Origin of the sequence: Actinospineispora eucalypti (assembly GCF_039543365.1) — a bacterium.
Classification (GTDB): domain Bacteria; phylum Actinomycetota; class Actinomycetes; order Mycobacteriales; family Pseudonocardiaceae; genus Pseudonocardia; species Pseudonocardia eucalypti.
Map to the genome: position 1 here is coordinate 1 of NZ_BAABJP010000068.1, position 55,904 is coordinate 55,904.

Below are 55,904 nucleotides of genomic sequence, written 5' to 3' on the forward strand. Positions count from 1 at the left end.
TGAACGCGGGCACGACGGCGCGTTCCGCTGAACGCGGGCACGACGGCGCGTTCCGCTGAACGCGCAGGCCGTGTTGGTCGGGAGTGCCTAGACTTCCCGCGGGGTCAGGGGATGAGCGCGGGAGGCTGAACACGATGGCGTTGTTGGCGGCCAGCACCTATCCGGAGCTGTTGGGGGCGGCGGTGCGCGAGGCGGCGGACCGGGTGTTCCTGCGCTGCGCGTCCGAGCGCACGGCGCCCGACGCGTTGGACGAGGTGACCTTCGACCAGTTGTGGCGACGGTCCCGGCGGGTGGCGGCCGGGCTGCTCGCGCGGGGTATCCGCCCGGGCGAGCGTATCGCGGTGGCGGCGCCCAACCAGGCCGAGTGGCTGGAGCTGTTCTTCGGCGCCGCGTCGATCGGCGCCGTGCTGGTGACGCTGAACGTGCGGTACCGGGAGTCCGAGCTGGACTACATGCTCAACCAGGCCGAGGTGCGGCTGCTGGTGACCGCGGCGCGGGCCGGGGACATGGACTTCGAGGCGTTCTACCCCGGTTTCCGGTCCCGGGTGCCCAGCTTGGAGCACGTGCTCTACCTGGGCGGCACCGGTGACGGGGAACGGTTCGGCGACCTGCCGGGCGACCCGGCCGATCCCGGCGAGCTGGACCGGCTGGCCGGTCGGGTGCGCTCCGCCGACCCGGCGGTGATCCTCTATACCTCGGGTACCACCGGTCGCCCCAAGGGCGCGGTGCTCACCCACGGCAGCCTGATTGCCGCGGCGTCCGGCCAGGCGAAGCGGCTGGGCACCGGGCCGGACGACGTGTGCTTCAGCGCGATGCCGCTGAACCACGTCGGCGGGATCACCTGCTCGATGACCAGCGCGTTGGTCGGCGGCTCGCAGGTGGTGCTGGCGCCGATGTTCTCCCCGGCGTCCGCGCTGGACGCGGTGGAGCGCTACCGGGCCACCATGTTCGGCGGGGTGCCCACCATGTACACGCTTACCCTGGGCCACGGGAGCTTCCCGGACCGGGACACCACCTCGGTGCGGCTGGCCATGGTGGGCGGCGCGAACGCGGACCCGACGCTCTGCGCGGCGATCCTGAAGGGCTTCCCGAACGCGCGGCTGTTCAACCTGTACGGGTTGTCCGAGGTGTCCGGCGCCTGCGTCATGTCCCAGGGGGACGACGACGTGGACACGGTGGCCCGCACCCTGGGTACCCCGCTGGACGGCATGGGGGCCCGGGTCGTCGACCTGGAAGGGCGGGACGTACCGGACGGCGAGGAAGGGGAGTTGCTGGTGCGGACCGACGGCGCGGCCGCCGGTTACTGGGAGCTGCCCGAGGCCTCCGCCGAGGTCTTCCTCGGCGACGGCTGGGTCGCCACCGGGGACATCGTGGTGGCCGACCCCGACGGGCACCTCACCATCAAGGGCCGGCGCAAGGAGATGTTCCTGCAGGGCGGGTACAACGTGTATCCGGTCGAGGTGGAGAACGTGCTCACCGCGCATCCCGGGGTGGCCATGGCCGCCGGCATCGGCGTGCCGGACCCGGTGCTCGGGGAGATCGGCCGCTACTACGTCCTGGCCAAGCCCGGCCACCGGCTGACCGCCGACGAGCTGACCGCGTTCTGCAAGGAGCGGCTGGCCAACTACAAGCTGCCCCGGCAGTACGAGTTCGTCGACGAACTGCCCACCACGCCGTCCGGCAAGGTGGCCAAGGCTCAGCTGAAGGCCCAGCTGAAGGAGCAGCTCAACCCGTCCTGAGCCGGGTACGGGCGATCCGCAGCAGCTCGCGCACCGGCCCGGCGGGCGCCGGGCCGGCCGGCCAGACCGCGCGCAGCGTGCGGGCCGGGGCCAGCCCGGTGACCTCCACCCGGACCAGGCGGCCGGCGGCCAGGTCCTCCCGCACGGCCAGGGCGGAGAGCACCGCCGGCCCGGCGCCGGCCCGCACCGCGCCCCTGATCGCGGCGGTGGAGGACAGCTCCAGCGCGGGCGGCCTTACCCGGGTGCCGGCGGGCAGTGCCGAGGCCAGCGCGGCGTCCAGCACCTGCCGGGTGCCCGAGCCGACCTCCCTGGCCACCAGCGGGGTGTCCGCCAGCTCGGCCGGGGTGAGCGGCCGGCGCCGGCGCGCCCACGGGTGACCCGGCGCCACCACGACCACCAGGGTGTCGCCGCCGACCGGCTGGGTGGCCAGGCCGTTCGGCACCTCGCTGCCCTCGACGAAGCCCACGTCGGCCTCGCCGGCCAGCACCAGGGCGGCCACCCGCTCGCTGTTGTGCACGCTGAGGCTGACCGAGCTCGGGGTCCGCCGGTCGGCCAGCTGGTCGGTGCGCAGCGCGACCAGCCAGCCCGGCAGCAGGTACTCGGCGACGGTGAAGCTGGCCACCACGGTCAGGTGGGCGTCGCGTTCCCCGCGCAGCGCGGTTATGCCCGCGTCCAGCCGTTCGGCGGCGGCCAGCACGTCGTTGGCCCAGTCGGCGACCAGTGCGCCCGCCTCGGTGAGCCGGCTGCCGGTGGGGCCTCGGGCCACCAGGGGCACGCCCACCAGCCGTTCCACGGTGCGCACCCGGGCGGATACCGCCTGCTGGGTCAGCCCGAGCTCCCGGCCGGCCGCGCCGAGGCTGCCGGTGCGGGCGACCGCGAGCAGCAGCTGCAACGCGCCGAGATCCGGTACGCGCGCGGACAGGACCACGGGACCAGCCTAGCCAGTCACAAGGCTACTTTGTGAGTGCCCCGCTCCGAGCCTACTGGTGGTCGCGCCGCAACGCCCCGAGCATCGAGACATGACCGCGGCAACTGACCACCACCCCGCCATCTCCGAGGAGGAGACCGGCGGGCCGCTGGCGCACCTCGGACCGAACTGGTTCGCCTCCGTGATGGGCACCGGCATCGTGGCGAACGCCGCCCTGGCGCTGCCGGTACGGGTGCCCGTGCTGCACCTGGTCGGGCTGGTCTGGTGGGTGTTGGCCAGTGTGCTGCTGCTCGCGGTCAGCGGCGCCTGGGCGGTGCACTGGGTGCGCCACCGGCCGGCCGCGTTGCGGCACGCGGCCGACCCGGTGATGGCGCAGTTCTACGGCGCGCCGCCGATGGCCCTGCTGACCGTGGGCGCCGGCGCCCTGCTGGTCGGGCGGGAGGTGATCGGCGAGGCGGCCGTCGGGGTGGCGTGGCTGCTGTGGCTGCTCGGCACGGTGTCCGGCCTGGTGGTCGCGGTGCGCGTCACCTACCTGATGTTCACCCGGCTCCGGCTGACCGAGGCGTCGGCGTTCGGTGGGTGGCTGATGCCGGTGGTGCCCCCGATGGTCTCGGCGGCCACCGCCGCGCCGCTGGTCCCGCTCGCGCCGGCCGGGCAGGCGGCGCTGACCCTGCTGCTGGCCGGCTACGCGCTGTTCGGGGTGAGCCTGTTGGCGTCGCTGTTCGTCACCACGCTGATCTGGCAGCGGCTGGCGCTGCACAAGCTCGGCGCGCCCGGGCTGGTGCCCACGGTGTGGATCGTGCTCGGCTGGCTGGGCCAGTCGGTCACGGCGACCAACGCGCTCGGTGAGCAGGCGCATCTGGTGCTGCCCGTGCTGTACGCGGAGGGCCTGGAGGTACTCGGGCTCGCCTACGGGGTCCCGGTGTTCGGTTTCGCGCTGTTCTGGCTGATCCTGGCTTCGGTGCTCACGCTGCGCACCGCGCGGTCGGGGATGCCGTTCGGGCTGGCCTGGTGGTCGTTCACCTTCCCGGTGGGCACCGTGGTCACCGGGGTGAGCGCGCTGGCCGTGCGCACCGGCGCGGTGGTCCTGGTGGGCGGCGCGGTGCTCGGGTACCTGAGCCTGCTCGCGGCCTGGACGCTGGTCACCGTCGGCACCGTGCGAGGGCTGGCGCGCGGCGAGCTGCTCCGACCGGCCTAGGCGGCGGTGGCGGTCCGGGCCGGCCGGGAGCGGCGGCGGGACAGGGCCACCCCGACCAGGCAGATCGCCCCGCCGGCGATGGCCAGCACGCTGGGCACCTCGGCGAGCAGCGCGGCGGACATGCCGATGGTGATCGGCGGGGCGAGGTAGGTGGTAACCCCGAGCCGGCCGGCGTCCGTCCGGGCCAGCGCGTAGGCCCAGGTGCTGAAGGCCAGCGCGGTGGGTACCAGGCCCAGGTAGGCCAGGCCCCAGGTGGCCGGCGCCGGTGCCGCGGCGACCTCCCGGACCAGGGCGGGCAGGTAGGGCAGGCAGGCCACCGCACCGATCACGCAGGCCAGGAAGGTGACCTGTAGCGCCGGGATCCGCCGCAGCACGGGTTTCTGGGCCAGCACCCCGGTCGCGTAGGTCACCGCCGCGACCAGGCACAGCACCACGCCGAGCACGTCCGCACTGGTCACCGAGGCGCGCGCGGTGGCGAAGCCGATCAGCACCGCGCCCGCGCAGGCCACCGCCGCGCCGATCAGCAGCCACCGGGGGAACCCCTCGCCCAACAGCGCCCCGGCGAACAGCGCGATCAGGATCGGGCCGATGTTCACCAGCATCGCCGTGGTGCCCGCGTCCACCCGCTGCTCGGCGGCGTTGAGCGCCACGTTGTAGACGGCGAACCAGGCCACCCCGCACAGCACCAGCAGCACCCACTCCCGCCGGTCCGGCCGCACCCAGGTGCGCCGGACCAACAGCAGCGCGCCGAGCCCGGCCGTGCCGACCAGCAGCCGGCCGAGCGCCAGCGGCCCGGCCGAGTAGCTGTGCCCCACCCAGCGGATGGCCACGAAGGCCGAGGCCCAGGCCAGCACGGTGAACGCCACGGCGAGCAGGGGGAGCACGGACACGCGGGACGGCGCGAGGGTCATGCCGCGAACGCTAAGCGGAAGACGCCCGCGCCGGTACCGAGTTTGTGCCGGTTACCATGGGTGCTCGCCCGCGCCGCGCGCCGTACTCGGCCGCCGGCCGCCACCGTCCTCTGGGAGATCGAGTAATGCCACAGATCAGCACGGCCAACTTCAAGGGTGGCATCAGCCTGGACCTGCCGGACGGGTTGTTCAACCTGGTGGAGTTCCAGCACGTGAAGCCGGGCAAGGGCGGCGCGTTCGTGCGGACCAAGCTGAAGAACGTCCGCAACGGTGCCGTGCTGGACCGGACCTTCCGGGCCGGTGAGAAGGTCGAGCAGGCGATCATCGAGACCCGCGAGCTGTCGTTCCTCTACAACGACGGGGACAACTTCGTCTTCATGGACCAGGAGACGTTCGAGCAGCTCGAGGTGCCGGCCGAGGTGATCGGCGACATCGCGGACTACCTGCTGCCCGAGATGACCCCGGCGCTGCGCTTCTACGGCACCGAGATCGTGGGCGTCGAGCTGCCCGCCTCGGTGGAACTGACGGTGACCGAGGTGGAGCCCGCCGTGCAGGGCAACCGGGTGTCCAACGCGACCAAGCCGGCCACCCTGGAGACCGGCAAGGTCGTCAAGGTCCCGCTGTTCGTGAACGAGGGCGACCGGATCAAGGTCGACACCCGCACCGGCGACTACATCACCCGGGTCTGAACCGCCGGCGGTACTCGCTGGGGCTGCATCGGTAGGCCGCCCGGAACGCCCGGCTGAACCCGGCCGGGTCGGTGAAACCCCAGCGCGCGCACACCTCGGTGATCGGGTCCCGACCCGCGCGCAGCGCGTCGCGGCAGCGCTCCAGGCGGCGTTCCCGGATCCACTGCGCGACACCGTGCCCGCGGCGGGCGAACAACCGGTGCAGCTGCCGGGTGGAGATGAAGTGCGCCGAGGCGATGTCCGCCGGGCCCAGCGCCGGATCGGCCAGTCGGGCCAGGATGTAGGCGTCGATGCGGTGCAACAGGTCGGTGGTCGCCGGGTCGGCCGGCGGTTCCGCGCCATGCTCGATGGCCAGGGTGGCCACCAGCTCGGCCACCTGGTGCGACAACCGGGCCTCGGCGGCGGGGCGCAGCGCGGGACGGGTGGCCACCAGGTCGGCCAGCAGGTGGCCGACCACCCGGCTCAGGCCATCCGCCGGGTCGAACCGGGTGGCGGTGACCGCGCCCGACTCGGCCGGGCTGAGCATCACCGAGGCTCGCGGCCAGGTGAACACGGCCAGCTGCCAGGGCTCGCCGCGCAGGCCCCAGTGGAACGGGCGGTCGGTCTCGTAGATGGCGAACTCGCCCGCCCGGAGCAGGCACTCCCGGCCGTCCTGGCCCAGCGCCGCCTCGCCGGCGCCGACCAGGCCGACCTGGAGATAGCTGGTGCGGTCGCGGCGGGCCAGTAGCGGCGTGCGGCGGGCGCCCTGGTTGATCGAGGAGACCTCGGACACCTGCAGCTCGCCGTGGGTGCGGCTGCGCACCGAGCCGGCGAACCGGCCGTGCGCGTCGGCCGGGTTGTCCAGCCCGATGTCCAGCGCGACGAAATTCTCCCTGATCAGGTCCCGCCACACCGGCAAACGGCGCGCGCTACCCGTCGAGGAACCGCCGCCGACCAGCACCATCGCTCCGACCTCCGTACCGCACGACGGTAAGGAACCGCGCCGGAGCGGTCAACGCGGTGGTCTAGGCGGCCACCTCCCAGCGTCCGAGCTCCCGTTCCGCCCGGTACACCCGCCACTCGTAGCCGACCGGGTAGTTCTCGTAGCTCCGGCCGCCGATGATCTCCGGCGCGTGTACGTCGAGTTTCTTGTCGGTAATCCGGGCGTGCACCATTCTTCCGGCATCCAGCTTCCACAGCTCGTAGCGGTAGGGCGAACTGTCCGGGTTGCTCATGCTGCGATGGGTTCCTTTCCTGGCCACACCGGCCGGGGTCTCCGGCCGAACGCGTGCAACACGCCCTTTGGCATACCCGGCACGGCGATGGCTACTCGGCAACTCGATCGATACAGACGGAAAGGAGGCTACTCCGCGTAACCAGGCCAGGCGGGGATCAGGCCCGCTGGGTGACCCGCTCCAGGCCCTTGGCCATGCCGCTGGCCAGCACCTTCAGGCCGGCGTCCAGGGCCGGGCGGTGCAGCGCCGGCGCGAAGTGCGGCCACAGTGCCATGGACCACTCCAGCTGGCAGCCCTGGTCGGTGTCGGTCAGCCGGTAGTCCTCGGCCAGCGCGCGGAACAACGGCAGCGGGGCCGACTCGACGCGGAACGCCCAGCGCGAGCCCTGCTCGTGCAGCAGCACGGTCTCCTCCACGACCAGCCCGCCGGCCCGCACCCGGCGCCGGGAACCCACGTGGTCGGCGGTCTGCACGACCCACCGGCCGCTGTGGTCGAACCCCGGGCAGAAGTCGCCCCACCGGGCGGGGTCGCCGGTCAGCAGGTCGAACACCGCCTGCCGGGGCGCACGGACCGGCACCGTCCTGGTGACCAGGACCGGAGCGGAGGGTATGTCTTCGACGCCGACGGCGCGCAATGTGGCCATGACCGGTGTTTATACCGCCGAGGACGGCGGTGGGCGCGGCGGCCCGGCCCGGGGCACCACGATCGGCAACCTGGCACGCGCTGCCAAGCCGCTGGCACGACCGGCCTGGCGGCGCCCCGCCCACCCGGGCAGGCTCGGTGAATGAGTACCACCGAGCTGCCGCTCACCAGTTCCACCACCACGGTGCGGGCCGCCTGTCCGCACGACTGCCCGGACACCTGCGCGATGCTGGTGACCGTGACCGACGGCCGCGCCACCGGCGTGCGCGGCGACCCGGACCACCCGTACACCCGGGGCGGGCTGTGCGTGAAGGTCAACAACTACCACGAGCGGGTCTACCACCCGTCCCGCGTGCTCCACCCGATGCGCCGGGTGGGGCCGAAGGGCAGCGGCCGGTTCGAGCGGATCAGCTGGGACGCCGCGCTGGACGAGATCGCCGAGCGGTTCCGTGCCACCATTGCCGAGCACGGCGCCGAATCGATCATGCCGGTGAGCTACCTGGGCACCCAGGGGGTGCTGAACGGGCTGAACGTGGGCGACCCGTTCTTCAACAAGCTGGGCGCCACCGTGGCCGAGCGCACCTACTGCGACTCGGGTGCGACGACCGCGTGCGCGATGACCTTCGGCCCGACCCCCGGGGTGGACCCGGAGAGCCTGGTGCACTCCCGCTACATCGTGCTGTGGGCGTGCAACGTGGTGAGCACCAACCTGCACCTGTGGCCGATCATCGCCGAGGCGCGCCGCCGAGGCGCCAAGGTGGTGGTGATCGACCCGACGCGCAGCCGCACCGCCCGCCGCGCGGACTGGCACCTGGCCATCCGCCCCGGCAGCGACGGCGCGCTGGCCCTGGCCATGCTGCACGTGATCACCACCGAAGGACTGGTCGACGAGGAGTACGTGCGCGAGCACACCGTCGGCTACCCGGAGCTGGTCGAGCGGGTGGCCGGGTACACCCCGGAGTGGGCCGCCGAGCGGACCGGCATCCCGGCGGCCGACATCCGCACGCTGGCCCGGGAGTACGCCACGACCGACCCGGCGGTGATCCGCATCGGGGTGGCGGTCGAGCGGCATGCGGGCGGCGGGCAGACGGTACGCGCGATCGCCTGCCTGACCGGGCTGGTCGGGGCCTGGCGGCACGTCGGGGGCGGGCTGCTGCAGATGCCGCTGGCCGCGTTCCCGGTCAACTGGGGCGGGTTGATGCGGCCGGACCTGGCCACCCCCGGCACCCGGGTGGTGAACCAGTTCCTGCTGGGCCGGGCGCTCACCGGCGAGCTCGGCCTCGACCCGCCGGTCAACGCGTTGATGGTCTACAACTCCAACCCGGTGGTGGTCTGTCCCGAGCAGCCGAAGCTGCTCGCCGGCCTGGCCCGGGAGGATCTGTTCACCGTGGTCAGCGAGCAGGTCATGACCGACACCGCCGAGTACGCGGACATCGTGCTGCCGGCCACGACCCAGCTGGAACAGCGGGACATCATGTTCTCCTGGGGGCACCTGTACGTCACGCTGAACACCCCGGCGGTGGCGCCGCTCGGGGAGGCGGTGCCCAACACCGAGCTGTTCCGTCGGCTGGCCGCCCGGATGGGCTTCACCGAGGACTGCTTCACCGCCGGCGACGAGGAGCTGATGGCCAACGCGTTCGACTGGTCCGCGCCCGCGCTGTCCGGGATCACCCTGGAGACGCTGGCGGAGACCGGCTGGGCCAGGCTCAACCTGCCGGACGCGGACCACTGGGCGCCGCACGCGGAGGGGAACTTCCCGACCCCGTCGGGCAAGCTCGAGCTGCGCTCCTCGCTGGCGGAGCGGGCGGGCAACTTCGTCAGCCCGGTGTTCCGGCAGGGTTCGGGTGACCACCAGCCCGGGGGAGCGGTCGATCCGCTGCCGCACTACATCCCACCGGAGGAGCCGGCGAGCGGTTATCGGCTGGTATTGGTCTCCCCGAAGTCACACGCCTATCTCAACTCCAGCGCCGGGGACATGCCGGCACAGCGCCGGGTGCAGGGCGAGCCGACCCTGCTGGTGCACCCTCAGGACGCGGAGGAGCGGGGGATCGGGGCGGACGAGTACGTCCGGGTCTACAACGACCGGGGTGAGTTCGTGGTGCGCGCCGAGCTGACCGACCAGGTCGCGCGCGGGGTGGTGGTGTCGCCGATGGGGGCCTGGCGGCGGCACAGCAAGGCACAGTCGACGGTCAACGCGGTGACCCCGTTCCGGTTCGCCGACCTGGGCAACGCGCCGACGTTCTCGGACACCCGCGTGGAGGTGGAGCTGGTTTAGGGCTCGCCGCCGACCTCCGGGCCCTGGTAGCCCTCGCGCGAGGTGTGGTCCATCCCGACCTCAAATCCGATGCCCTCGCTGATCCGGTTGCCGCCGATCAGTGCCCCGGTGGACTTGTTGTCCAGCCCGAACGCCTTGGTGTTGCTACCGGTGATCACGTTGTTGGTGAGCACCACGTTCTTCACGTCGTCGATCCACACCGCCTGCGAGGCGTGCGAGTCGCAGAAGTTGTTGGTGAAGGTGATGTGCGCGCTCTCGCCCTTGCCACTGCCGTCGCCGGCGCCGCTGTTCGGCCCCTCGGCGATCAGGCACTGATTGTCGATCTTCTCGCACCGGTTGCTGTGGATCAGCACGTTGCTGCTGCCCGGGGTGTTGGTGGCGAAGGTCTGCATGCAGTCGGCGTGCGCGCCGCCGGAGTTCTTCACGTCGCTGACCGTGTTGTGGGAGATCAGCAGGTCCTTGCCGAAGAACCGGATGCCGTCGCCGTCGCCGCCCTTCGGCCCGCGCACCGTGTTGTTCAGGAGCGCCGAGCCGGTGCCGGTCATCTCGATCGCCGGGGCCGCCGCGTCCACCGAGTTGAAGCCCTGCACGATCACGTGGTCGGCGCTGACGCTGATGCCCTTGACCGTTCCGTTCCCGTCCCCGATCACCATGATCGGTGCCGAGGCGGTGCCCGAGCGAGTGATCTTGAGGCGGTCGGCGGGACCGCCGTCCCGGGCGCAGATGCGGTCGCCCGGGACAGCGGCGTCGACGGCGGCCTGCAGACCGGCGCCGTCGACCTGTTTGGTGCAGTTGGCGAACACCGGGGCCGGGCGCAGCGCGCCCGGCCCACAGATGTCCACGCCGGCGGGGGCGAGCGGCGCCGCGAGGGCGCTGGCCAGCGCGCCGACCACCCCCCACGACGCGGAGCACTCGCCCGACACCGGGCTGGCCGCCGGAACCTGCGGCAACCCGCCCGGCAGCGCCGGCGCCGGCGGCAGGCCACCCGGAACCTGGGGCAGACCACCCGGAACCTGCGGGAGACCGCCGGGCAGGGCCGGGGCCTGCGGGAGCCCGGCGGGCAGTTGGGGCAGGCCGCCCGGTAGCTGCGGAGCCGGCAGCCCGCCGGGCAGCTGGGGCACCTGTGGGAGGCCGCCCGGCACCTGCGGCAACCCACCCGGCAGTTGGGGAGCCGGTAATCCGCCCGGAAGCTGCGGAGCCGGCAGCCCGCCGGGCAGGGACGGCGCCCCGGGTATCGGCGGAGCCGGGGTGACCGGGGGCAGCGTGCGAGGCACGTCGCCCGAGTCGCCCGGCGCGCTGGTCTCACCCGAGGCGGCATTGGGCAGGCCGGGCAGGGCCGGGGCCTGCGGGAGTCCGGCGGGAACCTGGGGCAGCCCGCCGGGCAGTGACGGCGCCTGCGGCAACCCGCCGGGAAGCGAGGGAACCTGCGGGAGACCGCCGGGCAGCGACGGCGCCTGCGGCAACCCGCCCGGAAGCGACGGAACCTGCGGGAGACCGCCGGGCAGCGACGGGGCCTGGGGCAGGCCGCCGGGCAGCGACGGGACCTGGGGCAGCGACGGTGTCTGGGGCAGGCTCGGCACCGGTGGGACGGTCGGCTCCGCCGTGGGCACGGTGGGGTCGACCTGCTCCGGCGAGTCCTCCTGCTCCTCGGGGTCCTCCGGCTCCTCGGAGGCCGAGGGCTCCGGGCTGGATACGACCCCCACCCCGGGCGCGACCGTGGGTGGTTCAGGTTTCGGCGGCGGTGTTGGTTTCGGCGGAACGGTGAGGGTCGGTATTTCCGTGCCCATGGCGGCCGGCAGGTAGCCGCGGTCCACCCCTTCCGCCGTGTCCTGCCCGGTGGGCATCAGGGCGGCGGAGAGGACCAGCGCCCCGCCGGCCACCCCGAGCACCGCGCCGACCCGGGGCCATAAGCCCGGCGCCCGGATGCCTTTCGTGATCATGATGACGTCCTCCCCCGACGACGTGGCTCGCGCCACTGTTCATCCGTTGGTGTGAGGCAGCCAGGCGAGCCCGCCATCCCCACATGTCTCAATCACCACTTCGGTGAACCGGGAAGGTCGGGTTGACCTGCCCGGATCAGTGATGTCCGGGGGACCATAGATCGTTTCTGTCACGATCTGCGGGACATTCACCGCACGGCGTGAGTTCGTGTCCCATGATCAGGTGCGCAGAGTCACCTGGGAGTGATCGTCATCCCTTGCGCGGAGCTGGCCGCCCATCCGCTGGAGAGGGTCTCCGACTTTAGACCGAAATGGGGGTATGACCTGGGGCTGCGCTCGAACACGCGAGTACGCTGGGTCCCGATCGGACGAATGTGTCAGTCCGGTAACCTCCGATCGGCGGCACGGACGATCGGCGTTACGACGCGAGTGTGGCTGGAAGCGTGACCGGCGTGTCCGCCCGGTAGGCCATTCGAGTAGTCGAGCGCCGGCCGGGCCACACACCCGCAACTAAGGAGAGTTGAACTCGTTGATCGGGCTAGAACGTAGGAACTGGTTGATCGAAGGCCTTTTGCCCGGCCCTGTCAATAGCTGGCGGCGGTCGAGCAAAGTGCTGCGATCGCTGGACGAGCCGATCAGCGCAGATCTGGGTGTCTGCCGCGATGGGGGCAAGTGATGCAGAGGCTGTCAGGGGCCAAGTGGGGCTACGTCACCCGCCGGATGGATGCCGGCGAGCGTGACAACTTCCTCATCGGTGGAGTGACGCAGGAGCCGCGACTGGGTGATTTCGTCGTGGCCACCGTGGCGAAGCTCGGTGAGCACGAGGCCCTGGAAGACCCACACGGGCGGCGTGCCCGGCTCTACCCCGGAGACATGCTGGTCGGCGCGTACGGGAACCGGTACGCGACCGACTTCTACGAGGGCTACATGCCGGGCGTCGGTGACGCCGTGCACCTGCTCACCTCCGGTGGGCTGATCGGCACCGTCGCCTCCTCGCACACCAGCCGGGGCGAGCCCACCGAGCTCGAGGTCATCGGCGCCCTCACCAAGGCCGACGGTGTCCCGCTGAACACCGAGGACTTCGTGGCGCCCGCGCCGGCACAGGCACGGCCCGAGCTGGGCACCATCGTGGTGCTGGGTTCCGGGATGAACGCCGGCAAGACCACGGCGACCGCCGCCATCGTGCGCGGGCTGTCTCGCGCCGGCCTGAAGGTCGGCGCCGGCAAGGTCACCGGCTCCGGCAGCGGCAAGGACCACTGGTCCTACGTCGACGCCGGTGCCGCCTACGTGGCGGAGTTCCTCGACTTCGGCATGCCCTCCACCTTCGGTTACCCGGTGGACCGGCTGATGAAGACCACCGTCGACATCCGAGACCACCTGGTCGCGCGCGGCGCGGACGTGGTGGTGCTCGAGGTGGCCGACGGTGTCCTGCAGGACGAGACCCGTTACCTGGCATCGCAGCTGCCCGGTTTCGCCGACCACGTGGTACTCGCGGTCGGGGATGCGCTGGGCGCGGTGGCCGGTATCGGTGTGCTGGCGGAGCTCAAGGTGCCGGTGCGGGCCGTCTCCGGGTTGGTCACGGCCAGCCCGTTGGCTACCCGGGAAGCCGCCGCCGCGACGGATCTGCCTGTGGTGTCGCCGGCCGAGCTGGCCGGCGGGGCGGCTGTTGACCTCCTGGCCGAGATCTCGGTCGACGACCTAGCCAAGCTGGACGGTTCTCCCGCATGATCACTGGTTCGGCCCCGGCGCCGGACGGCCGACGTTCTAGACCGATGCCCGAGGTGTCACACCCGGCACCGGTGGGCGGATGAGCACTGCCGAGCAGCCCGACATAGGTCTGCTACGACAGCTATGGCGATTTCGGGCATACGGACGACGCGAGCTTCGACCTCTGCTCATAGGTACCTCGATGCGGGCCGGGGAGCTTGCGGCGGATCTCGCCGCGCCCTGGCCGCTCGCCCTGGTCATTGACCATGTGTTGTTGAAGAAGCCGCTGCCGGGGTTTTTTGCCCCGGTGGCGACCATTTTCGGTGAGGCGCCCGTCGCCAAGTTCGCGGTGGCGGCGGTCGCGGTGCTGCTCATCACCGCCACATCCGGGATGTTCGACTACCTGGGCGACCGGATGATGAACAGCTCGGGTGAGCGGATCACGTCCTCCATCAGGTCGGACGTGTTCGCGCACCTGCAGCGGCTGCCCATGACGTACCACGACGAGCAGCCGGTGGGTGAGCTGACCAGCCGGGTGGCCACGGACACCGGGCGGATCGAGAACGGCCTGGTGGAGCTGTTCTCCACGTTCATCCCGGGCGTGCTCTCGCTGGTCGGCTTCGCGGTGGTGATGCTGACCATCGACTGGCGCCTGGGCCTGATCGCGCTGGCGGCCGCGCCGCTGGTGTTCGCCACCGCGTCCCGCTACACCCGGCTCACCCGGAAGGCGGCCCGGCAGCGCCGGGCCGCTGAGGGCCGGATGTCCGGGTTCATCGCCGAGTCGCTGCAGGGCATGCGCACCATCCACGCGTTCGGCAGCCAGGACGCGCACGACCGGCGGTTCGCCGACGGCAACGCCGACGTGCTGCGCACCGGGCTGCGCTCGGTGGAGCTGCGCGCGCGGTTCACTCCGCTGCTCGAGGCGGTCAGCTCGATCGGCACCGCCTCGCTGCTCTTCGTGGGTGGCTACGGTGCGATGAACAACTGGTGGACCATCGGTGTGCTGATGGTGGTCAGCAGCTACCTGAAGGACATGCTGAAGCCGTTGCGGTCGCTGTCCAAGCTGGCGCTGACCTTCACCCAGGGCGCGGCGTCCGCCGAGCGGATCGCGGCCATCTTCGACGAGCCCCGGCCCTCGCCCGGGGACGGGGCCGGACTGCCGGAGCGGATCGCCGGCGGACTCCACCTGAGCAACGTGCGGCTGGACTACGGCCGCGGCCCGGTGCTGAACGGCCTGGAGTTCACCGTCCGGCCCGGGGAACGGATCGCCCTGCTCGGCGCGAACGGTGCCGGCAAGTCCACCGTGCTCTCCCTGATCGCGGGCCTGTACGCGCCCACCGAGGGGGACGTGCTGCTGGACGGCACGCCGTTGAGCGAGGCACCCGACTGGTGGCGGCACCGGCAGGTCTCCATGGTGCTGCAGGACACCTTCCTGTTCTCCGGCACCATCGCGGACAACATCCGGTACGGGCGCCCGGACGCCACCGACGAAGAGGTGACCGACGCGGCGGCCGCGGCGCTGGTCAACGAGTTCACCGACCGGCTCGAGCACGGCCTGTTCACCAAGCTCTCCGACGGCGGCGTCGGCCTCTCCGGCGGCCAGCGGCAGCGAGTGGGCATCGCCCGCGCGTTGTTGCTGGACGCTCCGGTGGTGCTGCTCGACGAGCCGACCACCGGCCTGGACGTGCACGCCGAGGAACTGGTCGTGCGGGCGCTGACCAGGCTGGCCGAGGGCCGCACGGTGCTGATGACCACGCACCGGCCGGCGCTGATCCGGCTGGCCACCCGGGTGGTGCACCTGGAGAAGGGCCGGCTGCGCGTGGAGCAGCCCCGGATGGACCCCAGGCAGCGGCCGATGCCGCCGCGTGTGCAGCAGCCCCGGTTCGGGCCGCAGCCACCGATGATCAACCCGAACGAGCCGACCCGGCGCCTGCCGGTGATCCAGGACGGCTTCCGGGGGCCGGGCGCCCGGGTGCCCCGGATCGGCACCTTCGACCGTCAGATGCCGCCGCTGAACCCGGCCAACGGCACCGGCGGCCTGCCCATGCCGAAGGGGCGGCCCGGCACCGGGCAGTTCGCCGCCACCAACGGCCAGCCGTCCAACGGCCAGCCGGAGAACGGCTATCCGCGCAACGGCCTGCCCCCCAACGGCAACGGGAACGGCAACAACGGCAACGGCAGCAACGGCAGCAACGGCAACGGTGTGTCGAACGGCCACCCGAACGGCAACGGGCACGCCGCCGACGGCCAGTCGGGCAACGGCCATCGCCTCAACGGCCAGCACGCCGAGGAGGAGCGGGCCAACGGCGAGTACTCCGGCAACGGCCACCACGCCTCCAACGGCAACGGCCACCGGCTGGACGAGGTGGACGAGCCCTCGGACGGCGGCAGCTATCCGCGCCGGCACGCCCGCGAGGACGAAGAGTCCACTCAATTGCGCTGAACGATTGGCGAGCCGGCCGGTTTCGCCAATCGTTCGGCCGGCCGGGGCCTCCGGCTTGACAGGAATTTGGCCGCCGTTCAGGCTCTCCCCACGGTGATCGCGCGGGTGGGCGCGTGATCACGGGACGAGCGACGGAGGTCGTCATGTCGCAACCAGCCGCTGGCCCGGAATCGGGTGCAATTAGAAGTCTTATTCCAGCTCGAATAGACCGACTACCCTGGTCGCCATTTCATACCAGATTGGTCGCCGCGCTCGGCGTTGCCTGGGTGCTGGACGGCCTGGAAATCACCGTCGTCAGTTCGATCGCCGCATTGCTCACCAAGCCGGAGTCGCTGAACCTGCCGGCCGTCGTGGTCACCGGAAGCGCCTCGGTATACCTGCTCGGCGAGGTGGCCGGGGCGTTGTTCTTCGGCCATCTCTCGGACCGGCTGGGCCGGCGGAACCTGTTCATCCTGACCCTGGCCATCTATCTGATCGGCAGTGGCCTCACCGCGTTGACACTGAGCAACGGGCCGGTCTCGATCGGCTGGCTGTTCCTCACCCGGTTCATTGCCGGTATGGGCATCGGCGGGGAGTACGCGGCAATCAACTCCGCCATCGACGAGCTGATTCCCGCGCAGTATCGCGGCCGGATCGACCTGCTGGTCAACGGCACCTACTGGCTGGGCGCGCTGTTCGGCACGCTGGGTTCGTTCATTCTGCTGAACGAGTTGGAGCCGAACCTCGCCTGGCGGCTGGCGTTCCTGCTGGGGCCGGTGCTCGGTCTGATCATCATCATCGTCCGGCGAAACCTGCCGGAGAGCCCGCGATGGCAGATCATGAATGGCAGGGCGGAGGAGGCCGAGGCGTCGATCTCACAGATCGAACGCGAGGTCGAGCGCACCGGCCGGGCGCTCCCGCCGGTGGACGAGAGCAAGGTGCTGGAACTGCGGCCGGCGGAAAAGATTGGCTACGTCCAGCTCACCAAGGTGCTGTTCAAGGAGTATCCGACACGCGCCGTACTCGGCGCCTCCCTGATGATTACCCAGTCCTTCCTGTACAACTCCATCTTCTTCACGTACACGATCGTGCTGGCCAAGTTCTACGGCGTCCCGGCGGAAAGCGCCCCGGTATACCTGATCGCCTTCTGTATCGGAAACTTCCTCGGTCCGCTCCTGCTCGGGCGATTCTTCGATACCGTCGGACGCAAGGTAATGATCTCCGGCACGTATATCCTTTCCGGCATTCTGCTGGCGATCAGCGCGGTGCTGTTCAACCAGGGCATGCTCACCGCGATGACCCAGACCCTGGCCTGGTGTCTGATCTTCTTCTTTGCCTCGGCCGGGGCCAGCGCCGGTTACCTGACGGTGAGCGAGCTGTTCCCGCTGGAGGTGCGGGCCAAGGCGATCGCGGTGTTCTTCTGCATCGCGCAGGCGTTCGGTGCGCTCGGGCCGGTGATCTACGGCAAGCTGATCGGCGAGGGGCCGGACCCCGACGTCGGCAACATGTTCATCGGTTTCATGATGGCCGCCGTGATCATGATCATCGGTGGCCTGGTGGCGGTCGTGTTCGGGGTGAACGCCGAGGGCAAGTCGCTGGAGGATCTCGCCCCGCCGCTGGGCTCGCTGGACCGCCCCGGTTCGGCGCGCGCGGAAGGCGCCGCGCCGCCCTCGCCGGCCTGAGCGCGAATCCGAGTTCGGCTCCGGCGTGACACCCGGTCGTGTTCAGGTGCCACGCCGGAGCTGACCTGCCTCCGCTCCCGGGGTAGGTTCTGGTCCAGGTTGCGCTATAACGAGGCGGACGTTGTCTTCCCGTCACAACGTGGCCGCCAGGTTCCGTGCCTCGGACACGATGACCAGGAGGGCGGGCGGTGACAGCGTCACAGGACTCGACGAGGACGTCGAAGCTGAGGAGCACCGTGTCCGTTACCGTTCTGCACCCAGGTTCGAGTTCTCTCCTGCGTGGCCTCGCCACCCGGCTGGACAGCCCCGCGCGTGGCGAGGCGGTGTCCGACACCGTGCTGCGGACGGTGTTCCCGGACCGGGCGGGGGACCGAGGCTTCGTGGCCACCCTGCGCCGCTGCTCCATGGAGAACGTGGCCTGCGCGTCCGGCGTGCTGGCCGGCCGGCTCGCGCTGACCGACGTGGATGCCCCGTGCGCGCGCGATTTCGCCGCGCTGGTGGCCCGGCTGGGCATCCCGCTGCCCGAGCTGGAGCGGGCCTACCGGGTCGGCGTGGAGCGGCTCTGGCAGGAGTGGTTCGACCTGTGCCGGGGCAGCGAGGGGCACGGCGAGCTGCCCGACCTGCTCGGCGGCTCCACCTCCCTGCTCTTCGGCTACGTGGACCAGGTGCTGCAGCAGGTGGTGGCCCGGCACTCCGAGGTGACCGAGGAGATGGCGGCCACCAGCGAGGACCGCCGGCGCGAACTGGTGCTGGCGCTGCTGGACGGCTCCGAGCCCACCCCGGAGACCGATGCCGCCCTGGGTTACCGGATGCGGGGCACGCACGTCGGGCTGCTGTTCACCGGGGACGGCCAGCGCGAGGTGAGCCGGGCGCTGGGCGCGCTGCGGGAGCGCAGCGGGGCGTGGGGGAGCCTGCTGGTGCGGCCGGACGCGAGCGCCTGGTTCGGCTGGCTGGGCTACCCGGACCGGGTGGACTCCGGCCGGCTGGAGCTGCTGCGCCGCACGGCCGGCGGGCTGGACGTGGAGATCTCCATCGGCGAGCCGGGCCGGGGCCTGGCCGGGTTCCGGCGGGGCAACGAGACCGCCCGGCGCACCGCCGGCCTGCGCGCCACCCTGTACCGGGCGCCGAGCTGCCTGTGCGCCCGGGACCTGCGGCTGGAGTCGTTGCTGCTGACCCACCCGGAGTCCGCGCGCCGGTTCGTCCGGGACGAGCTGGGCGAGCTGGCCGGGCCGGGCGAACGGTCCGGGCGCATCCGGGCCACCCTGCTGGCCTCGCTCACCGCCGGCTCCCAGGCCAAGGCGGCCGTCGAGCTGGGCATCCACGAGAACACGGTGCGCATGCGCATCCGTGCGGCGGCGCAGGAGCTCGGTGCCGCGTTGTCGGAACGCCGCACCGAGCTCCTGGTCGCTTTGCGCCTGTGCGAGGCGTTGGGCCCCGTCGACGCGTTCTAGACCCAATGCCGTTCGTTCAGCTCAGAAGTCGATCTTGCGTGGGCCGGTGCTGGGGTTTCATGGATTGGCGGTCGTGGTCGTTGCGTTTCTGGCGGGAATCGTGGGTGATCGCTGTCTGTGGCGGTTTAGCCTCGATTTTCGACGCTGAAGCGCCAGCGACGACGATCACGGGCCAGACGTCAATCTTGCACGGGGCTTGAACGACCGGCATTGGTCTTAGACCAGGGAGGCGCTCATCCCGCCGTCCACCACGAATGCCGACCCGTTGGAGAACCGGGAGCGGTCCGAGGCCAGGAAGGCGGCCAGCGGGGTGACGTCCCGCACCTCACCCATCCGGCCCTGCGCCTGACTGATCACCGCGGTGAAGTCGTCCACGCCCAGCTGCTGCTCGAACTCGGGCGCCCGGTCGGTCACCAGGTCGGTGCCGATGAACCCGGGGCAGATGGCGTTGACCCGCACCCCGTGGCCGCGGAACTCGATGGCCGCCGTCTTGGTCAGCGAGACCACCGCCGCCTTGGCCGCCGCGTAGTGCCCGATCAGCGGCGAGCCGGCGAACGCGGTGATCGAGGCCATGGTGATGATCGAGCCACCGCCGGAGGCGGCCATCGCCCGCGCCGCGTGCCGGACCGAGGAGAACACCCCGTCCAGGTTCACCGCGAGCACCTGGCGCCACGCGTCGATGGTCATGTCGGCCAGCGGGGTCACCGTGCCGATGCCCGCGTTCGCCACCATGATGTCCAGCTTGCCGTGCCGCCCGACCACGTCCGCGACCAGCGCGGCCACCGCCGCGTCGTCCCGCACGTCGCACACGGCCGATTCGCCCCTGGCCAGTCCGGCGGCGGTCTTGGCCGCGCCTTCGCCGTCGACGTCGGTGACCACCACGTGGGCGCCCTCGGAGTCCAGCTCGGCGGCGATGCCCGCGCCGAGCCCCTTGGCGCCGCCGGTGACGATGGCGATCTTGTCCTTCAACACGTCAGCCATCAGAGCAAGCTCCCGGTGAGTCCGCTGTCCAGGGTGTAGTGCGCGCCGGTGACGAACCGCGCGTCGTCCGAGGCGAGGAACGCCACCATCTCGGCGACCTCCTCGGGGGTGCCCAGCCGCTGCTGCTTCACCGCGACCAGGTCGTCGAAGTTGGCGCCGGTCGCCCCCTCGAACGGGTTGACCAGCCGGGCCACCATCTCGGTCTGGATGAACGAGGGGCACACCGCGTTGACCCGGATGCCGGCCGCCCGCAGCTCGATGGCCGCCGTCTCGGTCAGCCGCAGCACGGCCGCCTTGGAGGCGCAGTAGGAGCCGAGCAGCGGCACGCCCCCGAGGCCCGCCACCGAGGACATGTTCACGATCGCGCCGCCGCCCGACGCGACCAGCGCCGGCGTCTGGTGCTTGATGCCGAAGAACACGCCCTTGACGTTGATGTCCATCAGGCGGTCGAACTCTTCCTCGGTCTGCTCGACCAGCGGCTTGCCGATCTCGATGCCGGCGTTGTTCACCGCGATGTCCAGCCCGCCGAGGGTGTCCACGCAGGCCCGCACCGAGGCGGCCACGTCCGCCTCCGAGGTCACGTCGGAGACCAGTGGGTGGGCGGCATCACCCAGGTCGGCGGCCGTCTTGGCGACCAGGTCGCCGTCGATGTCCGTGAGCAGGACCCGCGCGCCGCGCGCCACGAACAGCTCCGCGACGGCGCGGCCCAAGCCCTGGGCGGCGCCGGTCACCAGCGCCCGCTTGTCCTTCAGATCAGAGAGCATGTGCCGAGGCTAGGGTGACCCGCGCCGCACGGATATGTCGAAATCCCACTGTTCCCGGGTGTCACCCGGTGGGTTCGGGACAGCCCCTCAGCCCGCGCCGGCCTCCTCCGCCTTGCGTTCCGCGTGGTACTTGTCCGACCAGGCCTGGATCGCGGCGCCGTTCTTCGCGTCCAGCTCGCCGTGCCGGCCGCGCGCCCAGGACTCGGCGGCCAGCAGCCGCCGCTGGGACGGCTGGAAGGCCGGCATCACGTGCCGGGCGAACAGCTCGTAGTGCCGCTGCGTCGCCTCCCAGTTGGCCCAGTCGTGCTGCATCATCATGTAGCAGCCGAAGCCGCCGTTGGACTGGTCCACCAGCCGCTGGATCTGGGTGATCGCCTCGTCCGGCGTGCCGATCACGCCCAGCCCGGTCTCGTTGATCCAGGCCACCCGCTCCTCGAAGGTGTCGCCCTCGGCGCGGAAGGTGGGCAGCGCCAGGGTGCGCTGGGTGTAGTCGCAGAACTGGTCGAACCCGTAGCGGACGTCCTCGATGGCCTGTTTCTTCGTCTCCGCGATGTGCATCGGGCCGACCAGCCGCCAGCGGGACCGATCGGTGGTCCGGCCGTGCCGGTTGGCCTCCGCCTCCACCACGTTCCAGTGGTGTGCCAGCACGTCGAACCCCTCGCGGGTGGTCGCGCCGAGGGAGAGCAGCCCGAGGCCGTGCGTGCCGGCCAGGATCGGCCCGGCGGGGGAGACGGTCGCGGCCACCGCGATCTCGAAGCACGGGTCGGTGTACGGGGCCAGCTGGGTCCGCGCGTCCACCAGGTTGTACCGGTCGGTCCGGTGGCTGACCCGCTCGTCGGTGTGCAGCAGCCGCAGCAGCACCTCCAGGTCTTCGCCCAGGGCCGGGCGCAGCTGCGCCGGCTCGAGGCCGATCATCTCCGCGTCGGTGGGCAGCGAGCCGGGACCGACGCCGAGCATGAGCCGCCCGCGCAGCAGGTGGTCCACCAGGATCGCCTGGTCGGCTACCCACAGCGGGTTGTGGTACGGCAGCGAGACGACCCCGGTGCCCAGCTTGATGTTCCTGGTCACCGCGCCGGCGTGGGCGATGAAGGTGAGCGGGTCGGCGATGATCTCGGTGCCGGCGGAGTGGTGTTCCCCGATCCAGGCCTCGTCGTAGCCGAGCCGGTCCATCAGCTGCAGCGTCTCGATGTCCCGCTGCAGCGAGGTGGTGGCGTTCTGGGTGGGTGGGCTGTTGAACGGGGGCATGAAGATGCCGAACCGCAGCTTGTTCACTACGCGCTCCTGGTTCTGTCGCCGGTGACGCCTGGGCTGTCCGGGTCGATCGTATGTCGGAATCCCACTGTCGCCCGTCGGCAAAGGGTGGGCCGTCGACATTGGCCGGACCGGCCGGGACGACCAGGATCACTGTGGACGTTTCGAGCAACGGGCAGGAGGAGTCGCATGTTGGTGCACAGCGCCGGTGCGCTGATCGAGCGGTGCGGCACTGCCTACGGCCCCCTCACGGCCGTGGTGCAGGGCGACCGCAGGATCACCTACACCGAACAGCTGTCCCGCATCCGGAAGGCCGGGCGCGCCCTGCTCTCCCAGGGGCTGACCAAGGGCGACCGGGTGGCCATCCTGATGACCGACCGGGCCGAACTGCTGGACGTCTACTACGGGGCGCTGTGGGCCGGCCTGTCCATCGTGCCGCTGAACGCCAAGGCCAGCGCCTCGGACCACGCGTACATCATCGGCGACTCGGGCGCCCGGGTCGTGGTGCACGACGCCAGCAAGGCCGACCGGGTGGAGAAGGCCAGGTCGGAGACCGACTTCGAGCGCGCGATCAGCGTGGACGCGGACGCGGTGCTGGAGGGTGGCGCGTACCTGCCGAAGCTCCTGGACGCGGAGTCGGACGGCCGGGGGCGGCCCGAGGTATCCCCGGACGACCGGCTGGGCATCTTCTACACCGGCGGCACCACCGGCCGGCCCAAGGGCGTCGAGCACAGCCACCGGTCGTTCGTCTCCGCCTGGGTCAGCGAGATGCTGGAGCTGGGCCTGGGCGAGCGGGACCGGTTCGGGCACGTGGCCCCGCTGACCCACGCGGGCGGCCTGTTCGTGCTGCCGGTCTGGATGCGCGGCGGCACCAACGTGATCCTCGGCGGCTTCGACCCGCAGGGCTTCATCGCGGCCACCAAGTCGGAGCGGATCACCGCCTCGATGATGGTGCCGACCATGATCTACGTGCTGCTGGACAACCTCAAGTCCGGCACCGAGGGCATGGAGTCGCTGCAGACGCTGATCTACGGTGCCTCGCCGATCGGCCGGGAGCGGCTGCTGCAGGGCATCGACACCTTCGGCCCGATCTTCTCCCAGCTCTATGGGCAGACCGAGGCGCCGAACCAGCTGACCGCGCTGCGCAAGAGCGACCACGCCGAGGCGGTCGAGACCGGCAACCTCGAACCGCTGTCCTCCTGCGGCCGCCCGGTGGCCATCGCCGACGTGCGTCTGGTGGACGACGAACTGAACGACGTGCCGGACGGCCAGCCCGGCGAGATCGTGGCGCAGGGCCCGCACATCATGCTGGGCTACTGGAACAAGCCCGAGGAGACCGCGAGCGCGGTCCGCAACGGCTGGCTGTGCACCGGTGACGTGGCCAAGGTGGACGACCGGGGCTTCCTCTACATCGTGGACCGCAAGAAGGACATGATCATCTCCGGCGGGTTCAACGTGTACCCCAAGGAGGTGGAGTCCACCCTGTTCAGCCACCCCGCGGTGCGGGACGTCGCGGTGATCGGGGTGCCGGACGAGAAGTGGGGCGAGAGCGTCAAGGCCGTGGTGGTCAAGGACCCCGAAGCCTCGGTGGACGCCGCCGAGCTGATCGCCTACGTGCGCGAGCGCAAGGGGCCGGTGCTCACCCCCAAGACGGTGGACTTCGTGGACGCGATCCCGCTGACCGCCGTTGGCAAGCACGACAAACCCGCGCTGCGCGCCGTGCACTGGGGCGGACGCGAGCGCGGCGTCAACTAGGCGTCATAGGCGTCAACCAGGTGTCGACCAACCGACTCCGAGCAGAGGACAGGAACCTTCAGTGAGCACTGACAAACCCGTCGTCATCTACGGCGCCAGCGGCTACACCGGCCGCCTGGTCGCCGAGTATCTCCGCGAGTTCAACCTGCCCTTCGTCGCCGCCGGCCGGAACGCCAAGCGGATCACCGAGGCGATCGAGCACGTGCCGGGCATCGACACCATCGACTACGACGTGGTCGAGGTGGAGCACACCGTGGAGGCGCTGACCGAGCTGTTCCGGGGCTCCCAGGTCATCTGCAACACCGTCGGCCCGTTCGCCAGCTACGGCGACGAGGTCGTGCAGGCCGCACTGGCCGCCGGCTGCCACTACGTGGACACCACCGGCGAGCAGAACTGGGTGCTGCACGCGCGGGACGCCTACGGCCAGAAGTTCGCCGACGAGGGCCTGCTGCTCGGCCCGTCCACCGCCTACATGCACTCGGTCAGCGACATCGCGGCCAACGTGGTGCTGGAGACCGGGGGCATCGACAGCCTGGACATCCTGTGCCTGTTCTCCGGCACGCCGACCTTCGCGTCCACCCAGAGCATCTTCACCATCCTCGCCGCCGACCACTTCTACCTGGAGCAGGACAAGCTGGTCCAGTGGCCGGGCGCGGCCTCGTTCAAGGTCCAGGTGCCGGGCCAGCACGAGATCTTCACCGCGCTGCCCTGGGGCGGCACGGCGCACCCGGTGTGGTGGCAGGACGACCCGCGCGTGGCCAATGCGAAGGCGCTGTCCGGCGTGTTCGACCAGGGCCTGATGGAGGGCGTGGCCCAGATGGCCAAGCACTTCGAGGACAACATCAAGCCGCTGCCGCCGGAGGAGCAGGCCAAGGCGCTGGAGGAGCAGGCCGCCGGTGTGCAGGGCGGCATGCCGCCCCGGGAGAACCGCCGGCTGCACCGCACCCTGGACTCGGTCATCGGCCGCGGCCCGAACAAGCTGGTGCAGTGCGTGATCCACGGCAACGCGACCTACCTGCAGACCGGTGCCATCCAGGCCTACGCCGCCCGCCAGCTGATCGTCGCCGGGCCGCGCAGGGCCGGCTTCGCTTCCGCCTGCCAGGCGTTCGGCCACCGCGAGCTGCTCGGCATGCTGCAGGGCTTCGGTTTCGTCGGTGACCCGCTGGTCACCGGTCACGTCGGCTGACAGCGCGGAACGCGCTGGCTGAGCGTGCGCCCGGTTCGGCGCGCGCGGGAGCAGCGTCTGGCGGTTTCACCCCTCGTACTGCCAGCGCTCCAGCTGACCGCGCAGCTCCCGGTGCCACTGGCGGCACCGGGAGCTGTGCGTTGCCGTGGGTTCGTCGCCGAGCGGCCGGCTCGGGTCACCGACCGCGTAGGTGATCCGGTACGCGAGCAGTTGGGCGGCGAGGTCCAGCCACCGGTCCGGGTCGCCCACCGGAGGCGAACCGAGCGAGGTCACCAGCCATCCGGGCAATGGTTCGGCCCGCTCCACCGCCCCGCCGACGCCGGCCCGCAGCCGGGCCATCAGGGTGGCCCAGGCCCGGTGCCCCGCGTTGATCTCCGGCTGGTAGCGCTCCCGGACCTCCTCGTCGTGCGCCAGCTGCGCGGTGGCGTGGCTCGCCGCGTTGCGGGCCTGCCGCTCGACGGCGCGCAGCGCGGCCAGCTCCTCGCGCGCGGACTCGAAGGCCCGCACCGCCTCGGTGTGCCGCTCCTTGCCCCCGGCGGTGATGGCGATGACCCGGGAGGCCTCCACCGCGTCGTACCGCACGCGGTCGTGCTCCCGGCGCCAGTGCTGCCAGGACTCGATGGCCTGCTCGCACGCGGCGCGCACCTTCGGGGTGAGCAGCATCGTGCTCAGTGTCTGCGCATACTCGGCCGACTTGGCCAGCCCGACCAGCTCCGGATCCGGCTCGGGTTCGCCGTCCTCCTCGGCGGAGGTGGCCCAGAGCAGCCGTTCCAGCCGGTCCACCCGCAGTCCCAGTCCGGCCATGCCGTCCCGTCCGTCCGACGGCTCTCCCGGGCGCGGCGCGGGGATCACGTCAACGAGTTTCGCTTCCGGTTCGGGGTCCTCGTCCGGGGAGTCCGACCGGTTCGCCTCAAGCACCTGCTCGCCCATCCTCGGGGGCGCTCCTTTCTGCTCCGGTCCGCCGTAAGGGGAGTAGCGCGGCCGCCAGCGCGGCGGCGGCGAGCAGGCCGACCAGCACCCATCGGGCAGCCGGGGCCAGCGCCGGCGCGAACAGCCCGGCCAGCACGGCGCCCGTCACGCAGAGCGCGGCGAAGAGGTAGGAGAGCACCGGGCCGATCCGGCCGGGGCGGCGGTGGGCGGCCCGGGTCTTCGCCTCGGCCTCCGCCTCCAGCAGTGCCGTGGTCAGCTCGACCAGCTCCTCGACGGCGTCGTCGTAGTCGTCGCCGCCCGGCCGGAGATCCCGCAGCGAGACATGCCGCTGCCAGAGCTCGCCGCGCAGCGCGACCGCGCGCTCCCGGGTACTCACCACCGCCTCAGGAGTCACATCTGCCTCAGATGCATCAGTGGCCTCTTTTGTCGATCTGGTTCGTGGCACAGCTCATAATGGCGCAAAAACTCACTCAATTGAACGAGAAAGATTGATACTCATTTGCGGGGCGGGGCTGCCGAACGCCGGCCGCGCGGACACGGCACACTGGGAGCATGGCCATCGGCGTGCAGTTCGCGATCTACTACCTGCTGTTCTTCTTCTGGCTCGCGTTGGTCGCGCGGCTCGTGGTCGAGGTGGTGAAGAGCTTCGCCCGCAAGTGGCGCGGGCCGAGCTCGGCGCTGGCCGCCGGCACGCTCGAGGTGGCGTTCGTGGTGACCGACCCGCCGATCCGGCTGCTGCGCAAGTGGATCCCGCCGATCCGGCTGGGCAACGTGGACCTGGACCTGTCGATCACGCTGCTGTTCTTCGCCGTGTTCATCGCCATGAACATCGCACGGCCGCTGGTGATCGTCGGCTGACGGGGCGGAACACGCCGGTCGCGGGAGGTACCGCCGCGCGGCCCCCGCGTCAGCCGGCCGCGCGGTGCTTGCCGACGTAGCCGGAGTCCGATCCGCCGAACCCGCCGATGCTCCGGTACGAGGCCGGGCTGGAGTAGCCGCCGTAGGAGCCCATCGCACTCCTCGCCATTGGACCGCCCCACTGGTCCGCGTAGTGGTTCACCGCCGCCCGCTGGTAGCTGTCGATCGCGCGGTCGAAGGTGTCGTCCTCGGTGCGGTCGCGCGCGGTCTCGGTGTAGTCGTTGTAGTCCTCGACGTCCCGCCTGACCTGCCGGTCGGTCTTCCGGTGGCTCTTGGCGGCCCGCTCCACCTTCTCCACCGTCCTGCGGGCCGGCTTCTCGGCGTTCCGCACCGGCACCGAGACGGTGCCCTTCTTCAGCGGCGCGCGGCCGATCGCCACCAGTTCGTCGGCGACGCTCCTGCTCGGCTTCTTCGCCTTCGGCGCGGCGGCACTCGGGCTGGTCGGGGCACTCGCACGGGGCGCACCGGGCACCCGCTCGATCGGGCCGGGCGCGGCCGGCGCGGGCAGCAGCTCCGGGCCGGTCATCGCGCTGGGGGTGCCCGGAACCGCGCCGAACGGCATCGGAGCGGACTGCAGGTTCACCGCGCTGACCGTGCCGACCGAGCCCAGCACCAGTACCGAGCTGGCCAACGCGATCCGGGTGGGAACCTGGTGCATCGGGGGCCTCCGTTCGCCGCGTGCGCTGATCACCTGTGCGTAAGGATCATCGCGGCGGACGGCCGGAGCATTAACTCATTTGGCCCTATTAGCCCGATCGAGCGATCACGCGCCGTGTTATTCGGCGCGCAGCCGCAGCGCGAGGGTCGGGCAGGCCGCCGCCGCGCGCTTGGCGTGCGAGACCAGCCCGGCCGGCACCGGGTCCTCGGTGAGGACGGGATAACCCCATTCGTCCAGGGCGACCAGTTCCGGCAACAGCTCGTGGCACAGCCCGTGGGCCCGGCAGCCGATCGGATCCACCCGCAGCCGGCTCATGTCCAGTCCTCCCGGTCGCTGGTCAGGCTGCCGAGCAGGGGCAGCGCGGTGGCGCCCGCCCGCCGGCAGGGCCGGCCGCTCAGGTGCTCGGCGACGTCGTCGGCGAACACCCGCAGTGCGCTGTTCACCAGTCGTACCGAGCCGTCCGGGTGGGCGCAGGCACCGCGCCGGGGGATCACCGCGAGCCGCCGGTGCAGCCGCTGCGCCAGCGCCTCGTCCACCTCGCCGTCGGCCAGCGCGCGCATGTCCTCGGCCACCGCCGGCAGCCCGAACATGCAGGGCCCGCACTGGCGGGCCGACTCTTCGGCCAGGTAGCGGGCGATCTCGGCGGTGACCGTCACCCCGCACGCCTCCGCCGGCAGCGCGACGACCGAGGCCACCCCCAGCCCGACGCCGGCCTCCGCGCACTCCCGGTGCGCGAGCGCCAGGTTCTCGGCCGCCGGCAGCGGCAGCCAGCCGCCACCGAGGCCGCCGAGCAACACCGCCGGGGACGGGCCGTCGGTGCCGCCGGCCAACCGCAGCAGCTGGCCGGCCGGGGCGCCGAGATCCACCTCGTGCACCCCCGCCCTGCGCACCGCGCCGGCCACGGTGACCAGCATGGTGCCCGGCGACTCCGGGGTGCCCCGGGCGCGGAACCAGTCGGCGCCGTTGCGGGCGATCAACGCCAGGTGGGCGAGCGTCTCCACGTTGGCCACCAGGGTCGGCCGGCCCTGTACTCCGCGCTCCGACGGCAGGGGCCTCGGCCCGGTCGGCCGGGCGTCCCCGTTGGTCAGGAAGTTCACCAGGGCGGAGGCCTCGCTGGCCACGTACCGGTGCGGCACGGTCACCGGGTGCACGTCGGCGGGGTCGTCGGTGCGCTCCGCGATGGCCGCCTCCAGCGGCTCCAGCAGCCGGCTGCCCCGGCCCAGGCACAGCATGGACTGCTCCGCGCCCACCGCGTGCGCGGCCAGCGCCATGCCGTCCAGCACCAGGTGAGGGGCGGCGTACATGAGCAGCCGGTCCTTGCGGCTGGTCGGGTCGCCCTCGCAGCCGTTGGCCACCAGCACCGGCCGGCGGCGCCCGTTGCGGGACTCGACCACCGAGGCCATCTTGCGGGCCAGCGGGAAGCCGGCGCCGCCCCGGCCGCGCAGGCCGGCCCGTTCGGTCAGCTCGAGCAGCGCCTCCGCGCCGCGGCGGCGGGCGAACTCGGCCCGGGGGAGCGGCCCGAACCGGTCCAGGTGCTCGTCCAGCCCGGCCGGCTGGCCGGTCTCCGCCCAACGGGAGAACAGCCGGTGCTCCGGCGCGACCCTGGGCAGCTCGCCGGAGTGAGTGTTGCCGGTCCGGGGCTGGGGTATGACGGGCGCGGATCGGGGCGTCGTGGTCGCGGCCCGCCGGGCCGGGACGTGGATGGGTGCGGTGGCGGGGGCTTCCTCGACCAGGTCAATGACCAGCGGCGGGTCTTCCACCAGGGAATGACGGCCCATCGGGTCACCGCCCCCGTACCGAGGCGAAGGCCCCGGTGGCCTGCCGGGCCTCGTGGTCGGGATCGGTGCCCCTGGTGCGCAGCCGCCAGAAGACCGCGAACAGCACCACCAGCGCGCAGAAGGCGTTCAGCGCGATCACCCAGCCCAACTCGCTGTCCTTGCCGCCGATGCCGAGACCGTGCACCACGGCCACCGGCCAGCACAGGTAGCCGCTCCAGTGCACCGCCCGCCACAGCCGGGGGCCGACCCGCGGCCGCACCACGCTGGTCACCAGTACGGCCAGCATCAGGTCCAGCGCGACCGCGCCCAGGCCCAGCCAGAACGGCTGGTAGACGGATACGAACGGCACCACGGCGTCCAGCCAGCCGATCTTGGCGTACGGGTCGATGACCGCGGTCGAGACGTGCACCGCGAGGAACATCAGGGTGGTCAGCGAGAGGTTGCGGTGCACGGCGCCGAGCGCGAACCTCGGCCATCGCGGCCCGGCGGCCCGCCCGGCCATCGCCACCCCGAGCGCCAGGCTCGTGGTGAGCAGTACCAACGCCACCAGCCCGGTCGCCCGGCTGGCGAACCAGAGCGTCTGGCCCATCGATCAAACTCCCTCGTCTTCGGCCGGCCAGCCCGGGGTCCGTTCGATCCGGCCGTCCTCGGCCACCAGGCGGGCCGGCAGGTGGTGCTCGGCCAGCCAGGTGGGTGCTTCGGTGCCGAGCACGACCGAGGCCGTGCTGGCGATGTTCGCGTCCACGCAGTTGCGCGCCGCGACGGTGACCGTGCGCCACACCGGATCGGGGTTGTTCCCGGTGCGCGGGTCCACGATGTGGTGGTGCCGCCGGCCACCCCGGTGCCAGGCCCGCACCGCGGTGCTGGAGGTGGCCAGGCCGCCGCCGGAAATCGCCACCGCCTGGTCCGGCGCGTCCAGCGCATCCCGGTGGTCGTCGGCCACCGCGATCCGCCAGCCGCCGTCCGGCGCCGGGCCGGCCACGCTGACGTCCCCGCCGATGCTGACCAGCACGCCGCACCCGGTGGCCCGGGCCGCCGAGGCCGCGGCCCGGTCGGCGGCGAGTGCCTTGGCCGTCGCGCCGAGGTCCAGGTGCACGCCCCGGGGGAGCAGTACCTCCCTGGTGGCCGGTTCCCAGTGCAGGCGCCACCAGCCGGGCGCGGGCCTGATCCGGTGCGTGGCCGGGGCCGCCGGGCCGGGGTCGGTCGCGGCCACCTCGGCGAAGTCCCGGTCGTAGCCGAGCGTGTGCATCGCGGCGCCGACGGTGGGGTCGACCAGGCCGTCGGTCAGTTCCGCCGCCCGCAGCGCCACGTCCAGCGCCTCACCGAGCAGCGGGCCGACGTGGGTGACCCGGCCGGCCCTGCGGTGCAGGTCGGTGATCTCCGAGTCGGCCCGGAACCGGCTGCAGGCCCGGTCCAGTTCGGCCAGCTGCGCGCGCAGTACGGCCTCCGCCGTCTCGGCCAGCGCCGGGTCGCTGACCAGGAGTAACACCGTCGTACCCAGGGCCGGGAAGCCGACCCGGCCCGGCGCGGCGGGGCGGTCGGTCAGGGTGCTCACGTAGCTCCGGTCGGGGCCTGGGCGGTCTCCTTGGGGGTGTTCTTGGGTGTCGCGGCGGGCGCGGTGAGCTGCTGGCGGGCGGCCGGTGGCTTCGCCGCCGTGGTCTTGCGGGTGGTGGTGGGTGGCACCTGCTTGGGCAGCGGTTTCGGCGCGGCGTCGGGGGTGGGCCGGGGGGCCGCCGGGTAGTGGGCGCCGTGGTCGACCGGTGCGAACGCCGCCTCGGCGGGCGCGGGGTTGGCGGCGCCGGCCTCGGCGGACGCCTGCTGGCCGCTGGCCAGGATCGCACCGAAGGCGGCGGCCAGCGCGGTCGCGCCGGCGGCGCTGCCGGCGGTTACCGCGGCTACCCGCCGCCGGCCGCGTTGGCGTTGCCGGCGCATGCCACGCAGGGTTGGAATGGGCTCCGTCACGGGATCAAAGCTCCTCGAAGTCGCTGTTCACGGTCATCCGGCCGGGGGAGTTCGCGCTGTCCGGTGGGGGGCCGGACAGGGGGGAGCACGAACAGCCGGGTTGGGTGAAGCGGTGCCGAATCTAGGTAGCCGGGCCGGGGCGGCGGGCGAACCTGAGAGCGGAGGTGACGCGGTATCGGCCACCGGCGCCCGAACCGCGTCGAGGAGTTGTCCAGTTGCTCCACGCGCCGGTAGGACTACGCCGATCGGCCCCATCGGCGGTTCAGCTTGCCCGCGACCGAGCGGGATTGTCCGCCGAGCGGGCGGCGGAACCGAACGATCAGCGCGGGAACACCCCGGTGGGAGGTACCGTGGGTATGAAGATTGATTAGGGTGTGTGCCGGTGGAGCGTCGGTAGGTCGATGCGCGGGAGTAGGGAATATGGGGGACGTGGCTTTGCAACAGTGCGCCCTGCCTGGGTGCGAGGTGATGATCGAGCAGGTGCCGGGCAAGCCCGCGCGCCGGTACTGCAGCGCGGCGCACCGCGCGGCCGGCCGGCGACTGCGCGGCGGTGACGACGAGTCGGACTACGGCGCCGAGGACGAGGCTGTGCTTTCCTCGGACGGAGCCGGCTCGGGCGTGACCGTCGGCGCGGTGGCGCGGGCCAACAGCAACGGTGAGAGCGGTGCCGCGCGCAAGGCGTCCCCACGGCCGCAGCCGCCCGCCAAGCCCGTGCCCCGCCCGCCGGCCGCGCGTCCCACGGCCCACACGCCGGCGCCACCGGCCAGCTCGCCCACCCCGGTGAGCGCGCCCCGCCCGGCTGATCCAGCCCACCCTGCCCGCCCCGGCCAGTCCGCCCGCCCCGCCCACCCAGCTCCGCCCGCGCCACCGCCGGTCAGGCCCCAGCCGCCGGCATCCACGCCGCGGCCCACGCAGCAGCCGGCCGCGTACCAGGCGCCGACCCCGCAGCACCCCCAACACCCGTACTACCCGGTGAGCGCGCCGGGTTACGGGCAGCAGGAGTGGGGCGCGCCCGGCGGCCAGCCCCGGATGGCCACGGCCGCCGACCTGACCGACGAGACGATCGTGCGGCCCCGGGCCGAGCGGCCCACCACCGGTTGGCGGGGCGCGGTCTACATGGCCTCCGGCGGCCGGATGAACCCGGGCGTGAGCGAGGTCGAGGCGGCGCGGAACGTGTTGTTGCGCCGGGTTCGCCGGCATCTGCCGGGGGCGCACCAGATCGCGGTGTCCTCGTTGAAGGGCGGCGTGGGCAAGACCACGGTCTCGGCGGTTCTGGGGTTGACGCTGGCCGAGCACCGGGGTGACCGGGTGGTCGCGGTGGATGCCAACCCGGATGCGGGGACGTTGGCGGACCGGTTGACCGGTGAGATCGGCGTGACGGTCCGGCAGATGTTGGACAACATCGACGAGATCGACTCGTTGACGGCGGTGTCGCACTACACGTCGTTGGCGGGTCGTCTGCAGGTGTTGGCGTCGGAGCAGGATCCGGCGATGAGCGAGGCGTTCAATCGGCAGGAGTACGAGCAGATCTGCGCGGTTCTGGCCCGCTTCTACAACATCATCATCACCGATTCGGGTACGGGTCTGGTGCACTCCGCGATGGAGGGCACGCTGGCGTTGGCGGACTCGCTGGTGGTGGTCGGGGCGCCGACGGTGGACGGTTCGTCGCGGGCGTCGAAGACGTTGGACTGGCTGGTCGCGCACGGCTACGCCGAGCAGGTGGCGGATGCCGTGGTGGTGTTGTGCTGTGACCGGGTGAGTCCGGAGATCGACCGGGAAAGGGTGCGGGCGCATTTCCTGGGCCGGACCCGGGCGGTGGTGGAGATTCCCTACGACCCGCACCTGGCCACCGGCGGCCGGCTGGACCTGGGCGCCATGCGGGACGAAACCCGTTACGCATTCCTGGAACTCGGTGCGCTCATTGCCGACGAATTCTCCGCATAGCGACTAGAACGGAATTTCCGGGCTGGCGTCCAGCCGCCCGGCCACGCAGTGCGCCTCGGGTTCCTCGCTGCGCACGAACTCGGCGAGGCAGTCGGCGAGTTTGCCGTGGCCGGCGGCGTTCAGGTGGAACGACTCCTGGGCCAGGTGGCCGAGCCCGCCGTGCAGGAACGCGTCCGGGCTGACCGTCAGCCGGCGCACCCACTCCGACCCGCCGGCGCACGCCTCGTGGCCCTCGGTGGCCCGGGACAGGTCGAGGAAGCGCGCGCCGACCCGGTCGGCCACCTCGCGCAGCCGTTCGGACAGCTGAGGCACCGCCTCGGTGCGCGCCCACCGGGCATCCTCGGGCCGGAACGGGCAGCCGAGCCCGACGCTGGCTGGAGTCGGGCGCCCGGTTCGGAGCCCGACGGGATCATCCTCGGCCTCGAGCCGCTCGGTGACCGGGGACGGGTAGGACGCCACGATCAGCGTGTAGTCGCGGTCGCGGTAGCCGGCGCGACGCAGCGCGGTGCGCACGTCGCGCAGCGCCCGCTCCACCTTGGGGGCCATCGCGTCCAGGCGGTCCGGCCACTCCCGCGCCAGCGTCTCGGCGCACCCGGGCGTCCGGGGCGTGAGGTACGCGGTCGCGCAGCTCACGAGCGTGCCGGCGAAGTCGGGCTCGTCGTTGGCGCCGGCCTGCACCACCACGGTCTCTACCCGCTTGGTCCGGGCCAGCGTGCCGAGCTTCCGCGCCTGTGACTCCTCGGTGCCGGCGGGCGCGAGCGAGACGTCCGCCGCCGTGGCGCCCGAGCAGGCCAGGTTCACCGGGGTGCCGGGCAGCCCGGTGCGGCCGATGTACGCGTTCCGGGAGCGGTGACACCAGTTGCCCGGCATGCCCCGGGTGCCGGACTGGTAGTCGCCGGCACCCTCCCCGGACGCGGAGCTGTCGCCCAGCACGACCAACGCGGCCGGCCGGTTCGGCACCGGCCAGATGGTCGCCGCCCGGGCCGTCGGCGCCGGCAGTGCGCCGAGCGTCGCCACGGTCAGCGCGGTGACCAGCAACGTTACCCTTCCCGGAGCCATTTGATCACGGTAGCCAGGGAGCCGCCCCCGGAGTACTCGCCGGACGGGTACACGGCCGCCACCGATGCCGGGCGGCCCGGGCGCTCGCCGATTCGCGTTGGGCCGAACGGGGGGAGTTCGGGGTTACCCCTAGCGCGAAGTCGGGGAAGATCCCGAGTTCAAGCCGCCCCGGGAGCGGGCATTCTGATGAGGAGAGGGGCACGTGAGGTGCCTCGACGAAGGAGGAACCAGTGAGCTCGACCCTGACCCGTCCGCAACACGGCAAGGTGATCGCGGGGGTGTGCGCCGGGCTGGCCGACCGGTTCGGCATGAACGCCACCCTGGTGCGGTTGCTGTTCGTACTGTCCTGCCTGCTCCCGGGGCCGCAGTTCGTCATCTACCTGGTGCTTTGGGTGATGATGCCGAAGCGCCCGATCTGAGCCGGTCGGGAGACACTGGCGCGGAACGCGCCGGCCGAGCCCGCGCCCAGTTAGGTGCGGGCGGGAGCCACTAGTCTGGCCAGGTGACGCCTCTCCCGGCATCGGTGCGGCCGCCGACCGAACCGGACCGGCCCGCCGCGCTCGGTCCCGGTCGACCGCCCGCCTGGGTCGGCGCGGCGGCCCGCTGGCTGGCCGCGCCGCTCGGCGGTGTTCTGTTGTACGCCGCGTGCGCACCGCGCACCCTGTGGTGGCTGGCCCCGCTCGGTTTCGCCCTGCTGGGCGCGGCCCTGCGCGGCCGGCGCCCCCGGACCGGCTTCGCACTGGGGCTGTTGTTCGGGCTCGGCTTCTTCGTGCCCCTGTTGCCCTGGATCGGCATCTACGTCGGCCCGCTGCCCTGGTTGGTGCTCGCGCTGCTCGAGGCGCTGTTCCTGGCCGCCGGTGCGGCGGCGATCGCCGTGGTTGGCCGGCTGCCGGTCGCGCCGGTGTGGGCGGCGGCGGTGTGGGTGGCCACCGAGGCGGCGGCGGCCAGGGTGCCGTTCGGCGGGTTCCCGTGGGGCAAGGTGGCCTACTCGCAGGCCGACGGGCCGTTCGCCCGGCTGGCCGCGATCGGCGGCACCCCACTGGTTTCGTTCGCCGTGGTGCTCACCGGGTTCGGGCTGGCCGCCCTGGTCCGGGTGCTGGCCCGGCGGCCGGCGGGGGAGGCCGGGCGCCGGAGCGCCCTGGTCGCCACCGGCTGCGCGGTGCTGCCGCTGCTGGCGGCGGTCGCCGCGCCGGCCGGGCTGACCGGTGCGGCCGGCTCCGCCACCCCGACCCCGTCCGACCGGACCGTCACGGTGGCGGCCATCCAGGGCAGCGTGCCCCGGCTGGGCCTGGACTTCAACGCGCAGCGCCGGGCCGTGCTGGACAACCACGTGAAGCGCACGCTGCGGCTGGCCGAGGACGTGCGGGCCGGCCGGGCCGCCCGGCCCGACCTGGTGATCTGGCCGGAGAACTCCTCGGACATCGACCCGCTGCGCAACGCCGACGCCTACCGCGAGATCAGTGTCGCCGCCCACGAGGTCGGCCGGCCCATCCTGGTGGGCGCGGTACTGGTGCAGCCGGACGGCAAGCACACCACCAACTCCGCGCTGGTCTGGGACCCGGTCGCCGGGCCGGTGCAGCGCAACGACAAGCGCCGGGTGCAGCCGTTCGGCGAGTACCTTCCGTGGCGCGGCTTCTTCCGGTTGTTCTCCGAGTACGCCGACCGGGCCGGGTTCTTCGAGCCGGGGGTCGGCCCCGGCGTGGTCACGCTCAACCAGGTCCCGGTCGGGGTGGCCATCTGCTGGGAGATCGCCTTCGACGACCTGGTCAACGACAGTGTGCGCAACGGCGCCCAGCTGCTGGCGGTACCCACCAACAACGCCACCTTCGGGCGTTCCGAGATGACCTTCCAACAGCTCGCCATGTCCCGGCTGCGGGCGGTCGAGCATGATCGTTCGGTCCTGGTGGCGGCGACCAGCGGGGTAAGTGCGATCATTGCCCCGGACGGCGGCGTGCAAGCGCGCTCGGCGCTGTTCGCCCCGGCGGCCCTGGTGGAACGGGTGCCGCTGCGCACGACCACGACGCTGGCCACCCGGCTGGGCGCGATTCCCGAGTGGCTGTTGGTGGCCTTCGGGGTGGCCGCCCTGGCCGCCGCGGTGGCCGGTCGCGGGCGGCGGGCCGCTTCGCGGCCGGGACGGCAACCGGAGACGAGCGGAGAGGACGAGGATGACTGACGAGCACCGCGGGGGCGACGGCGCGGAACTGCTGGTGGTCATCCCGACCTACAACGAGCGGGACAACCTGGGGCCGATCGTGGACCGGGTGCGCGCGGCGGTGCCCTCGGCGCACCTGTTGGTGGTCGACGACGCCAGCCCGGACGGCACCGGCGAGCTGGCCGACCAGCTGGCCGCCGAGGACCCCAGGGTGCGGGTGCTGCACCGGACCGGGAAGGGCGGCCTCGGCCGGGCCTACGTGGCCGGCTTCGGCCTGGCGCTGGAGCAGGGCTACCGGGTCATCGTGCAGATGGACGCCGACGGCTCGCACCCGCCGGAGACCCTGCCCGACATGCTGTCCGCGCTCGAGAAGGCCGATGTGGTGATCGGCTCCCGGTACGTGCCCGGCGGTACGGTGGTGAACTGGCCGAAGCACCGGGAGGCGCTCTCCCGGGGGGCCAACCTGTACGCGCGGTTGGCGCTCGGCGCCCGCGTCCGGGACATCACGGCGGGCTACCGGGTGTACCGCCGCGAGGTGCTGAGCGCGCTGGGCCTGGCCGAGGTGCAGTCGCAGGGCTACTGCTTCCAGATCGACATGGCCTGGCGCGCGGTGCGCGCCGGCTTCCGGGTGCGCGAGGTGCCGATCACCTTCACCGAACGGGAGCGCGGGCAGTCCAAGATGAGCGGCTCCATCGTTCGGGAGGCGCTCTGGCAGGTCGCCCGCTGGGGCGTGGCCAGCCGGTTGGGTCTCGGCGGCGGCGAGCCGGAGAAGCCGAAGAACGCCGTCTCGGCGTAAAAAATCGGCCTGACCCAGGTGCTGGGTCAGGCCGATCTCTTAGGGGCCGTCGGTCAGGCCGACTTGGAGCGGCGGCCGCGCAGTTCCTCCAGGCGCTCGGCGAGCAGTTCGTCCAGCTCACCGATGGAGCGGCGCTCCAACAGCATGTCCCAGTGGGTGCGCGGCGGCTTGACCTTCTTGCTCTCGGGCTCCACGCCGTCGATCAGCTTCGAGATGCTGCCGTGCAGCCGGCACTCCCAGTTGAGGGGTGGCTCGGCGTCGTCCGAGAAGGGAACGTCGAAGGCGTGTCCCTTCGGGCAGGCATACTGGACCGACCGGCGCGGCGCGAGGTCGTGATTGCGGTCGGTCTCGTAGCTGACAGCCCCGAGCCGGCTGCCTCGCAGCACACGGTCCGCCATGATGTAGTCCTTTCACCTCGTGGCTCGGAGGAGGGATCCCGAGCTCGCAGCACCTCGTGTAACGTCGCACCTAGCTACTAGTGTTCCCTCCACGACACGTTGGCCGACGTGTCGTCGATGTCACTTGCCAGTTGCGCGCCGTCCCTCAGTGTCCCCCATTTCGCGGTTTTGCAATCGTGATTGTGACCGGGTCGCCCTGTGTGAGGTGCGTCACACTCGCTAGACCAGCGGCGGTTCAGGGTTTCCGGCCGCACGGATTCCCCGGCGCACCGGCACCACCGCCACAATGGCGAACCCGGCCACCAGGAACACCACCAGCGAGACGATTGCCGGCCGGAACGACCCGGTCGCGTTGGCCACCAGGGTGAACACCAGCGGCCCCAGCCAGGCGGTGCCCCGCTCGCCGAGCGTGTACAGCGCGAAGTACTGCGCCTCCCGGCCGGCCGGCACCAACTGGCTGAACAGCGAGCGGGACAGGGCGGCCGTGCCACCCAGCACCACCCCGATGCCGGCGGCCAGCGCGTAGAACTGCAGCCGCTGGCCGGGCTGCACGAAGTAGGCCGCCGAGATCACGACCACCCAGGCCAGGAGGCTCACCAGGATGGCCCGGCGGGCGCCGATCCGGCCGGCCAACCAGCCGTGGGCCAGCGCGCCGGCGAACGCCAGGAACTGCACCACCAGCACCGTGCCCAGGATGACGTCCACGGGCAGCCCCAGCTCCTGCGAGCCGTAGAGCCCGGCGGTCTCCGCGACCGTGTTGATGCCGTCGATGAAGATCAGGAATCCGCCCAGGTAGGCCAGCGTGATGGGCAGCCGCCGAGCCTCGGCGAGGGTGCGGCCGAGCTGGCGGAAGCCGGCGGTCAGCGGGGAAGCCCCGGTGCGGTCGGACGCCGTGCCCGGCCGGTCGGTGAGGCGCATCAGCGGGAGCAGGGTGAACCCGGCCCACCACAGCCCGCACACCACGAAACACACCCGCACCCCGTCGGACTGGCTGACGCCGAGCGCGCCCAGTCCGCGCAGCATGGCGATGTTCAGCGCCAGGCACACCCCGCCGCCGAGGAAACCGAAGGCCCAGCCGCGAGAGGACACCCGGTCCCGCGCCTCCGGCGGGGCGATGTCCACCAGGAACGCGTAGTAGGCCACGACCGAGCCGTAGTAACACAGGTTGGCCAGCGCGAACAGCGCCGCGCCCAGGCCCCAGGCGGTGCCGTCCAGCACGGCCAGGCCGCAGGTGGCCGCCGCGCCGAGGAAGGCGAACCCGCCCAGCATGGCCCGCTTGTGGCCGGTCCGGTCGGCGATCGCACCGGCCACCGGCAACACGGCCAGCTGGATCACCGTGGAGCCGGCCAGCAGGAAACCGAACACCGATCCCGCCTGCACCGGCAGGCCGAAAACCGGGACGGCGCAGCCACGCAGCGCGGTCGGGCAGGGCTGGCCGGCGGCCCGGGCGGCCGCCGTGACCACCTCGGTCAGGTGCAGCGCGAGGAACACGGTGAGCACCGAGGTCTGGAACACCGAGTTCGCCCAGTCATACCAGCACCACCCGCGCTGCTCCCGGGTGAGCGCCGCCCCGCGCACCCGCCCCGGGCTCACCCCGGCCATCGACTCACCCGGGCCAAGGGATTCACCCCGGCCATTGGCCGCGCTCGGCGAGCACCTCACGCAGCAGGTCCGGCCGGTCGCTGACCAGGCCGTCCACGCCCATGTCCAGCAGCTCGTGCATCTCGTCGGCCTCGTTGACGGTCCACACGTGGACCTCCATGCCCAGCGCGTGGGCGGCGCCGATCAGGCCGGGGTCGACCACGGTCAGCGGCCCCTGCGTGCGGGGGAGCTGGGCCAGCTGGGCGGGCACCGGGAAAGCTCCGCCGACCAGCCCGCCGGCCGGTCCCAGGTGGGCCTGGCGCAGCCAGCCGCGCAGCCGCAGGGCCAGCGCGTCCCTCGGCGAGCAGGACGTGAGCAGCTTCGCGCCGGCCGCCCGGCGCACCCGGCCCAGCCGCTTGGCCGAGAACGAGGCCAGGCACACCCGGTCCCAGGCGTCCGTCCTGGACAGCAGCTCCAGCGTGGGCTCGACCGCCGGGTCCGCCTTCAGGTCGATGTTCAGCAGCGCCCCGGGCAGCTCCTCGAGCACCGTTTCCAGCGCGACCACCGGCTCCCGCCCGCCGACCCGGGCCGCGCCCACCACGCGCCACGGCTGCTCGGCGATCGGCCCCGAGCCGTCCGTGGTGCGGTCCAGGGCCGCGTCGTGCGCGACCACCACCACCCCGTCCGAGGTGGCGTGCACGTCGATCTCCAGGTAGCTGAACCCCTCCGCGACCGCGCGCCGGAACGAGGCCAGCGAGTTCTCCATCCCGGCCAGCTCGTCGAGCTGCCAACCCCGGTGAACCAGGGCCCGGGGGTACGGCCCGGCCAGGTACGGATGCGCGGAACCTCGCCCGGTGCCGGACGCGTCAGCCCTCACGAAACCCCAGTCTGCCAGCTCCCGCCCAACCCGGCCCCCGCGCGAAGTTTCACCGCCGTCTCCACCCGATGAACCTTCGGCGGAGCGTTCCGCACGGTGCCGCCGCGTTCAGCGGAACACTCTTCGCCGCTCGGTCCGGCGGTGGCTGGGTTCCAAAGACGGCTTGGACGGCGGGGCTTCGCTGGTCCGCCGCGGCCTGGGTGCCGCAGGTGACGTTCACCGGTGGTGATTTGCCGGCTCCGGTTACGGTGCGTGACTGCCGGGCCGAGGTTCGCGCACGTCCGCTTCCTCGAGCGCGACACCAGTCTGATTCGATCATGGCCAGGGCCAGACTGGTGTCGCGCTCGATGGGAACGCAGCTCGAATCCGAGCCTTCAGGCGCCCGCTGCCGTTACGGTGCGTAATGAAGGCTCCGCGGCGGGAACGGGACGCGCAGCCGGCGACGAAGACCGCGGCAGACCAGTCAAGCCCCGCCGTCCAAGCCATCCTTGGAGCCCGGCCACCGGCCACGCGACAGTGTTCAGCGGAACGTGCGGGAGGCGCTCGACTCGCGTTCAGCGGAACGCTCCGGACGTGCCGGCCTTGCGTTCAGCGGAACGCGCTCCCGGGCGCGGCGCGAGTTGTTTTGGCAGGTCAGGGGAGTGGGTGGTGGTCGGTGAGGAGCGGGGCGAGCAGGTCGCCGTGTGCGGCGAGCCGGTCGGGGAGGTCGGGGGCGGTGAAGACCAGATCGGTCGGGCGGCGGCAGGCGTGCACCTCGTCCCAGGTGAGCGGCGTGGCCACGGTGGGCTGGTGCCGGCCGCGCAGCGAGTAGCTGGCGACCGTGGTCTTCACCGGGTTGTTCTGGCTCCAGTCGATGAACACCCGGCCCCGGCGCCGCTGCTTGGCCATCACCGCGATCACCTTGCCCGGGTCCTCACCGGCCAGCCGGTCGGCGACCGCGCGGGCGTACTCGCTGGTCTGCTCGGGCCGTTCCACCCGGACCGGCGTGTAGAGCTGCATGCCCTTGCCGCCGCTGGTGCGCGGGTAGGCGGGCAGGTCGTCCTCGGCGAGCACGGCGGCGACCCGCTCGGCGATGCGCGCGCAGTCCACGATCGTGCAGCCCTCGCCGGGGTCCAGGTCGAAGACCAGCAGGTCCGGGTCGGTGCGTTCCGGCGGATCGCTGCCGTCCTGGACCGTCCACTGCGGCACGTGCAGCTCCAGCGCCGCCAGGTTGGCCACCCAGGCCAGCCCGGCCGCGTCGTCCAGCAGGGGGTAGTCGATGAACTCCGAGCCGGCGGCGCTGCCCGGGGTGGCCAGCCGCACGGTGCGCACCCAACTCGGTACGTGCCGGGACACGTTCTTCTCGAAGAAGGACGGCGCGTCCACCCCGTCCGGCCAGCGCCGCAGGGTGACCGGCCGGCCCGCCAGGTGCGGCAGCATCACCTCGGCCACCGCGAGGTAGTAGTCCATCACGTCCCGTTTGCGCAGCGAGACCAGCGGATACAGCACCTTGTCCGGGTTGGCCAGCCGGACCTGGCGGCCGGCCACCGGCACACTGGTCACGCCCCGTTTGCCCGAGCTGGGCCGGCGGGCGGGTGCCGGGGGCGGTTCGGCGGCCTCGGCGCCGGTGCGGATCTCGATCCATTCCTCGCCCCGGTGACCGGGCAGGTACCGGGAGTCGGCGCGCTTGGCGACCACCGAGGGCAGGCCCTGCTCCGCCGCGGCGGCCAGTACGGCCGCGCCCCCACCCGGGTAGCTGGGCACCAGCCGCCAGTGCTGGCCGGTCAGCGGCAGTCCCTCGGCCAGCTCGCGGCGCTCCCGGTAGGGCAGGTCCAGGCAGTCGCGGCCGTCCAGGTGTAGCAGGTCGGTGATCCACAGTCCGGGCGGGTTGCCGTCGATCTCGCCATCCAGCAGGGCGGTGGTGCTGCCCAGCGCGCGGCCCAGCCCGGCCAGCTCGGGGTGCCGGTTGGCCGCCGGCGCACCGTCCGGCTCCAGCAGCTCCACCCGGCCGCCGTCCACCCGGACCAGCACCCGCGTGCCGCCGAACCGCACCTCGTAGCGGCGCTGGTCGTCGTCCGGGGGCAGTTCGCCGGGGGCGGCCAGCATGGGGGACAGCTCGCGCGGGAGCGGCCGCCAGTCGGTCCGTTCGGGTGGGTCGCCCCGGCGCAGCAGCCACTGGTTCGGCCCCTTGCCCTTGCGCAGCAGGATGTACCGGCCGTGGGTCCGCTCGCCGTGCAGCACGAACTGCACCTCGGCGTCGTTCCACTTGAGCGTCTCGTAGTGGCCGCGGTCCCAGATCGTCATCTGGCCGGCGCCGTACTCGCCGGCCGGGATCTCGCCGGAGAACTCCAGGTACTCCATCGGATGGTCCTCGGTCCGCACCGCCAGCCGCAGCGTCTGCTGGTCCGGCGGGAGCCCCTTGGGCACGGCCCAGGAGGCGAGCACGCCGTCCCGCTCCAGGCGCAGGTCCCAGTGCAGGCTCCGCGCGTGGTGCTGCTGGATCACGAACGCGCTGCCGGGGCCGGTGAGGGCCGGATCCTCGGCCGGCACGGGCTCCGGAGTGCGGTCCGGATCGCGCTTGCGGCGGTACTCGTCAAGCGGCACCGCCCTAGTGTGCCCAATATCCCGGTGGCCTTGCGAAGGGAAGGTTAGGCATGCTTCCCTTAGGTTTACCTCACCAAGGCGCGGTGACCGAGGCCGGAAGGGCAAACAACGATGTTCGTGTGTATGTGCATCGCGGTCACCGAGCACGAGATCCGGGAGTGCATCCACGCCGGAGCACGGACCGTGGAAGAGGTCAGCGAGTGCTCCATGGCGGGCACCGGCTGTGGCGGTTGCCGGGAAACTATTGCCATGCTCCTGGAAAATAAGGGAGGCTTGGCGGGTGCATTGGACGGCCTGCCGCGAAGCGCTTAAGGTCTCGAGCACTGATCGAGTTATTTAGGTTCGGCTCGGCTTAGTTATCTGGCCCTTTCCTTATATCATCCGAACCTCTCCTAACTCCGAGTGATTGTGTCCTAATACGGACAGTCACGTGTAGCGTCGCGCCCATGCGTGGGGATGAAGAGGTCATTGCGCTGCTCAATGAGCAGCTGACCAGCGAGTTAACGGCGATCAACCAGTACTTCCTGCACGCCAAGATGCAGGCGAACTGGGGCTTTACCAAACTCGCCGAGCACACGCGTGACGAGTCAATTGACGAGATGAAGCACGCGGAGAAGATTACCGACCGAATTCTCTTCCTGGAGGGTTTGCCGAACTACCAGCGGCTGCTGCCGCTGCGGATCGGTCAGACCGTTCGGGAACAGCTCACCTGCGATTTGGCGGTCGAGCTGGAGGTCGTGGAGCGACTTCGCCCGGGCATCGCGATGTGCCGGGAGAAGGGTGACATCACGTCGGCCAATCTCTTCGAGGAGATCCTGGCCGACGAGGAAGGTCACATCGACTACCTGGAGACCAACCTCGAGCTGATCGACAAGCTCGGTGAGCAGTTGTACCTCAGCCAACTGGTGGAGCGCCCGCCGACTAACGGCTGACGCCCCCTCGGGAGGAAACAGCGCCGGCGCGGACGCGCGAAATGCCCCGCGCCGGCGCTGTGCGGGCGAGCAGCGTCTGCGCGACGATCACCGCGATCAGGAACGCCCCGGAGACCACGGTCTGCACCGACGAGTTGTCCAGGTTCGGGATCCGGTTGATCAAGTTCTGCAGGGCGGCGAGCAGGGCCACCCCGGCGGCGGTGCCGAGCGCCGAGCCCGAACCGCCGGTGAGCAGGGTGCCGCCGATCACCACCGCCGCGATCGCGTCCAGCTCGGCGCCCACCCCGACAATGGTGACCCCGGAGGCCGCCTGCGCGGCGGCGAGCGTGCCGGCGAGGGCGGCGAGCACCCCGGACAGCGTGTACACGGCCAGCTTGGTGCGGGCCACCGGCAGCCCCATCAGGGCTGCCGCCGACTCCGAGCCGCCGATGGCGAACAGCCGCTGGCCGAACCGGGTGCGGCCCAGAACCAGGCCGCCGAGCAGGAACGACGCCAGCGCGATCCAGGTCGGCATGCCGATGCCGAGCAGCCGCCCCTGGCCCAGCCAGAGGAACACCGAGCCCGGCGGTACCAGATAGGTGCGCCCGCCCTCGTCGGTGAGGAACAGAAGCAGGCCGCGGGCGAACAGCAGGCCGGCCAGGGTGGCGATGAACGGCGCCAGCCGCCAGCGGGTGATCAGCAGGCCGTGCACCGCGCCGATGACCGCCCCGGTGGCCAGGGGCAGGGCCAACGCGGGCAGCGGGCCCCACCGGGAGGCGTACGCGGCGAGCACCCCGCCGAGCGCGAACACCGAACCGACGGAAAGGTCGATTCCGCCGGAAATGATCACGAACGTCATGCCCAGCGCGACCAGCGCGGGGAACGCCGCCTGAAGGCTCAGGAAACCGAGGTTCTCGGTGGTCAGGAAGGTGTCGAAGGCCAGCCCGCCCGCCGCGAGCACGACGGCGAGCACGACCAGCGCGCCGCGCCGCCGCAGCAGTTCGGCCAGTGGTGTGGCGCTCCCGGTGATCGTGCCGGCGGTTGAGGTCACCGGGTCACCGCCTGCGCCCGCTGCACCGCGACCGCCACCACGATGATCGCGGCCTGGCTCATCTGGGCCACCGAGGCGGGGATGTTGTGCCTGATCAGCGTGGCAATGATGAGCTGCATGAGCAGCGCGCCGGCCACCGTGCCGAGCACCCGGACCCGGCCTCCGGAGAGCGGGGTACCACCGACCACCACGGCGGTGATGGCGGACAGCTCGACCAGCAGGCCGATGTTGGACGGATCGGCGGCGGTCAGCTGGCCGGTGGCGATGGTGCCGGCGAACGCGGCCAGCAGCGCGCACAGCAGGTAGACGGTGAGCAGCACCCGGGTCACCGGCAGGCCGGCGTAGCCGGCGGCGCGGCGGTTGCCGCCGACGGCCACCAGCTGCCGGCCGAAGGTGGTGTGCCGGACCAGGAACCCGACCGCGACCACCAGCAGCCCGGCGGCCAGTACCACGTAGGGCACGCCCAGCACCGCCCCTCCGCCCAGCGCGAGCAGGCCGGGCTCGGTGATCGGGGTGGCCCGGCCCTCCGCGATGACCAGCGCCACGCCCCGCCCGCCGACCAGCAGCGCCAGCGTGGCCACGATCGGCTGCACCCCGACGAAGGCGACCAGCGCGCCGTTCAGCAACCCGGCCAGCGCGCCGACCAGGAGCGCCGCGAGCAGCCCGCCGAGCAGGCCGTAGCCCAGGTACAGCGGCAGCACGGCGGCGGCCAGGGCCATCACCGAACCGACCGAAAGGTCGATTCCCTCGGTGCCGATGACGAGTGCCATGCCCAGCGCGACCACCAGCACCGGGGCCACCTGGACCAACTGGGTGCGCAGCGCGTCCGCCGTGGCGAAATGCGGAGTCACCACGAGGTTGACCAGGACCACCAGGCCCAGCGCCAGGTACACGCCGTACTCGCGGGCCAGCCAGACGGCGCGGGTCCGGTCCAGGCCGCCGGGTTCGGTCCGGAGCACCTCGGTCATGCCGGCCGCCCCGTGGAAGCGGAGCCCTCGCCGCCCTGGGCGATCGCGTCCATCACGCCGGCCACGCTCACCCGTGCCCCGGTCAGCTCGGCGACCGATGTGCCGTCCCGCATCACCACCACCTTGGCGGCCCCCTCGACCAGCTCCTCCAGGTCCGAGGACACCAGCAGGATGCCCAGGCCGTCGGCGGCCAGCTCGTCGATCAGCGTCTGGACCTCGGCCTTCGCCCCCACGTCGATGCCCCGGGTGGGCTCGTCCAGCAGCAGCACCTTCGGGCTCATGGCCAGCCACCGGGCCAGCATCACCTTCTGCTGGTTGCCGCCGGAGAGCTCGGACACCGGTTGGTCCGGCCCGGACACCTTGATGCGCAGCCGCCGGATGAAGGTGTCCACCACCCGGTCCTGGCGGGCTCGGGAGACCACGCCGAACCGGGACAACCGGGGCAGGGCGGCCAGCACGATGTTCTCCCGCACCGACAGGTTGAGCACCAGGCCCTCGGCCTTGCGGTCCTCCGGCACCAGGACCAGCCCGGCGCGGATGGCGGCCGGCGCGCCGGCGGACAGCTCCCGTCCGGCCAGGCTGACCGTGCCCGAGTCCCGCCCGGCCACCCCGGCCAGCGCGGTCATCGTCTCGCTGCGGCCCGAGCCGAGCAGCCCGGCCAGGCCGACGACCTCGCCGGCCCGCACGTCCAGGTCCACCCCGCCCAGCGTGCCTCGGCTGGTCAGCCCGCGCGCCCGCAGCAGCGGTTCGCCGGGTTTCGCGTGCTGCTCGGGGTGGAAGGTGGTGGTGCCGTCGTGTCGGACGGCTTCCAGCTCCCGGCCGAGCATGAGCGAGATGAGCCGCAGCCGGCTCAGCCCGGCCAGGTTGCCGGTGTGCGCGACCGCTCCGTCGCGCAGCACGGTGACGGTTTCGCACAGCTCGTACAGCTCGGCCAGCCGGTGGCTGACGAAGACAATCGCGATGCCCCGTTCGCGCAGGCCGCGCACCACCTCGAACAGGGTGCTCACCTCGCGCGGCTCCAGCGAGGAGGTCGGCTCGTCCATGATCATGACGCGGGCGGTGTTCCCGTCGGGCGCCGAACTGGGCGCCCGACCCAGCGCGCCGGCTGCGCCGGCGTCGGTGGACGCGGCCCGGGCCAGCGCCACCATCTGCTGGGTGCCCAGGCCCAGCGTGTCCAGCCGGCGCCGGGGGTCGACGTCGATGCCCAGGCCGGCGAGCAGCTCCCCGGCGGCCCGGTGCATGGCGTGCCGGTCCACCAGCGGCCCGAACCGGCGCGGCTCCCGGCCGAGGAAGAGGTTGGCCGCGACGCTCATCGAGCCGACCAGGTTGACTTCCTGGTAGATGGTGCAGATGCCGGCCCGCTGCGCGTCGATCGGCGCGCCGAAGGCGACCGGCCGGCCGGCGTACCGGACCTCGCCCGCGTCCGGCCGGTGCACCCCGGTGAGCACCTTGATCAGCGTGGACTTGCCGGCGCCGTTCTCGCCGACCAGCGCGTGCACCTCGCCCGCCCGGAGGGTGAAGTCGACCCGCCGGAGCGCGGCGACACCGCCGAACGACTTGTCCAGCCCCCGGGCCTCGAGAACCGGACCGTCCCCCTCCGAGTTCATCAGTACGCCGTGCTCAGTCCCTGCGCGGCGTTGCCCTGGTCGTAGGCGTGATCGGAAATGATGATCTTGCTGGGCACCGGGGTGTCGGCGTAGAACTTCTGGTAGGTGTCGAAGACGATCGGCCCGAACCGGGGGTTGCTCTCGATCACGGCCGCGATCTCGCCGTTCACCACGCCCTGCACCGCCTCCCGGGTGCCGTCCACGGTGACGATCTTGACGTCCTGGCCGGGCTTCTTGCCGGCCGCCTTGAGCGCGGCCACCGCGCCCAGCGCCATCTCGTCGTTCTCGGCGTAGATCGCGGTGAGGCCCGGGTTGGCCTGGATCAGCTGCTCGGTGACCGTCTTGCCCTTCTCCCGCTGGAACTCACCGGTCTGCTCAGCGACCACCTGAAGGCCCGGCGCGTTCGCGGCGGCGTAGTCCTTGAACCCCTTGGTGCGGTCGGTGGTCACGTTGTTGCCCGAGCTGCCCAGCAGGATGGCCACCCGCCCGTTGCCGCCGGTCGCCTTGGCCATCGCCTCGGCGGCCCGTTTCCCCTGGTCCACGAAGTCGGACACGATGGTGGTGAGGTAGTCCTGGCAGGGCCGGGCGCCGTCCAGGGTGCGGTCGATGGTCAGCACCGGGACGTTCTTCGCCCGGGCGGCGGCCAGCGCCGGCTCCAGGCCGGTGGAGTTCAGCGGCGCCACCACCAGCACCTGCGCGCCCTGGCTCAGCAGCGACTGGATGTCCGCGATCTGCTTGGGCAATTGGGACTGTGCGTTGGTGGCGAGCAGGGTGATGCCGCGCTTCGCCGCCTCGTCCTTGAGCGACTGGGTCTCGGTGATCCGGAACGGGTTGGCCTCCTTCTCCGACTGGGAGAAGCCCACCTTCAGCGTCTTGAGGTCGCCGGGCGGGATGCCGTAGGCCGCCCGGGCGCACTCCGGCCCGCTGCCCGGGGCCTCCTTCACCCGCTGCTCGCCCGCGCCGGACGGGGCGCCGGCGGACGGTGAGCCCTCCTGCGGTCGGGCACACCCGGCCAGGACCAGCGGAATCAGGAAACTTGCCACGACTGCTCGGCGGGCCGCCACATTGCGGATCACGGAGCACCTCCTCAGCCAGGTACGGAGCCTCACTCTGACTGAGCCGGATCGAGAGTGTCAACGAATGACCGGCACTGCTCGGTATCGAGCCGAAAGACGATCGAATCCGGTCGAAATCCGGTCATCCGACCCGGTGGCGGGCGCTCATCCCGGGTGCGGAGCCGGTTCTCCGGCGGGCGGTCCGGCGGCCCGGGCGAGATGCACCCGGACCCCCAGCTCGCGGAACCGGGCCAGCTCCCCGGGGTCCGCCGCCGCGTCGGTGTAGAGGTGGTCGATCTGATCGCCCGGCACGGTGCGCACCACCGAGTCGGTGCCGATCTTGGTGTGGTCGGCGAGCACGGCCACCCGGTCGGCCGTGCCGACCAGCGCCCGGTCCATGCTGGCCACCGACATGTTCGGGGTGGAGAGCCCGCGGGCGGCGGTGAGCCCGTTGCCCGAGATGAACGCGGTCGTCACCCGCATGGCCGCGAGCATCTGCTCGGCGGAGGGGCCGACCGTGGCCAGGATCGAGCCGCGCAGTGCGCCGCCGGCCAGCACCACCTCTATGTGCCGGTAGCGGGCCAGGACCTGGGCGACCAGCAGGGAGTTGGTCACCACGGTCAGCTCGGAGAAGCCGGCCAGCCGCCGGGCCAGCGCCTGGGTGGTGGTGCCGGCGCCGAGCGCGACCGCGTCGCCGTCGGACACCAGTTCCACGGCGGCCGCCGCTATGGCCGCCTTCTCCTCGGCGGCCTGCTTGGTCTTCTCCGCGTACGTCGGTTCGTAGGCCGTCCCGGAGGGGCCCGTGGCGACGGCGCCGCCGTGCCGCCGGGAGAGCAGCCCGACCGACTCCAGGTAGCGCAGGTCGCGGCGCACCGTCACCTCGCTGGCGCGCACCGACGCGGTCAGCTCCCGCACGGCCACGGCGCCCTGGTCGCGGACCAGCTCCAGGATGAGCTGGCGGCGTTCGGCGGCGAACATAGCCGACAACTGTAGGAGCCGATTCGGGCGTCGAACAGTCCGAGTCGGTCGGAATCGGTCCTCGACCGGCCCCGGACCAGGGATTGCCATCGTTAAGTGACTTCTGATTAGCTGTTCGCCGGATCGCCAGGAATGCCCTTTCGGCAAGTGGTAACCCACAACGCTAGGAGATCTCAGAATCATGACTGCCCTTCCACTCAGCGATCGCGTGGCACTGGTGTCGGGTTCCGGACGGGGCATCGGGCGGGAGATCGCGCTCAAGCTGGCCGGCGCGGGCGCCTCCGTCGTGGTGAACGACCTGGACTCGGACGTGGCCAAGCAGACCGCCGCGGACATCGAGGCGACCGGCGGCAAGGCCGTGGTGTGCGCGGGCAGCGTGACCGACCCCGAGTTCGGCGAGCGCTTCGTGAACACCGCCGTCTCGGAGTTCGGCGGCCTGCACATCGTCGTCAACAACGCCGGCTACACCTGGGACAACGTGGTGCAGAAGATGTCCGACCAGCAGTGGGACGACATCCTGGACGTGCACCTCAAGGCGCCGTTCCGCATCCTGCGCGCGGCCCAGCCGGTGATCAGCGCGGCGGTCAAGGCGGAGCGCGCGGCCGGTGCGCCGAGGGTGACCCGCAAGGTGGTCAACATCTCCTCGGTGGCCGGCACCGGCGGGAACGCCGGCCAGATCAACTACAGCTCGGCCAAGGCCGGGATCACCGGCCTCACCAAGACGCTGGCGAAGGAGTGGGGCCGCTACGACGTCACGGTGAACTGCGTGGCGTTCGGCCTGATCCGGACCCGGTTGACCGAGGCGTCGGCCGACGGCGACGCGAAGATCGACGTTGCCGGCCGGCAGATCAAGGTCGGGGTGAACCCGGAGATCCTGGCGGCCGCCGAGCGCGGCATCCCGCTCGGCCGGGCCGGAACCCCGGCGGAGGCGGCCGGCTCGGTGTACATGTTCTGCATCCCGGAGAGCGACTACGTCAGCGGCCAGGTGATTATCTGCGGCGGAGGCTGGGGCGGCTGAGCGGCGCGCCCGAGATGGCAGCGCTAGCCGTCACCGGCGGCCCGGCGCCGAGGCGTCGCCCGAGGGACCGCCGGCAACAGATCCTGACCGCCGCGGCGCGGGGCTTCTGGCAGCTCGGCTACCACCAGGTGGGCATGGCGGACATCGCCGCGGCCGTGGGCATCGGGCAGAGCGCGATGTACCGGCACTTCGCCGGCAAGGGGGAGCTGCTCTGGGCGGTGATCGTGGACGCCCTGGACTGGATCGACGCGGCCACCGAGGGCGCGGCGACGGGGGAGCAGCTGCTCGACGCGCTGGCGGTGTGCAGCGTGGGGCGGCGCGAGCTGGGCGTGCTCTGGGACCGAGAGAGTAACCACCTGCCCCGGGAGCGGCGCCGGGAGGCCCGCCGGCGGCTGAGCGAGCTGGCCGAGCGCATCGTGGATTCGCTGTGCGCCCGGGGGGTGTCCCGGGTGGAGGCCGAGCTGCGCGGCTGGGCGGCGCTGGCGGTGTTGCAGAGCACCTCGCAGCACCGCGTGGAGCTGGACGAACGCCGCTACGTAGCGCTGCTCGGGGCGGCCGCGCGGCGGGTCTACGCCACCGCGCTGCCGGCCAGGGACCGCACGGTCCGGCCGCACGAGCCTTCCCGCCCGGCGCTCGCGCCCGCCTCCCGCCGGGAGGCGCTGCTCGCCGCCGCCACCCGGCTGTTCGGTGAGCACGGGTACGCGGCGGTCAGCCTCACCGACATCGGCACCGCCGCCGGCATCGCCGGCCCCAGCGTGTACAAGCACTTCGAGAGCAAGGAAGAGCTGCTCTCCGCCGCGCTGGCCCGGGGCAACGAGGGGCTCTGGCTGGGGCTGCACCGGGCGCTGACCAACGCGGACGGCCCGGACGACGCGCTGCGCGAGGTCGCGGCCGACTACGCGGACTTCGCGGTCCGGGACCCCTCGCAGATCACCGTGCTGGTCACCGAGATGCTGAACCTGTCGGACGAGGCGCGCCGCCGGGTGCGGCGCGGCCAGCGCGAGTACGTCGAGGAATGGGCCAGCCTGCTGCGCCAACGCGACCCCGGGCTGGACGAACCCGGTGCGCTGGCCGCCGTGCACGCGGCGCTGTCCGTGATCAACTCACTGGCCCGGGTTCACGGGCTGCACAAGCTTCCCGGCCTCACCGACGACCTGGCCGGAATGGCGCTGAACGTGCTCGAACTCGAGGGAGGCTGACGATGTACCTCACCCAAGCCCTGCACCGCCAGGTCCGCCAGACCCCGGGGCTGCCGGCGACGATCTTCCAGGGGCGCACGCGCACCTGGGCCGAGTGCGGCGACCGGGTGGCCCGGTTCGCCGCCGCGCTGCTGGACCTGGAGGTGCGGCCGGGGGACCGGGTGGGCATCCTGGCGCACAACTCGGACATCTACCACGAGTTCCTGTTCGCGGTCCCCTGGGCGGATGCCGTGGTCACCCCGGCGAACACCCGGTGGAGCCCGGCGGAGATCGCGTTCTCGCTGGTCGACTCCGGGACCGACGTGCTGCTGGTGGACGACGCGTTCGCGCCGATGGTGCCCACGCTGCGCGAGCAGCACCCCGGCCTGCGCGCGGTGCTGCACAGCGGCACCGGACCCGCGCCGGACGGGGCGCTGGACCTGGAGGAGCTCATCGCCGGGCACGACCCGGTGCCGGACGCCTGCCGGGGCGGCGACCAGCTGGCCGGCATCTACTACACCGGCGGCACCACCGGGCGGCCCAAGGGCGTGATGCTCAGCCACGCGAACCTGCTGACCTCGGCGCTCGGCTCGGCGGCCACCGGCGCGTTCATGGTTCCCGGCGGCCGGTACCTGCACGCCGCCCCGATGTTCCACCTCGCGGACGGCGCCGCGTGGGCCACCTGCAACGCCCTCGGCGGGACCCACGTGATGGTGCCCGGGTTCACCCCGGCCGGGGTGGCCGCCGCCATCCAGGAACACCGGGTGACCGACGTGCTGCTGGTGCCCACCATGATCCAGATGCTGGTGGACTCGCCGGACGCGGCCGACGCGGACCTGTCCAGTGTGCGGCACCTGCTCTACGGTGCTTCGCCGATCTCCGTCGCGCTGCTCGAGCGGGCGGCGAAGCGGCTGCCGGCGGCCGAGTTCACCCAGGCCTACGGGATGACCGAACTGTCCCCGGTGACCACCATCCTGAACCCGGCCGACCACGCGGTGGACCGGCTGCGCCGCTCGGCCGGGCGGGCCGCGCCGCACTCCGAGGTGCGCATCGTCGACGAGCTGGACAACGAGGTGCCCCGGGGCACGGTGGGGGAGATCGTCAGCCGGGGCGGGCACGTGATGCAGGGCTACTGGAACCGCCCGGAGGAGACCGAGGCGGCCCTGCGCGGCGGCTGGATGCACAGCGGCGACGGCGGCTACATGGACGACGAGGGCTACGTCTTCGTGGTGGACCGGATCAAGGACATGATCGTGTCCGGCGGGGAGAACGTGTACTCGGCCGAGGTGGAGAACGCGCTGGCCAAGCACCCGGCGGTGGCGGCGTGCGCGGTGATCGGCGTGCCCGACCCGGACTGGGGGGAGCGGGTGCACGCCGTGGTGGTGCCGACCGGTGCGGAGCGGCCGGCCATCGAGGAGCTGCGGGGTTACCTCAAGGAGCAGATCGCCGGGTACAAGGCGCCGCGCTCCGTGGAGTACGTGGACGCGCTGCCGCTGTCCGGCGCGGGCAAGGTGCTCAAGCGTGAGCTGCGGAAGCGCCACTGGGCCGACACCGACCGCTCGGTGAGCTAGCGAGATGTCGGTGCGTCGGGTTCCCGGAGTTCCCTGCACCGAGTGACCTGGCTAACAGTAGACTCCTGGGTGAAATTTGGGGCTGCAGAGGTAGGTGTGGTGAGCGTGCGGACGGTTTCGCTGCCCGGCTCCGCCGGTCCGCCGCTCCTCGGCCACAGCGCGCAAGTGCTCCGCGACCCGCTGCGCTTCTACTTGGACCGCTATCGCAGGTTCGGGCCGGTCTCGCGGTTCAACCTGGTCGGCCACCCCTCGGCGCTGGCCGTGGGCGGGGACGCGGCCAAGGTGGTGCTGGAGGGACGCGACCGGTGCTTCGCCAGCGGCGCCGGCTGGGCGTTGTGGGCGGGGCCGTTCTTCCCTCGCAGCCTGGTGATGCTGGACTTCGAGGAGCACCTGGCGCACCGGGCGCTGATGGAGCAGGTGCTGACCCGGGACCGGATCGACGGCTACCTCGAGCAGCTGCATGCGGTGCTGGCGGAGGACCTGGCCACCTGGCCGACCTCGTCGAACTTCCGGGCCCAGGACGCCGTGCGCGCGACGGTGCTGCGGGCCAGCGTGCGGGTGTTCATGGGCGGCGGCCTCGGGGCCGAGTCGGGGGAGATCGAGCGGGCGTTCCTGGACTGCGCGGCGGCCGCCGGCGCGACATTGCGGTTCGAGTACCCGGGCAGTACCTGGTCCCGGGGGCTGGCCGGGCGGCGGCGGCTGGAGGAGCTGTTCGTGGACCGCACCCCGGCGGTGCGCGCCCGGGGCGGATCCGACCTGTTCGCGGTGCTCAGCCGGGCCACCGGGCTGGACGGTCGGGGCCTCTCCGACGAGGACGTCGTGAACCACATGATCTTCCTGCTGTACGCCTCGTTCGACCCGGTCTCGATCCCCCTGGTGACGATGATCCGGTACCTGGCGGAGTACCCGGAGTGGCAGACCCAGTGCCGGCACGAGTCCTACGCCCTGGGCAACGGCCGGCCGGGCATGGCCGAGCTGGACCGGCTGGGCTCGCTGGACCTGGTCATGCGGGAGTCGCTGCGGTTGATGCCGCCGGTGTACGCGCTGCCGAACCTGGCCGTGCGGGACACGGACGTGCTGGGGTTCGAGATCCCGGCGGGCACGGTTACGGTGGTCGCGCCGCTGGTCAACCACCGGCTGCCCGAGTACTGGCCGAACCCGGAAGTGTTCGACCCGGAGCGGTTCGCGCCGCACCGGCGGGAGGACCGGGCGCACGAGTACGCCTGGATCCCGTTCGGCGGCGGTGTGCACCGATGCCTCGGGCTGCACTACGGGGCGGTGCAGATGAAGGCGGTCATGCACCAGCTGCTGCTGCGCCACCGCTGGCGGCTGGCCCGGGGCCACGTGCCCGAGGTGATCTGGCGCGGCTTCGCCCGCATGCGCGACGGCCTCCCCATCGAGCTCACCCGCCTCTGAACCGCGCGGCCCTGGCGCCGGTGCGGTCGAGGTGCGGTGCCGGTTCAAATACGGCTTGGACGGCGGAGCTGGGCGGTCTGTCGCGGCCCGGGCTGGCCGGTCGCGTTGGTTTGTGGCGGGCTCGACTAACTCCGGGCGGCTGAAGTGTCACTCGGCGGACTTGGCCGATGGCTCTTCCCCGATCGGCTGGTGGTGCGGTGGGTGGCCGGAGAGAGCGGGGTTGTCAGGCTGGTCGAGAGGCGGCTGAGGGTTGTTCCGTTCGGCCGAAACAGCCCTCACCCGCATCTCGACTGGCACCGTCCCGGTGTCGGGGAAGCCCGTCACTGAGGGTCGCGGTCGCGCCCGAATCTGAGCGGCCCGATCGGAAGAGTGGAGTGCGGCGATTTCTAGATCGACATCAACCTGACGGCCCTCACTTGCTCCCGAAAGGCCCATGAGGTTGATGTCGATCTTCAACGAGGGAGCCGGAGCCGGTCGCCCGGTTCCCATTTGGCCCCGTCCCGACGATGGGGCGGCACCTGGGCCGCGGCAGATCGCCCCAGGCTCCGCCGTCCAAGCCGTCTTTGGACGGGCACCGCGCTTTAGTCGCACGTCAACAGCCTGGCCCCGCGCGAGAAACCGGAACGTCGCGCGGGAAACCGGGGCGCCGCACACGCTGGAAGGTGTGCGGCGCCCTGGTTTGTTTGCGACGCCGGGTCAGCTGGCCTTCTTGTACACCGCCACCGCGCCGGCGCTGCCCAGGCCCAGGTTGTGCTGCAGTCCGACCGTGGCCCCATCGACCTGGCGCTTGTCCGCCTTGCCGCGCAGCTGCCAGGTGAGCTCGGCGCACTGGGCGAGCCCGGTGGCGCCGATCGGGTGGCCCTTGGAGATCAGTCCGCCGGACGGGTTGACCACCCAGCGGCCGCCGTAGGTGGTGTCCTGGTTCTCCACCAGTTTGTGCGCCTCACCCTCGGCGGCCATGCCCAGCGCCTCGTAGGTGATCAGCTCGTTGGCCGAGAAGCAGTCGTGCAGCTCGATGACGTCGACGTCCTCGATGCCCACCTGCGCCTCGTCCAGCGCGCGCTGGGCGGCGAGCTTGGCCACCTGCGCGCCCACCGCGTTGATCGAGGAGTTGCCCTCGAAGGACGCGGTCACGTCGGTGGCGATGTAGTGGCCGGCGATCTCCACCGCCTGGTCCCACAGGTTGTGCGTGTCCACGAAGCGCTCGCTGGCCAGCACGGCCGCCCCGGAGCCGTCCGAGGTGGGGGAGCACTGCAGCTTGGTCAGCGGGTCGTAGATCATCGTGGCGTTCTTGACGTCTTCCAGCGAGTACTCGTCGCGGAACTGCGAGTACGGGTTGTTCACCGAGTGCTTGTGGTTCTTCCAGCCGATCCACGCGTAGTGGTCGGGGGTGGAGCCGTAGCGCTCCATGTGCTCCCGGCCGGCGTTGCCGAACATCTGCGGCATCGGCGCCTTGTCCTTTTCCCAGCCCCGGCCCGCGATCATGGCCTTGAGGTGGTAGTCCAGCATGCCCGGGCCCTTCTTGCCGGTGCCGGCGGACAGCGAGCCCTTGCTCATCTTCTCGTAGCCGACGGCGAGCGTCAGGTCGCAGCCGGCCTTGACCGCCTGGCGGGCCAGGAACAGCGCCGACGAGCCGGTGGCGCACGCGTTCACCACGGTCATGATCGGGACCCCGGTGAGGCCCACGTCGTAGAGCGCGCGCTGGCCCATGGCGGCGTAGGCCGAACCGGCATAGGCCTGCTCGATGTCGCCGTAGGCGACGCCGGCGTCGGTGAGCGCG

50 protein-coding genes (1 of these 50 running past the window's edge) are annotated in these 55,904 nt (G+C 72.0%); 22 read left to right on the forward strand and 28 right to left on the reverse strand.

The window, feature by feature from the left end:
* The first annotated feature begins 134 nt into the window (after positions 1 to 134).
* Positions 135 to 1,739, forward strand: a complete 1,605-nt coding sequence (locus ABEB12_RS40305; protein ID WP_185065575.1) for an AMP-binding protein — start codon at positions 135 to 137, stop codon at positions 1,737 to 1,739.
* Here ABEB12_RS40305 and ABEB12_RS40310 read toward each other — a convergent pair.
* Positions 1,726 to 2,667, reverse strand: coding sequence for a LysR substrate-binding domain-containing protein (locus ABEB12_RS40310; RefSeq protein ID WP_185065576.1), 942 nt, complete (start codon positions 2,665 to 2,667; stop codon positions 1,726 to 1,728). The genes ABEB12_RS40305 and ABEB12_RS40310 overlap by 14 nt on opposite strands.
* Before the next feature lie 91 nt (positions 2,668 to 2,758).
* On the opposite strand from ABEB12_RS40310, the gene ABEB12_RS40315 reads away from it, so the two are divergent.
* The gene (locus ABEB12_RS40315) at positions 2,759 to 3,865 is read left to right on the forward strand and encodes an SLAC1 family transporter (protein ID WP_185065577.1); all 1,107 of its coding nucleotides are present in this window, start codon (positions 2,759 to 2,761) and stop codon (positions 3,863 to 3,865) included.
* Here the strand turns inward: ABEB12_RS40315 and ABEB12_RS40320 are convergent.
* Positions 3,862 to 4,776 carry an EamA family transporter gene (locus tag ABEB12_RS40320; RefSeq protein ID WP_185065578.1) on the reverse strand — a complete coding sequence of 305 codons (915 nt, stop codon included), beginning with the start codon at positions 4,774 to 4,776 and terminating at the stop codon, positions 3,862 to 3,864. The two genes, ABEB12_RS40315 and ABEB12_RS40320, sit on opposite strands and share 4 nt — an antisense overlap.
* A 125-nt stretch (positions 4,777 to 4,901) precedes the next feature.
* Here ABEB12_RS40320 and efp point away from each other — a divergent pair, with 125 nt between their 5' ends.
* Entirely contained in the window at positions 4,902 to 5,465 is a 564-nt protein-coding gene (gene efp, locus ABEB12_RS40325; protein ID WP_185065579.1) for an elongation factor P, read from the forward strand.
* Here the strand turns inward: efp and ABEB12_RS40330 are convergent.
* The 3 genes from ABEB12_RS40330 to ABEB12_RS40340 form a co-directional block, all read right to left on the reverse strand.
* The gene (locus tag ABEB12_RS40330) at positions 5,452 to 6,408 is read right to left on the reverse strand and encodes a helix-turn-helix domain-containing protein (RefSeq protein ID WP_185065580.1); all 957 of its coding nucleotides are present in this window, start codon (positions 6,406 to 6,408) and stop codon (positions 5,452 to 5,454) included. The genes efp and ABEB12_RS40330 overlap by 14 nt on opposite strands.
* A 61-nt stretch (positions 6,409 to 6,469) precedes the next feature.
* Positions 6,470 to 6,679: a hypothetical protein gene (locus tag ABEB12_RS40335; protein ID WP_185065581.1), complete on the reverse strand. Its 210-nt coding sequence runs from the start codon at positions 6,677 to 6,679 to the stop codon at positions 6,470 to 6,472.
* Between the two features lie 157 nt (positions 6,680 to 6,836).
* On the reverse strand, positions 6,837 to 7,322 hold the full coding sequence (locus ABEB12_RS40340) for an SRPBCC family protein (protein ID WP_185065582.1): 486 nt from the start codon (positions 7,320 to 7,322) through the stop codon (positions 6,837 to 6,839).
* Between ABEB12_RS40340 and ABEB12_RS40345 the strand changes: the two genes are divergently transcribed.
* The gene (locus ABEB12_RS40345) at positions 7,321 to 7,467 is read left to right on the forward strand and encodes a hypothetical protein (RefSeq protein ID WP_185065583.1); all 147 of its coding nucleotides are present in this window, start codon (positions 7,321 to 7,323) and stop codon (positions 7,465 to 7,467) included. The two genes, ABEB12_RS40340 and ABEB12_RS40345, sit on opposite strands and share 2 nt — an antisense overlap.
* On the forward strand, positions 7,464 to 9,596 hold the full coding sequence (locus tag ABEB12_RS40350) for a molybdopterin-dependent oxidoreductase (RefSeq protein ID WP_185065584.1): 2,133 nt from the start codon (positions 7,464 to 7,466) through the stop codon (positions 9,594 to 9,596). Before ABEB12_RS40345 ends, ABEB12_RS40350 begins: the two co-directional genes overlap by 4 nt.
* Here the strand turns inward: ABEB12_RS40350 and ABEB12_RS40355 are convergent.
* Complete coding sequence (locus ABEB12_RS40355; protein ID WP_185065585.1) at positions 9,593 to 11,536, reverse strand: right-handed parallel beta-helix repeat-containing protein; 1,944 nt, start codon at positions 11,534 to 11,536, stop codon at positions 9,593 to 9,595. The two genes, ABEB12_RS40350 and ABEB12_RS40355, sit on opposite strands and share 4 nt — an antisense overlap.
* A 675-nt stretch (positions 11,537 to 12,211) precedes the next feature.
* Between ABEB12_RS40355 and ABEB12_RS40360 the strand changes: the two genes are divergently transcribed.
* The 4 genes from ABEB12_RS40360 to ABEB12_RS40375 all read left to right on the forward strand — a co-directional run bounded on the left by ABEB12_RS40360 (position 12,212) and on the right by ABEB12_RS40375 (position 18,798).
* Positions 12,212 to 13,264, forward strand: a complete 1,053-nt coding sequence (locus tag ABEB12_RS40360) for a P-loop NTPase family protein (RefSeq protein WP_185065586.1) — start codon at positions 12,212 to 12,214, stop codon at positions 13,262 to 13,264.
* A gap of 181 nt (positions 13,265 to 13,445) precedes the next feature.
* The gene (locus ABEB12_RS40365) at positions 13,446 to 15,686 is read left to right on the forward strand and encodes an ABC transporter transmembrane domain-containing protein (RefSeq protein ID WP_185065587.1); all 2,241 of its coding nucleotides are present in this window, start codon (positions 13,446 to 13,448) and stop codon (positions 15,684 to 15,686) included.
* Between the two features lie 143 nt (positions 15,687 to 15,829).
* Positions 15,830 to 17,347 (forward strand): MFS transporter, encoded by a 1,518-nt coding sequence (locus tag ABEB12_RS40370; RefSeq protein ID WP_185065588.1) that lies wholly within the window; start codon positions 15,830 to 15,832, stop codon positions 17,345 to 17,347.
* Between the two features lie 236 nt (positions 17,348 to 17,583).
* Positions 17,584 to 18,798, forward strand: coding sequence for a helix-turn-helix domain-containing protein (locus ABEB12_RS40375; RefSeq protein ID WP_185065589.1), 1,215 nt, complete (start codon positions 17,584 to 17,586; stop codon positions 18,796 to 18,798).
* A gap of 216 nt (positions 18,799 to 19,014) precedes the next feature.
* Here the strand turns inward: ABEB12_RS40375 and ABEB12_RS40380 are convergent, their stop codons facing one another.
* The 3 genes from ABEB12_RS40380 to ABEB12_RS40390 form a co-directional block, all read right to left on the reverse strand.
* A complete protein-coding gene (locus tag ABEB12_RS40380; protein WP_185065590.1) occupies positions 19,015 to 19,779 on the reverse strand; it encodes an SDR family oxidoreductase in 765 nt (254 codons plus the stop codon).
* Positions 19,779 to 20,543 carry a glucose 1-dehydrogenase gene (locus ABEB12_RS40385; protein ID WP_185065591.1) on the reverse strand — a complete coding sequence of 255 codons (765 nt, stop codon included), beginning with the start codon at positions 20,541 to 20,543 and terminating at the stop codon, positions 19,779 to 19,781. Before ABEB12_RS40385 ends, ABEB12_RS40380 begins: the two co-directional genes overlap by 1 nt.
* A gap of 87 nt (positions 20,544 to 20,630) precedes the next feature.
* Positions 20,631 to 21,815, reverse strand: a complete 1,185-nt coding sequence (locus ABEB12_RS40390) for an LLM class flavin-dependent oxidoreductase (RefSeq protein WP_185065592.1) — start codon at positions 21,813 to 21,815, stop codon at positions 20,631 to 20,633.
* Between the two features lie 168 nt (positions 21,816 to 21,983).
* Between ABEB12_RS40390 and ABEB12_RS40395 the strand changes: the two genes are divergently transcribed.
* Both ABEB12_RS40395 and ABEB12_RS40400 read left to right on the forward strand, forming a co-directional pair.
* Complete coding sequence (locus tag ABEB12_RS40395) at positions 21,984 to 23,549, forward strand: AMP-binding protein (protein ID WP_185065593.1); 1,566 nt, start codon at positions 21,984 to 21,986, stop codon at positions 23,547 to 23,549.
* Between the two features lie 61 nt (positions 23,550 to 23,610).
* Positions 23,611 to 24,735, forward strand: coding sequence for a DUF5938 domain-containing protein (locus tag ABEB12_RS40400; protein ID WP_185065594.1), 1,125 nt, complete (start codon positions 23,611 to 23,613; stop codon positions 24,733 to 24,735).
* 66 nt (positions 24,736 to 24,801) lie between these two features.
* Here the strand turns inward: ABEB12_RS40400 and ABEB12_RS40405 are convergent, their stop codons facing one another.
* Both ABEB12_RS40405 and ABEB12_RS40410 read right to left on the reverse strand, forming a co-directional pair.
* Positions 24,802 to 25,665 (reverse strand): hypothetical protein, encoded by an 864-nt coding sequence (locus tag ABEB12_RS40405; RefSeq protein WP_185065595.1) that lies wholly within the window; start codon positions 25,663 to 25,665, stop codon positions 24,802 to 24,804.
* Positions 25,646 to 26,041 carry a hypothetical protein gene (locus ABEB12_RS40410; protein ID WP_185065596.1) on the reverse strand — a complete coding sequence of 132 codons (396 nt, stop codon included), beginning with the start codon at positions 26,039 to 26,041 and terminating at the stop codon, positions 25,646 to 25,648. Before ABEB12_RS40410 ends, ABEB12_RS40405 begins: the two co-directional genes overlap by 20 nt.
* 176 nt (positions 26,042 to 26,217) lie before the next feature.
* Between ABEB12_RS40410 and ABEB12_RS40415 the strand changes: the two genes are divergently transcribed.
* The gene (locus ABEB12_RS40415) at positions 26,218 to 26,523 is read left to right on the forward strand and encodes a YggT family protein (protein ID WP_185065597.1); all 306 of its coding nucleotides are present in this window, start codon (positions 26,218 to 26,220) and stop codon (positions 26,521 to 26,523) included.
* Between the two features lie 49 nt (positions 26,524 to 26,572).
* Here the strand turns inward: ABEB12_RS40415 and ABEB12_RS40420 are convergent, their stop codons facing one another.
* The 6 genes from ABEB12_RS40420 to ABEB12_RS40445 all read right to left on the reverse strand — a co-directional run bounded on the left by ABEB12_RS40420 (position 26,573) and on the right by ABEB12_RS40445 (position 30,981).
* Positions 26,573 to 27,241 (reverse strand): hypothetical protein, encoded by a 669-nt coding sequence (locus ABEB12_RS40420; RefSeq protein ID WP_185065598.1) that lies wholly within the window; start codon positions 27,239 to 27,241, stop codon positions 26,573 to 26,575.
* A gap of 117 nt (positions 27,242 to 27,358) precedes the next feature.
* The gene (locus ABEB12_RS40425) at positions 27,359 to 27,556 is read right to left on the reverse strand and encodes a ferredoxin (RefSeq protein ID WP_185065599.1); all 198 of its coding nucleotides are present in this window, start codon (positions 27,554 to 27,556) and stop codon (positions 27,359 to 27,361) included.
* Positions 27,553 to 29,019 carry an NADH-ubiquinone oxidoreductase-F iron-sulfur binding region domain-containing protein gene (locus ABEB12_RS40430; RefSeq protein WP_185065600.1) on the reverse strand — a complete coding sequence of 489 codons (1,467 nt, stop codon included), beginning with the start codon at positions 29,017 to 29,019 and terminating at the stop codon, positions 27,553 to 27,555. Before ABEB12_RS40430 ends, ABEB12_RS40425 begins: the two co-directional genes overlap by 4 nt.
* A gap of 4 nt (positions 29,020 to 29,023) precedes the next feature.
* On the reverse strand, positions 29,024 to 29,608 hold the full coding sequence (locus tag ABEB12_RS40435) for a ferric reductase-like transmembrane domain-containing protein (RefSeq protein WP_185065601.1): 585 nt from the start codon (positions 29,606 to 29,608) through the stop codon (positions 29,024 to 29,026).
* Positions 29,609 to 29,611: 3 nt separating this feature from the next.
* Entirely contained in the window at positions 29,612 to 30,574 is a 963-nt protein-coding gene (locus ABEB12_RS40440; protein WP_345703569.1) for an FAD:protein FMN transferase, read from the reverse strand.
* Complete coding sequence (locus ABEB12_RS40445) at positions 30,571 to 30,981, reverse strand: hypothetical protein (protein ID WP_185065602.1); 411 nt, start codon at positions 30,979 to 30,981, stop codon at positions 30,571 to 30,573. Before ABEB12_RS40445 ends, ABEB12_RS40440 begins: the two co-directional genes overlap by 4 nt.
* Before the next feature lie 468 nt (positions 30,982 to 31,449).
* Here ABEB12_RS40445 and ABEB12_RS40450 point away from each other — a divergent pair, with 468 nt between their 5' ends.
* A complete protein-coding gene (locus ABEB12_RS40450) occupies positions 31,450 to 32,925 on the forward strand; it encodes a nucleotide-binding protein (protein ID WP_345703570.1) in 1,476 nt (491 codons plus the stop codon).
* A 3-nt stretch (positions 32,926 to 32,928) separates the two neighbouring features.
* Here the strand turns inward: ABEB12_RS40450 and ABEB12_RS40455 are convergent, their stop codons facing one another.
* Positions 32,929 to 33,984 (reverse strand): GDSL-type esterase/lipase family protein, encoded by a 1,056-nt coding sequence (locus ABEB12_RS40455; RefSeq protein ID WP_185065603.1) that lies wholly within the window; start codon positions 33,982 to 33,984, stop codon positions 32,929 to 32,931.
* Between the two features lie 230 nt (positions 33,985 to 34,214).
* Here ABEB12_RS40455 and ABEB12_RS40460 point away from each other — a divergent pair, with 230 nt between their 5' ends.
* The 3 genes from ABEB12_RS40460 (at position 34,215) to ABEB12_RS40470 (ending at position 36,932) form a co-directional block, all read left to right on the forward strand.
* The gene (locus tag ABEB12_RS40460) at positions 34,215 to 34,403 is read left to right on the forward strand and encodes a PspC domain-containing protein (RefSeq protein ID WP_185065604.1); all 189 of its coding nucleotides are present in this window, start codon (positions 34,215 to 34,217) and stop codon (positions 34,401 to 34,403) included.
* Positions 34,404 to 34,486: 83 nt separating this feature from the next.
* Positions 34,487 to 36,157: an apolipoprotein N-acyltransferase gene (gene lnt, locus ABEB12_RS40465; protein WP_345703571.1), complete on the forward strand. Its 1,671-nt coding sequence runs from the start codon at positions 34,487 to 34,489 to the stop codon at positions 36,155 to 36,157.
* On the forward strand, positions 36,150 to 36,932 hold the full coding sequence (locus ABEB12_RS40470) for a glycosyltransferase (protein ID WP_185065605.1): 783 nt from the start codon (positions 36,150 to 36,152) through the stop codon (positions 36,930 to 36,932). Before lnt ends, ABEB12_RS40470 begins: the two co-directional genes overlap by 8 nt.
* Positions 36,933 to 36,985: 53 nt before the next feature.
* Here the strand turns inward: ABEB12_RS40470 and ABEB12_RS40475 are convergent, their stop codons facing one another.
* The 4 genes from ABEB12_RS40475 to ligD all read right to left on the reverse strand — a co-directional run bounded on the left by ABEB12_RS40475 (position 36,986) and on the right by ligD (position 42,371).
* Positions 36,986 to 37,330 carry an RNA polymerase-binding protein RbpA gene (locus tag ABEB12_RS40475; RefSeq protein ID WP_185065606.1) on the reverse strand — a complete coding sequence of 115 codons (345 nt, stop codon included), beginning with the start codon at positions 37,328 to 37,330 and terminating at the stop codon, positions 36,986 to 36,988.
* Between the two features lie 219 nt (positions 37,331 to 37,549).
* Positions 37,550 to 38,932 (reverse strand): MFS transporter, encoded by a 1,383-nt coding sequence (locus ABEB12_RS40480; RefSeq protein WP_185065607.1) that lies wholly within the window; start codon positions 38,930 to 38,932, stop codon positions 37,550 to 37,552.
* A 22-nt stretch (positions 38,933 to 38,954) separates the two neighbouring features.
* Positions 38,955 to 39,788 (reverse strand): glycerophosphodiester phosphodiesterase, encoded by an 834-nt coding sequence (locus tag ABEB12_RS40485; RefSeq protein WP_345703572.1) that lies wholly within the window; start codon positions 39,786 to 39,788, stop codon positions 38,955 to 38,957.
* A 633-nt stretch (positions 39,789 to 40,421) separates the two neighbouring features.
* Positions 40,422 to 42,371: a non-homologous end-joining DNA ligase gene (ligD, locus tag ABEB12_RS40490; protein ID WP_345703573.1), complete on the reverse strand. Its 1,950-nt coding sequence runs from the start codon at positions 42,369 to 42,371 to the stop codon at positions 40,422 to 40,424.
* Positions 42,372 to 42,494: 123 nt separating this feature from the next.
* On the opposite strand from ligD, the gene ABEB12_RS40495 reads away from it, so the two are divergent.
* Both ABEB12_RS40495 and bfr read left to right on the forward strand, forming a co-directional pair.
* Positions 42,495 to 42,683 carry a (2Fe-2S)-binding protein gene (locus ABEB12_RS40495; RefSeq protein WP_345703574.1) on the forward strand — a complete coding sequence of 63 codons (189 nt, stop codon included), beginning with the start codon at positions 42,495 to 42,497 and terminating at the stop codon, positions 42,681 to 42,683.
* A 134-nt stretch (positions 42,684 to 42,817) separates the two neighbouring features.
* Positions 42,818 to 43,303: a bacterioferritin gene (gene bfr, locus ABEB12_RS40500; RefSeq protein WP_185065609.1), complete on the forward strand. Its 486-nt coding sequence runs from the start codon at positions 42,818 to 42,820 to the stop codon at positions 43,301 to 43,303.
* Here the strand turns inward: bfr and ABEB12_RS40505 are convergent.
* From ABEB12_RS40505 to ABEB12_RS40525, 5 genes are all read right to left on the reverse strand, one after another.
* Positions 43,293 to 44,333, reverse strand: coding sequence for an ABC transporter permease subunit (locus tag ABEB12_RS40505; protein ID WP_185065610.1), 1,041 nt, complete (start codon positions 44,331 to 44,333; stop codon positions 43,293 to 43,295). The genes bfr and ABEB12_RS40505 overlap by 11 nt on opposite strands.
* Positions 44,330 to 45,301, reverse strand: a complete 972-nt coding sequence (locus ABEB12_RS40510; RefSeq protein WP_185065611.1) for an ABC transporter permease subunit — start codon at positions 45,299 to 45,301, stop codon at positions 44,330 to 44,332. The genes ABEB12_RS40505 and ABEB12_RS40510 overlap by 4 nt, the downstream gene beginning before the upstream one ends.
* Positions 45,298 to 46,908, reverse strand: coding sequence for an ATP-binding cassette domain-containing protein (locus ABEB12_RS40515; RefSeq protein ID WP_185065612.1), 1,611 nt, complete (start codon positions 46,906 to 46,908; stop codon positions 45,298 to 45,300). The genes ABEB12_RS40510 and ABEB12_RS40515 overlap by 4 nt, the downstream gene beginning before the upstream one ends.
* Positions 46,908 to 47,984, reverse strand: a complete 1,077-nt coding sequence (locus tag ABEB12_RS40520) for an ABC transporter substrate-binding protein (RefSeq protein WP_345703575.1) — start codon at positions 47,982 to 47,984, stop codon at positions 46,908 to 46,910. Before ABEB12_RS40520 ends, ABEB12_RS40515 begins: the two co-directional genes overlap by 1 nt.
* 144 nt (positions 47,985 to 48,128) lie before the next feature.
* A complete protein-coding gene (locus ABEB12_RS40525; protein WP_185065613.1) occupies positions 48,129 to 48,941 on the reverse strand; it encodes a DeoR family transcriptional regulator in 813 nt (270 codons plus the stop codon).
* Between the two features lie 217 nt (positions 48,942 to 49,158).
* On the opposite strand from ABEB12_RS40525, the gene ABEB12_RS40530 reads away from it, so the two are divergent.
* From ABEB12_RS40530 to ABEB12_RS40545, 4 genes are all read left to right on the forward strand, one after another.
* Positions 49,159 to 49,959: an SDR family NAD(P)-dependent oxidoreductase gene (locus ABEB12_RS40530; protein WP_345703576.1), complete on the forward strand. Its 801-nt coding sequence runs from the start codon at positions 49,159 to 49,161 to the stop codon at positions 49,957 to 49,959.
* 14 nt (positions 49,960 to 49,973) lie between these two features.
* Positions 49,974 to 51,158: a TetR family transcriptional regulator gene (locus tag ABEB12_RS40535; RefSeq protein ID WP_185065615.1), complete on the forward strand. Its 1,185-nt coding sequence runs from the start codon at positions 49,974 to 49,976 to the stop codon at positions 51,156 to 51,158.
* Between the two features lie 2 nt (positions 51,159 to 51,160).
* Complete coding sequence (locus ABEB12_RS40540; protein ID WP_185065616.1) at positions 51,161 to 52,708, forward strand: long-chain-fatty-acid--CoA ligase; 1,548 nt, start codon at positions 51,161 to 51,163, stop codon at positions 52,706 to 52,708.
* Between the two features lie 99 nt (positions 52,709 to 52,807).
* Positions 52,808 to 54,124 carry a cytochrome P450 gene (locus ABEB12_RS40545; protein WP_185065617.1) on the forward strand — a complete coding sequence of 439 codons (1,317 nt, stop codon included), beginning with the start codon at positions 52,808 to 52,810 and terminating at the stop codon, positions 54,122 to 54,124.
* 696 nt (positions 54,125 to 54,820) lie between these two features.
* On the opposite strand, the gene ABEB12_RS40550 is transcribed toward ABEB12_RS40545, so the two are convergent.
* On the reverse strand, positions 54,821 to 55,904 hold the 3' portion of the coding sequence (locus ABEB12_RS40550; protein ID WP_185065618.1) for a thiolase C-terminal domain-containing protein. Its footprint extends 104 nt past the window's final position; 1,084 of the gene's 1,188 nt are visible here — the last part of the coding sequence; the start codon falls outside the window, past its right edge; its stop codon occupies positions 54,821 to 54,823.

Coding starts and splice junctions, on each gene's coding strand:
- ABEB12_RS40425 (WP_185065599.1), bottom strand. CDS start 27,556: ATGAGCCGGCTGCGGGTGGATCCGATCGGCTGCCGGGCCCACGGGCTG.
- ABEB12_RS40435 (WP_185065601.1), bottom strand. CDS start 29,608: ATGGGCCAGACGCTCTGGTTCGCCAGCCGGGCGACCGGGCTGGTGGCG.
- ABEB12_RS40380 (WP_185065590.1), bottom strand. CDS start 19,779: ATGGCTGACGTGTTGAAGGACAAGATCGCCATCGTCACCGGCGGCGCC.
- ABEB12_RS40450 (WP_345703570.1), top strand. CDS start 31,450: ATGATCGAGCAGGTGCCGGGCAAGCCCGCGCGCCGGTACTGCAGCGCG.
- ABEB12_RS40535 (WP_185065615.1), top strand. CDS start 49,974: ATGGCAGCGCTAGCCGTCACCGGCGGCCCGGCGCCGAGGCGTCGCCCG.
- ABEB12_RS40480 (WP_185065607.1), bottom strand. CDS start 38,932: ATGGCCGGGGTGAGCCCGGGGCGGGTGCGCGGGGCGGCGCTCACCCGG.
- ABEB12_RS40525 (WP_185065613.1), bottom strand. CDS start 48,941: ATGTTCGCCGCCGAACGCCGCCAGCTCATCCTGGAGCTGGTCCGCGAC.
- ABEB12_RS40430 (WP_185065600.1), bottom strand. CDS start 29,019: ATGGGCCGTCATTCCCTGGTGGAAGACCCGCCGCTGGTCATTGACCTG.
- ABEB12_RS40365 (WP_185065587.1), top strand. CDS start 13,446: ATGCGGGCCGGGGAGCTTGCGGCGGATCTCGCCGCGCCCTGGCCGCTC.
- ABEB12_RS40335 (WP_185065581.1), bottom strand. CDS start 6,679: ATGAGCAACCCGGACAGTTCGCCCTACCGCTACGAGCTGTGGAAGCTG.
- ABEB12_RS40455 (WP_185065603.1), bottom strand. CDS start 33,984: ATGGCTCCGGGAAGGGTAACGTTGCTGGTCACCGCGCTGACCGTGGCG.
- ABEB12_RS40330 (WP_185065580.1), bottom strand. CDS start 6,408: ATGGTGCTGGTCGGCGGCGGTTCCTCGACGGGTAGCGCGCGCCGTTTG.
- ABEB12_RS40345 (WP_185065583.1), top strand. CDS start 7,321: ATGACCGGTGTTTATACCGCCGAGGACGGCGGTGGGCGCGGCGGCCCG.
- ABEB12_RS40510 (WP_185065611.1), bottom strand. CDS start 45,301: ATGACCGAGGTGCTCCGGACCGAACCCGGCGGCCTGGACCGGACCCGC.
- ABEB12_RS40370 (WP_185065588.1), top strand. CDS start 15,830: ATGTCGCAACCAGCCGCTGGCCCGGAATCGGGTGCAATTAGAAGTCTT.
- ABEB12_RS40305 (WP_185065575.1), top strand. CDS start 135: ATGGCGTTGTTGGCGGCCAGCACCTATCCGGAGCTGTTGGGGGCGGCG.
- ABEB12_RS40475 (WP_185065606.1), bottom strand. CDS start 37,330: ATGGCGGACCGTGTGCTGCGAGGCAGCCGGCTCGGGGCTGTCAGCTAC.
- bfr (WP_185065609.1), top strand. CDS start 42,818: ATGCGTGGGGATGAAGAGGTCATTGCGCTGCTCAATGAGCAGCTGACC.
- ABEB12_RS40350 (WP_185065584.1), top strand. CDS start 7,464: ATGAGTACCACCGAGCTGCCGCTCACCAGTTCCACCACCACGGTGCGG.
- ABEB12_RS40420 (WP_185065598.1), bottom strand. CDS start 27,241: ATGCACCAGGTTCCCACCCGGATCGCGTTGGCCAGCTCGGTACTGGTG.
- ABEB12_RS40395 (WP_185065593.1), top strand. CDS start 21,984: ATGTTGGTGCACAGCGCCGGTGCGCTGATCGAGCGGTGCGGCACTGCC.
- ABEB12_RS40415 (WP_185065597.1), top strand. CDS start 26,218: ATGGCCATCGGCGTGCAGTTCGCGATCTACTACCTGCTGTTCTTCTTC.
- ABEB12_RS40385 (WP_185065591.1), bottom strand. CDS start 20,543: ATGCTCTCTGATCTGAAGGACAAGCGGGCGCTGGTGACCGGCGCCGCC.
- ABEB12_RS40360 (WP_185065586.1), top strand. CDS start 12,212: ATGCAGAGGCTGTCAGGGGCCAAGTGGGGCTACGTCACCCGCCGGATG.
- ABEB12_RS40355 (WP_185065585.1), bottom strand. CDS start 11,536: ATGATCACGAAAGGCATCCGGGCGCCGGGCTTATGGCCCCGGGTCGGC.
- ABEB12_RS40540 (WP_185065616.1), top strand. CDS start 51,161: ATGTACCTCACCCAAGCCCTGCACCGCCAGGTCCGCCAGACCCCGGGG.
- ABEB12_RS40515 (WP_185065612.1), bottom strand. CDS start 46,908: ATGAACTCGGAGGGGGACGGTCCGGTTCTCGAGGCCCGGGGGCTGGAC.
- ABEB12_RS40315 (WP_185065577.1), top strand. CDS start 2,759: ATGACCGCGGCAACTGACCACCACCCCGCCATCTCCGAGGAGGAGACC.
- ABEB12_RS40405 (WP_185065595.1), bottom strand. CDS start 25,665: ATGGGCGAGCAGGTGCTTGAGGCGAACCGGTCGGACTCCCCGGACGAG.
- ABEB12_RS40495 (WP_345703574.1), top strand. CDS start 42,495: ATGTGCATCGCGGTCACCGAGCACGAGATCCGGGAGTGCATCCACGCC.
- efp (WP_185065579.1), top strand. CDS start 4,902: ATGCCACAGATCAGCACGGCCAACTTCAAGGGTGGCATCAGCCTGGAC.
- ABEB12_RS40320 (WP_185065578.1), bottom strand. CDS start 4,776: ATGACCCTCGCGCCGTCCCGCGTGTCCGTGCTCCCCCTGCTCGCCGTG.
- ABEB12_RS40470 (WP_185065605.1), top strand. CDS start 36,150: ATGACTGACGAGCACCGCGGGGGCGACGGCGCGGAACTGCTGGTGGTC.
- ABEB12_RS40340 (WP_185065582.1), bottom strand. CDS start 7,322: ATGGCCACATTGCGCGCCGTCGGCGTCGAAGACATACCCTCCGCTCCG.